Annotated in this window: 43 protein-coding genes, 1 pseudogene and 2 riboswitches (2 of these 46 cut by a window edge); of the genes and pseudogenes, 34 read left to right on the forward strand and 10 right to left on the reverse strand. The window is 49.2% G+C overall.

What is annotated here, in order from left to right; translation table 11 throughout:
- The 3 genes from HNR77_RS15095 to HNR77_RS30650 form a co-directional block, all read left to right on the forward strand.
- A protein-coding gene (locus HNR77_RS15095; protein WP_260410582.1) for a methyl-accepting chemotaxis protein crosses the window boundary here: on the forward strand, positions 1 to 176 show its end. It extends 2,113 nt beyond the left edge of the window; 176 of the gene's 2,289 nt are visible here — the last part of the coding sequence; its start codon lies beyond the left edge, outside the window; its stop codon occupies positions 174 to 176.
- A gap of 110 nt (positions 177 to 286) precedes the next feature.
- Positions 287 to 1,627, forward strand: coding sequence for a penicillin-binding transpeptidase domain-containing protein (locus HNR77_RS15100; protein ID WP_311768630.1), 1,341 nt, complete (start codon positions 287 to 289; stop codon positions 1,625 to 1,627).
- On the forward strand, positions 1,572 to 2,111 hold the full coding sequence (locus tag HNR77_RS30650) for a penicillin-binding transpeptidase domain-containing protein (RefSeq protein WP_311768631.1): 540 nt from the start codon (positions 1,572 to 1,574) through the stop codon (positions 2,109 to 2,111). The genes HNR77_RS15100 and HNR77_RS30650 overlap by 56 nt, the downstream gene beginning before the upstream one ends.
- A gap of 23 nt (positions 2,112 to 2,134) precedes the next feature.
- Here the strand turns inward: HNR77_RS30650 and HNR77_RS15105 are convergent, their stop codons facing one another.
- Complete coding sequence (locus HNR77_RS15105) at positions 2,135 to 3,283, reverse strand: AI-2E family transporter (RefSeq protein WP_184185765.1); 1,149 nt, start codon at positions 3,281 to 3,283, stop codon at positions 2,135 to 2,137.
- A gap of 172 nt (positions 3,284 to 3,455) precedes the next feature.
- Between HNR77_RS15105 and HNR77_RS15110 the strand changes: the two genes are divergently transcribed.
- Positions 3,456 to 4,859, forward strand: coding sequence for a polysaccharide deacetylase family protein (locus tag HNR77_RS15110; protein WP_184185768.1), 1,404 nt, complete (start codon positions 3,456 to 3,458; stop codon positions 4,857 to 4,859).
- Between the two features lie 154 nt (positions 4,860 to 5,013).
- Here the strand turns inward: HNR77_RS15110 and ilvD are convergent, their stop codons facing one another.
- The 3 genes and pseudogenes from ilvD to HNR77_RS15125 form a co-directional block, all read right to left on the reverse strand.
- Positions 5,014 to 6,699 (reverse strand): dihydroxy-acid dehydratase, encoded by a 1,686-nt coding sequence (gene ilvD, locus HNR77_RS15115; RefSeq protein WP_184185771.1) that lies wholly within the window; start codon positions 6,697 to 6,699, stop codon positions 5,014 to 5,016.
- 321 nt (positions 6,700 to 7,020) lie between these two features.
- Positions 7,021 to 7,269: pseudogene (locus HNR77_RS15120) on the reverse strand (KGG domain-containing protein); the annotation flags it as partial.
- Positions 7,270 to 7,414: 145 nt separating this feature from the next.
- The gene (locus HNR77_RS15125) at positions 7,415 to 8,455 is read right to left on the reverse strand and encodes an acyltransferase family protein (protein ID WP_184185774.1); all 1,041 of its coding nucleotides are present in this window, start codon (positions 8,453 to 8,455) and stop codon (positions 7,415 to 7,417) included.
- Between the two features lie 218 nt (positions 8,456 to 8,673).
- On the opposite strand from HNR77_RS15125, the gene HNR77_RS15130 reads away from it, so the two are divergent.
- From HNR77_RS15130 to mgrA, 6 genes are all read left to right on the forward strand, one after another.
- Positions 8,674 to 9,639 (forward strand): sugar kinase, encoded by a 966-nt coding sequence (locus tag HNR77_RS15130; RefSeq protein WP_184186057.1) that lies wholly within the window; start codon positions 8,674 to 8,676, stop codon positions 9,637 to 9,639.
- Positions 9,640 to 9,727: 88 nt separating this feature from the next.
- Entirely contained in the window at positions 9,728 to 10,393 is a 666-nt protein-coding gene (locus tag HNR77_RS15135; RefSeq protein ID WP_184185777.1) for a bifunctional 2-keto-4-hydroxyglutarate aldolase/2-keto-3-deoxy-6-phosphogluconate aldolase, read from the forward strand.
- Between the two features lie 88 nt (positions 10,394 to 10,481).
- Positions 10,482 to 11,246: an alpha/beta fold hydrolase gene (locus tag HNR77_RS15140; RefSeq protein WP_184185780.1), complete on the forward strand. Its 765-nt coding sequence runs from the start codon at positions 10,482 to 10,484 to the stop codon at positions 11,244 to 11,246.
- 27 nt (positions 11,247 to 11,273) lie between these two features.
- Positions 11,274 to 12,056, forward strand: a complete 783-nt coding sequence (locus HNR77_RS15145) for an HAD family hydrolase (RefSeq protein WP_184185783.1) — start codon at positions 11,274 to 11,276, stop codon at positions 12,054 to 12,056.
- Entirely contained in the window at positions 12,053 to 12,793 is a 741-nt protein-coding gene (locus tag HNR77_RS15150; RefSeq protein WP_184185786.1) for an NAD-dependent protein deacylase, read from the forward strand. Before HNR77_RS15145 ends, HNR77_RS15150 begins: the two co-directional genes overlap by 4 nt.
- 36 nt (positions 12,794 to 12,829) lie before the next feature.
- Positions 12,830 to 13,846 (forward strand): L-glyceraldehyde 3-phosphate reductase, encoded by a 1,017-nt coding sequence (gene mgrA, locus HNR77_RS15155; RefSeq protein WP_184186060.1) that lies wholly within the window; start codon positions 12,830 to 12,832, stop codon positions 13,844 to 13,846.
- Positions 13,847 to 14,016: 170 nt separating this feature from the next.
- On the opposite strand, the gene HNR77_RS15160 is transcribed toward mgrA, so the two are convergent.
- On the reverse strand, positions 14,017 to 15,000 hold the full coding sequence (locus tag HNR77_RS15160) for an AraC family transcriptional regulator (protein WP_260410583.1): 984 nt from the start codon (positions 14,998 to 15,000) through the stop codon (positions 14,017 to 14,019).
- Between the two features lie 166 nt (positions 15,001 to 15,166).
- On the opposite strand from HNR77_RS15160, the gene HNR77_RS15165 reads away from it, so the two are divergent.
- From HNR77_RS15165 to ptsP, 11 genes are all read left to right on the forward strand, one after another.
- Positions 15,167 to 16,348, forward strand: a complete 1,182-nt coding sequence (locus HNR77_RS15165) for a galactokinase (RefSeq protein ID WP_184185789.1) — start codon at positions 15,167 to 15,169, stop codon at positions 16,346 to 16,348.
- A gap of 1 nt (position 16,349) precedes the next feature.
- Complete coding sequence (gene galE / locus HNR77_RS15170; protein WP_110896284.1) at positions 16,350 to 17,339, forward strand: UDP-glucose 4-epimerase GalE; 990 nt, start codon at positions 16,350 to 16,352, stop codon at positions 17,337 to 17,339.
- Positions 17,340 to 17,353: 14 nt separating this feature from the next.
- Entirely contained in the window at positions 17,354 to 18,952 is a 1,599-nt protein-coding gene (locus tag HNR77_RS15175; protein WP_184185792.1) for a UDP-glucose--hexose-1-phosphate uridylyltransferase, read from the forward strand.
- 183 nt (positions 18,953 to 19,135) lie between these two features.
- Positions 19,136 to 19,723, forward strand: coding sequence for an MSMEG_1061 family FMN-dependent PPOX-type flavoprotein (locus tag HNR77_RS15180; protein ID WP_184185795.1), 588 nt, complete (start codon positions 19,136 to 19,138; stop codon positions 19,721 to 19,723).
- A 92-nt stretch (positions 19,724 to 19,815) separates the two neighbouring features.
- The gene (locus HNR77_RS15185) at positions 19,816 to 20,979 is read left to right on the forward strand and encodes an iron-containing alcohol dehydrogenase (RefSeq protein WP_184185798.1); all 1,164 of its coding nucleotides are present in this window, start codon (positions 19,816 to 19,818) and stop codon (positions 20,977 to 20,979) included.
- 280 nt (positions 20,980 to 21,259) lie between these two features.
- Positions 21,260 to 21,796, forward strand: a complete 537-nt coding sequence (locus HNR77_RS15190; RefSeq protein ID WP_184185801.1) for an NfeD family membrane protein — start codon at positions 21,260 to 21,262, stop codon at positions 21,794 to 21,796.
- Positions 21,797 to 21,880: 84 nt separating this feature from the next.
- A complete protein-coding gene (locus HNR77_RS15195; protein ID WP_184185804.1) occupies positions 21,881 to 23,431 on the forward strand; it encodes a flotillin lipid rafts scaffold protein FloT in 1,551 nt (516 codons plus the stop codon).
- A 156-nt stretch (positions 23,432 to 23,587) separates the two neighbouring features.
- Positions 23,588 to 24,442, forward strand: coding sequence for a glucose PTS transporter transcription antiterminator GlcT (gene glcT, locus HNR77_RS15200; protein WP_184185807.1), 855 nt, complete (start codon positions 23,588 to 23,590; stop codon positions 24,440 to 24,442).
- Positions 24,443 to 24,730: 288 nt separating this feature from the next.
- Positions 24,731 to 26,788, forward strand: a complete 2,058-nt coding sequence (gene ptsG, locus HNR77_RS15205; RefSeq protein WP_184185810.1) for a glucose-specific PTS transporter subunit IIBC — start codon at positions 24,731 to 24,733, stop codon at positions 26,786 to 26,788.
- 77 nt (positions 26,789 to 26,865) lie between these two features.
- Entirely contained in the window at positions 26,866 to 27,141 is a 276-nt protein-coding gene (locus tag HNR77_RS15210) for an HPr family phosphocarrier protein (RefSeq protein WP_184185813.1), read from the forward strand.
- Complete coding sequence (ptsP, locus tag HNR77_RS15215; RefSeq protein ID WP_184185816.1) at positions 27,134 to 28,846, forward strand: phosphoenolpyruvate--protein phosphotransferase; 1,713 nt, start codon at positions 27,134 to 27,136, stop codon at positions 28,844 to 28,846. The genes HNR77_RS15210 and ptsP overlap by 8 nt, the downstream gene beginning before the upstream one ends.
- A 257-nt stretch (positions 28,847 to 29,103) precedes the next feature.
- On the opposite strand, the gene gcvPB is transcribed toward ptsP, so the two are convergent.
- The 3 genes from gcvPB to gcvT all read right to left on the reverse strand — a co-directional run bounded on the left by gcvPB (position 29,104) and on the right by gcvT (position 33,214).
- The gene (gcvPB, locus tag HNR77_RS15220; protein ID WP_311768636.1) at positions 29,104 to 30,600 is read right to left on the reverse strand and encodes an aminomethyl-transferring glycine dehydrogenase subunit GcvPB; all 1,497 of its coding nucleotides are present in this window, start codon (positions 30,598 to 30,600) and stop codon (positions 29,104 to 29,106) included.
- Between the two features lie 116 nt (positions 30,601 to 30,716).
- The gene (gene gcvPA / locus HNR77_RS15225) at positions 30,717 to 32,075 is read right to left on the reverse strand and encodes an aminomethyl-transferring glycine dehydrogenase subunit GcvPA (protein ID WP_184185819.1); all 1,359 of its coding nucleotides are present in this window, start codon (positions 32,073 to 32,075) and stop codon (positions 30,717 to 30,719) included.
- Positions 32,072 to 33,214 (reverse strand): glycine cleavage system aminomethyltransferase GcvT, encoded by a 1,143-nt coding sequence (gcvT, locus tag HNR77_RS15230; RefSeq protein WP_184185822.1) that lies wholly within the window; start codon positions 33,212 to 33,214, stop codon positions 32,072 to 32,074. Before gcvT ends, gcvPA begins: the two co-directional genes overlap by 4 nt.
- A 228-nt stretch (positions 33,215 to 33,442) precedes the next feature.
- Positions 33,443 to 33,543: riboswitch (glycine riboswitch) on the reverse strand.
- 3 nt (positions 33,544 to 33,546) lie between these two features.
- Positions 33,547 to 33,670, reverse strand: a riboswitch (glycine riboswitch).
- 345 nt (positions 33,671 to 34,015) lie between these two features.
- On the opposite strand from gcvT, the gene gcvH reads away from it, so the two are divergent.
- From gcvH to HNR77_RS15255, 5 genes are all read left to right on the forward strand, one after another.
- Entirely contained in the window at positions 34,016 to 34,405 is a 390-nt protein-coding gene (gcvH, locus tag HNR77_RS15235; RefSeq protein WP_184185825.1) for a glycine cleavage system protein GcvH, read from the forward strand.
- 441 nt (positions 34,406 to 34,846) lie between these two features.
- Complete coding sequence (locus tag HNR77_RS15240; RefSeq protein WP_184185828.1) at positions 34,847 to 36,310, forward strand: PTS mannitol transporter subunit IIBC; 1,464 nt, start codon at positions 34,847 to 34,849, stop codon at positions 36,308 to 36,310.
- 65 nt (positions 36,311 to 36,375) lie between these two features.
- The gene (locus tag HNR77_RS15245) at positions 36,376 to 38,487 is read left to right on the forward strand and encodes a BglG family transcription antiterminator (RefSeq protein WP_184185831.1); all 2,112 of its coding nucleotides are present in this window, start codon (positions 36,376 to 36,378) and stop codon (positions 38,485 to 38,487) included.
- A 1-nt stretch (position 38,488) separates the two neighbouring features.
- Positions 38,489 to 38,923 carry a PTS mannitol transporter subunit IIA gene (locus HNR77_RS15250; protein WP_184185834.1) on the forward strand — a complete coding sequence of 145 codons (435 nt, stop codon included), beginning with the start codon at positions 38,489 to 38,491 and terminating at the stop codon, positions 38,921 to 38,923.
- The gene (locus tag HNR77_RS15255; protein WP_184185837.1) at positions 38,920 to 40,065 is read left to right on the forward strand and encodes a mannitol-1-phosphate 5-dehydrogenase; all 1,146 of its coding nucleotides are present in this window, start codon (positions 38,920 to 38,922) and stop codon (positions 40,063 to 40,065) included. The genes HNR77_RS15250 and HNR77_RS15255 overlap by 4 nt, the downstream gene beginning before the upstream one ends.
- Before the next feature lie 685 nt (positions 40,066 to 40,750).
- On the opposite strand, the gene HNR77_RS15260 is transcribed toward HNR77_RS15255, so the two are convergent.
- Both HNR77_RS15260 and HNR77_RS15265 read right to left on the reverse strand, forming a co-directional pair.
- Entirely contained in the window at positions 40,751 to 40,996 is a 246-nt protein-coding gene (locus tag HNR77_RS15260; RefSeq protein ID WP_184185840.1) for a cysteine-rich CWC family protein, read from the reverse strand.
- A gap of 375 nt (positions 40,997 to 41,371) precedes the next feature.
- Positions 41,372 to 43,570, reverse strand: a complete 2,199-nt coding sequence (locus HNR77_RS15265) for an endonuclease MutS2 (protein WP_260410584.1) — start codon at positions 43,568 to 43,570, stop codon at positions 41,372 to 41,374.
- Between the two features lie 705 nt (positions 43,571 to 44,275).
- Here HNR77_RS15265 and HNR77_RS15270 point away from each other — a divergent pair.
- The 8 genes from HNR77_RS15270 to pulA (HNR77_RS15305) form a co-directional block, all read left to right on the forward strand.
- On the forward strand, positions 44,276 to 46,618 hold the full coding sequence (locus tag HNR77_RS15270) for a helix-turn-helix domain-containing protein (protein ID WP_184185844.1): 2,343 nt from the start codon (positions 44,276 to 44,278) through the stop codon (positions 46,616 to 46,618).
- A gap of 293 nt (positions 46,619 to 46,911) precedes the next feature.
- The gene (locus HNR77_RS15275) at positions 46,912 to 47,865 is read left to right on the forward strand and encodes an ABC transporter permease (RefSeq protein ID WP_184185847.1); all 954 of its coding nucleotides are present in this window, start codon (positions 46,912 to 46,914) and stop codon (positions 47,863 to 47,865) included.
- Positions 47,866 to 47,910: 45 nt separating this feature from the next.
- Complete coding sequence (locus HNR77_RS15280; protein ID WP_111270102.1) at positions 47,911 to 48,783, forward strand: carbohydrate ABC transporter permease; 873 nt, start codon at positions 47,911 to 47,913, stop codon at positions 48,781 to 48,783.
- 123 nt (positions 48,784 to 48,906) lie between these two features.
- Positions 48,907 to 50,406 (forward strand): extracellular solute-binding protein, encoded by a 1,500-nt coding sequence (locus tag HNR77_RS15285; RefSeq protein WP_184185850.1) that lies wholly within the window; start codon positions 48,907 to 48,909, stop codon positions 50,404 to 50,406.
- Positions 50,407 to 50,429: 23 nt separating this feature from the next.
- Positions 50,430 to 51,533 (forward strand): glycoside hydrolase family 88/105 protein, encoded by a 1,104-nt coding sequence (locus HNR77_RS15290; RefSeq protein WP_184185853.1) that lies wholly within the window; start codon positions 50,430 to 50,432, stop codon positions 51,531 to 51,533.
- A gap of 122 nt (positions 51,534 to 51,655) precedes the next feature.
- Positions 51,656 to 53,188: an extracellular solute-binding protein gene (locus tag HNR77_RS15295; protein WP_184185856.1), complete on the forward strand. Its 1,533-nt coding sequence runs from the start codon at positions 51,656 to 51,658 to the stop codon at positions 53,186 to 53,188.
- A 165-nt stretch (positions 53,189 to 53,353) separates the two neighbouring features.
- Complete coding sequence (gene pulA, locus HNR77_RS15300; RefSeq protein WP_184185859.1) at positions 53,354 to 55,447, forward strand: type I pullulanase; 2,094 nt, start codon at positions 53,354 to 53,356, stop codon at positions 55,445 to 55,447.
- A 309-nt stretch (positions 55,448 to 55,756) separates the two neighbouring features.
- Positions 55,757 to 57,671, forward strand: partial view of a type I pullulanase gene (pulA, locus tag HNR77_RS15305; protein ID WP_184185862.1) — the 5' portion only. The gene runs 965 nt beyond the window's last position; 1,915 of the gene's 2,880 nt are visible here — the first part of the coding sequence; it begins with the start codon at positions 55,757 to 55,759; its stop codon lies beyond the right edge, outside the window.

The following is a 57,671-nucleotide window of genomic DNA, read 5'->3' on the forward strand; positions in this document are numbered from 1 at the left end:
CTGAAGCGATGAGCAATGTCAGCGCGGTTGCTGAAGAGTCCTCGGCCACTTCTGAGGAGGTTGCTTCACTGAGCAGTGAACAGCAAAATATCAGTAACCAGCTAGTAAGCCTGTCTGGTAAGCTGGAAAGTGTATCCAATGAACTGAAAGACACATTGTCACGTTTCACCATATAAAATGTTTATCGGACCTGTCCCTGATCGGGGCAGGTTTTCTTTTATTTTTCCGGATAATTCCAACCAGGTTAACGGATAATAGTTGAAAACGGCAAGGGTGGAATATACACGTGCAATTGCAGCTTGGATGGAAGCGCCGCATAGCGATACTTTGCGCGGGCTTGACACTCATTTTTACAATGCTCGCACTAAGACTTGGGTGGGTTCAGATGGTGCAGGTGAACCGGGTGATGCCAGGATATCAACGAACGCTCCGTGAGATGTCTGTTCTGCAGCGTGAACGAGGTGTAATGCTTGATTCGGGCCGAGGGCAGTTTACGGATCATCATGGACGTTTATTAACCGGCAGACTTGAATGGGGGCTTGTTTTTTTTCAAGGAAAGCACAAATTGGACTCGAATTCGAAGGCGGACAAGCATAAGAGGCAGTTCAAGCTTGAACAACTGGCGTCAATACTAAATAGCCGGACAGATTTGCTCAAAGCGGAGTGGCAGCAGGAGCAGACGCCTCATTTCTGGACTGGAGGCGGGACAGAGCCCATTCGGCTAAATGAAATGCAGCGGGAACGCATACATGAGCTGCAGATCGATGGAATTGATGTCTATCCGGTTATGGTGAGGTACCCTCACAAAGCAAGCGGCAGTCAATGGTTGGGATACTTGAATGAACAACCAGCCATCTCCGGGCGGTCAGACAGCCACCAGGATGAGGTGAAGCAGCCATATGCAATGAAATCTGGAGCTGCCGGGCTGGAGAGAACACTGGAGCCTTTATTAAGGGGGATCGGTCCGACTTTGGTATCGCGGATGGTAGGGGGAAATGGACAGGTTATTTCGGAGATGCAGCCACGAGTTATCGCACCTGCAAATAAACACTATCCTTTAATGGTGGAAACGACAATCGATGCCGGGATACAGCAAGCCATTGAGGACCTTACGCAATCTTTCGGGATGCAGGAAGGCGCGGTCGTTGTGCTGGATGCGACTAATGCAGATGTACGTGCCATGGTGTCACGCCCTTTTTACGATCCGCAGCATGTGGACCCTGAGAAATCCTCCTCCTGGGGAAATCGAGCTATCCAGGCAGCGGTGCCAGGCTCTATTTTCAAAATTGTGACTGCAGCTGCCGCACTGGAGAATCGGGTCGTTTCCCGGAATGAGCCGTTCCACTGTGAAGGCAATTACGGAAAATATGGTCTTTCCTGCTGGAAGCAGCATGGACATGGGGAACTGAATCTGGAGCAGGGCTTTGCAGAGTCCTGCAACATTGTTTTTGCTGAAACGGCCCGCAGACTGCAAATGGAGCAGTTGGAACAGACAGCGGAGCGTCTGGGTCTTACACGTGCTGTGGGCTGGCAGGAGCAACATATTGCGGGCATGCCTGTGTTAAAACATTTTGATCACGAAGAGCCAGGGCGTATTCGAACAGATGCTCTCAAGTCTGACGGATGAAGGAGCCAGAATTCAGACAGCCATTGGACAGCGGGATGTTCTGGTTACTCCATTGCAGGCAGCAAACCTGGTGGTGACACTGCTGCATGAGGGTCAAGTGACTGCTCCCCGACTTGTACAGCGGATCCGGTATGCGGACGGAGGCACAATGCTGGAGATGCCATTACATGTATCTCCATCTGCAGCGGGAAAAATATCTCCGGCTACCGCACATCAATTAGTAAGCTGGATGCATACCGTTGTCCGTGAAGGCACAGGAAAATCCCTGCAGTATGCAAGATGGCATGTTGCAGGGAAGTCAGGTACGGCTCAGGTGATGCAGAAGGGTACACCTAAAAACCATCAATGGTTTATAGGATATGGCCCCATTGAAGAGCCTAAATATGCTGTGGCTGTGCTCGTACAGAACGTCTCTCCAAGCAGCTCTCATCAGGCCACAGCTTTATTCGGGAAGGTAATGGACTACCTGGCAAGCCCGAAGTGAGCTGTTTTGTCCTGAACTACAGTTTACTCTTCACCAGTCTTTCTGGAAGAACCGGGGGCAGGCGAGTCCATCACAAGAGGTGAGGAGTCGAATTCGTCCTGCGGCAGATGAATCCATTTTTGCAGGTAACCTTGCTGAAGCAGTTCTTTTAATAGAATCAGAAGCACAGGAGAAAGTACAACCCCTGCCAGTCCAAAGATCGAGAGAGAAATCAGCATAAAGGAAAGCATCAAATAAGCAGAAGAGACGCCAATCGAATTGCCCGAAATTTTAGGTTCAAGCAATTGACGAGTCAGCATCGTTACGGCCAGAATGACAATCAGACCGATGGCAAGCACGCTGTCTCCCACAATAAGTAAATAAATAATCCATGGAATGAATATGACAGGCACGCCGAGCAGCGGTACCAGATCAAAGATGGCACAGACGGCTGCGATTGTAAAAGCGTTGGAAGTTCCCAGGATCAGCAGTCCTGCATATATCAATACGAAAGTAATAAGCATCATAATGATCTGTGCTTTAATGTAGGAACGAATGGTCTTGAACACATGGGTGCGCATAAAATCGTTAGCCGTTTTTAATGTCTTTGGCATTTTGGCACGAGCGAACTTACGCCAGGATTCAATCTCGATGCTGAGAAAAAAGGCGAGAATGATCGCAATCCCGAAGTTGGTTATAAAGGAAGAGAATGAGCTGAGAAAACCGATGATAAACTGTGCCCCGCTGGTAACCCATTTGGACAAAAAACCGGACAGGGTAGCGAAGTATTCATTGATTTTATCCAATATGCCTTCGGGGAGGGCATCTGACTTGTCCTGTATAAGCAGTACCAGATTAGTGAATTCACGCTGAATTAACTCAACATATCCCGGGAAGTTGACCTGAAGATCGGAAATTTGCGAGACGATGAAGAAACCAACGCCAAAGAAGCCGGCAGTGATCAGCCCGAGAAATAACAAGAGAGAGATGGTTGTGCCCAGCACTTTGGGCAGCCCTTTGCGATGCAGAAAACGGGCTAATGGTTCAATCATCCAGAATACAATAAATGAAAGGAAAACGGGCGCAGCGATGTGATACAATTTACTAAAAATGAACATGATAACGTACACGGTTAGCACGAGCAGAGCGATATCAAAAACGGTACGCCCGTATTTTTTATACAACGGCAGCATGGACATAGACTCCTTTGCAGGTAAAAATTAGATTGTATTTATTGTACATGATAGCGGTGTTTTGGGGAAACAGCATTTAAGTTATTTGATTATTATGATAAAATTAAAGGCGGTTTATTTTAGATAGTGCCTATGAGCCGTAAATAAGCAGGAGAAGTGGGGAATCAACATCATGACAACGATGCTTCAGAGTATTTTACTGTGGTTATTGTATCTGTCCTCTTTTTACGCTTTTATTCCAAGTCTGATTAGCAGACTTTTTGGTTTTCGTGTATTTAGAAGGGGAAATAGCGATACAGCCTATGCTTTAACATTTGATGACGGACCAGATCCGCAATATACACCTCGTTTGCTTGATATGCTGCGAGAGCATGACGTCAAGGCCACCTTTTTTGTTGTGGGAGAGCATGCGGAGAGTCACCCGGATTTGATCAGACGTATACATGCAGAAGGCCATCTCCTCGGGATTCATAATTATATTCATAAAACCAACTGGTTGATGCGTCCGCGAACAGTCAGGGATCAGATCGAACGAACGGGTCAGATTATTGAAGAGATTACAGGTGAGAAAACCTGCTATTATCGTCCGCCATGGGGCATTATGAACCTGTTTGATTTTTTCAGCAAAAAGGATCGTAAAATCATTCTGTGGTCCGCGATGTTTGAGGACTGGAAATCCAGCGTAGGTGCAGAGCAGCTGACGAAACGCATGCTTCGGAAGTTAAAGAGCGGAGAGGTATTCCTGCTGCATGATCGGGGCACAACCCTGGGAGCAGATGCAGAAGCGCCAGAGCAGATGCTTGAAGCGCTGGCAACCGTGCTTCAGGAAGCGAAGCGCCGTGGATTAACCAGTGTTCGAGTGGATACGCTGATGTATGGTGACCGAGCAGCTGCCCATGTGAGTCAAAACGAAACCCATATCAACCTGAAGCTGTGGAAACGTGTTGTGGTTGCTTTATGGTTAGGTTGGGAGAGGCTGTTTCACTGGGTATACCATCTGAGAACGGCTTCCCCGGAAGATCCAATGCTGCATTTCCGTTCCAGGGTATACCACGGTGCAAGGGTAGAGATGGGGCAAGGATACGTTATGCAGAACGGAGATCCGATGATTGAACTGCATTTTGATAATCAGAAATTATATGAGCTGGGAGTAACCTCACGTTCAAGCATGCATCTGGCGATTCGTATGATTCGTACCATGGAACAGCAGCTGCCTGACCTGGCTGAGCTTGTTGCGGCCGATCCTAAGCTGCGTTCAGCCAAAGCCATCTATGGTGTGAGTATGATTAATCGTGGACCCGAGAAGTTTGGATTTACGATTCAGGAACTGCCTCCAGGGCCATTCAGCATGGCCTCCAGGTTATATCTGAAGCTGCTGCTTAGTGTTATTCATCCGGCAGGCACAGAGCGTCTGAAGCAGCGTACAGATCAATTGGTGCCTAAAATGATTGTTATGCCGGTGGAGGAACTGATGAGGCGCTACGGACAGCACCATAAACTTGCTGCTGCTTCGACTGAGGATAGGCGAGACGAGTCCATTCTGCTCGAAAATGAAATTTTGCCAGAACGAAACTAAACAACGAACTGAAATGAAATGGAATCATACGAGAATTTTCAGAATATAGGCCATGGACTTATTATGCAATGATAAAAAGGATGCGCTCGGCCAGTGTGGCAGAGCGCATCCTTTATTTATTTCAAGTTATATTTAGTGCTTGTATGATTGCAGATTAAATTTTCAATACGCCGCCATTGCTTGCGTTGGTTACAAGCTTGGAGTAGCGGGCCAGATAGCCGGTTTTGACTTTTGGCTCGAAGCCTTTCCAATTGGCGCGGCGACGTTCGAATTCCTCATCGCTGATGTGCAGCTCGATGATTCGATTGTTCAGATCCAGCTCGATAATATCTCCTTCTTCAACAAAGGCAATCGGACCGCCTTCCGCAGCTTCAGGAGAGATATGTCCGATACTGATACCGCGGGATGCGCCGGAGAAACGTCCATCGGTGATCAGACCTACTTTAGCACCGAGGCCCATACCTACGATCTGAGAAGTCGGAGCGAGCATTTCAGGCATACCTGGACCGCCTTTTGGCCCTTCATAACGAATGACGACGACATGTCCTTCTTTTACTTTGCCGTTAGCAATGCCTTCAAGTGCTTGCTCCTGGGAGTCAAAGCAAATTGCAGGACCTTTGTGGTATCCGCCAACGGAAGGATCAACCGCACCCACCTTGATGATCGCGCCTTGTGGTGCAAGGTTACCGAACAATACAGCCAGACCGCCTTTTTCGGAGTGAGGATTGTCCAGTTTGTGGATTACGTTGGTGTCTTTGATCTCCTGACCTTCCACGTTCTCGCGGATGGTTTTACCTGTAACCGTAATACAGTCTGCGTGAATTGCACCTGGTTTCTTGAGCAACTCGTTCAGCACTGCGCTTACGCCACCTGCATTATGAACGTCCTCGATATGCAGGTCGGAAGCAGGAGCAAGCTTTGCCAGATGCGGAACACGGTTAGCGACTTCATTGATCCGCTCGATTGGATATTCGATGCCAGCTTCATGAGCAAGAGCCAGCGTGTGCAGTACAGTATTCGTAGAACCGCCCATCGCCATATCCAGCGCAAACGCATTGTCGATCGCTTCTACCGTTACGATATCACGTGGTTTCAGATCCAGCTTGATCAATTCCATTAATTGCTTAGCGGATTGTTTAACAAACTCACGGCGCTCTGGAGCAACAGCCAGAATTGTTCCGTTACCCGGCATAGCCAGGCCCATCGCTTCTGCGAGGCAGTTCATGGAGTTAGCAGTAAACATACCGGAGCAGGAGCCGCAAGTCGGGCATCCAAATTGCTCAAGCTCAAGCAAGCTTTTATCATCAATTTTACCCGCCTGGAATGCACCTACGCCTTCGAATACGGACGTGAGGGAGAGGGCTTTACCGTTGCTGTCACGGCCTGCCTTCATCGGGCCACCACTTACAAATACGGTAGGGATGTTGCAGCGCAGTGCGCCCATCATCATACCAGGAGTGATTTTGTCACAGTTCGGGATACAAACCATGCCGTCGAACCAGTGTGCAGACACAACCGTTTCCACTGAATCCGCGATGATGTCACGGCTTGGCAGGGAGTAACGCATACCGATGTGGCCCATCGCAATCCCGTCATCTACCCCGATGGTGTTGAACTCAAACGGAACGCCGCCGGCTTCACGAATGGCATCTTTAACAATTTTACCGAATTCCTGCAGGTGCACGTGACCAGGGACAATATCAATGTAAGAGTTACATACCGCAATAAACGGCTTGCCGAAATCCTCTTCTTTAACGCCCGCTGCACGGAGCAAACTCCGGTGTGGTGCGCGGTCAAAACCTTTTTTGATCATATCGGATCGCATCTTATTGGCTGACATGGTGTATTCCCCCCAAATATATAATATTGAGCAGCATGAATGGAAAAATAAATGGCAGTGCATCTGTCGTTTAATTTCATCCGTACTCTAAAAAACAGACCGGTTATTCCGGTTAGAGGCTTTCCGTAGTTTGTGCATTCTCTGTTGCTTTAAACCCGTGAACACCCGGTTTTTCTATAGAGTCTATCACAACCCTCGTCATATTTCTACAATCAATAGACAATAGAAAAGAAGCCAGATTCCATTTTCATGGGTTTGGCTTCTGAAATGGTGGGGAAAGTGATGTTTATTTTAAAAGCAACCCTCTTCAAGGTAAAGTCAGCTGCTTCCGCCTTTACGACCGATTTCACGATAGAATTCTGTATTGTGGTTCTCGGAAGTCGCTTCGCCACCCTTGCGACCGATTTCCTTATAGAAATCTGCATCATGAGCATCGGAGGTGGCTTCACCACCTTTTTTCCCAATCATCTGGTAGAAGCTTCGGTCATGGTTTCTTGAAGTGGCTCTGCCGCCAAGCCGTCCGGCTTCCTCTCTGCTCATCTTGCGATCTGATGTATGCCCTCGTGCCATTACAAATCACTCCTTATGATTATAAGTTGTTTTTTGCAGTGTGTATCCTGAATTACCACATCATTTCCAGCCTGAAACAAAAAGGATGGGTTTTTATGGATATTAGGGCTTTGGTCCGAGTTAGAAGTAAGAGAATCTCAGGGTATCAGGCTGAACGTTTGAAAGCACCAGGCCGATGCAAGGAAATTCGCGTAATGTCCGGTTCAATCAGTGCCTTGAAGGTACGGCGCACAAGCGGATGAGCCAGCGTAATGGCAAACAGCACAGCAGCGACAAGGATGATTGGAACAAACAGCGCACTTCCCATATAACTGTAGATTCCTGACCAGATCGCCAGCCGTACAAGGAAGCCGTGCAGCAGGAAAACGTATAGAGTACGCTTGCCCAGATCGGTTATTTTGGAAGTCAGATTAGGCACCCAGGCCAGGAAAAGCAATGCGGAGACAATCTCCAGCAAATACACCCCGAGACGAAGCACTCCGGCATACCATTCATGATGACCCAGTTCGGCAAACGTTTTGCTCCCAAGCAGCCAGCCCGCTGAGATATTCAAGCCGCCGCAAGCGATGTAGATCAGCATGGCAGCAGAGAGAACAGCAGCTGCTCTCCGGCCCCAGCCTGGAACAAGGTATGAGCGAATCACGGCACCGTAATCGTAGCCAAGCACAAAAAATGGCAGGAAAACAAGGGTGCGGCTAAAGCTTAGCCAGAATCCGTCAACAGGCATATAACCGACAATAACCCCTAGAGCAATGGAGGCGATTAATCGTTGATGCGGCTTCCAGTTCATCGTCAACCAAACGAGCAGTCTCCAGCAGAAATGACTGGCGAGGAACCATAACAGCAGATAAGGTGCAAAAAAGGAAAGCCGCATATGGGGCGTATGGAACACAGTTGCATCCATCAGGGCGTAAAGCGTTTGAAACAGAACATATTGAATGGCGATCTGTTTCAGCACATTGCGTGCGGCAGTCCCTCGAATGGAGGATCTGGCGAAGTACCCTGTAACCCAGACAAAAAGCGGCATATGGAAGGTATAGATCCACATAAACAAAGCCTCTGCCCCTGCGAAGCGTGTAATGAGCGGCTCCAGTGCGTTCGCAGCCAGTACGCAGACGATGAGCATGAAGCGAAGATTGTAAAAGAAAGATTCCTGATCATTCTGAATCAGTATCCGGTTTCTCATGATGCTGCCCCCTATTAAAACCTCATTCAAAAGTTATATATCTGTATCAAGGGTAATATGAATTCAACGGAATAATTGTGATTTAATTCACATTAGTAAGCGTTATCTTTTCTCAAACATGTGACAACAAAAAGAAGGCTTCGGGATTGACAACGATTGCGTGCGGCATGACAATGGAGGAAGAAGATGAGGTAGTCAATATTAAGGAGGAAGGCAACATGTCAACGAGTCCCTTTCCAAGCCCTGATATTATTACATTCGGGGAAAGTATGGGGTTGCTGACGGCCAGAGATACGAGAGGGCTTGAATATGCAGCTACACTGGACAAGACATTTGGAGGAGCAGAGAGCAATCTGGCCATTGGCGTAGCACGACTTGGACATACCAGCGGCTGGTTTGGACGTCTCGGTAAGGATCCGATTGGAAACATGATTCTGAAAGCCATTCGCGGCGAAGGCGTGGATGTCTCCCGAGCGAAATTAAGTGATCAGGAGCCTACTGGGCTAATGATTCGTGAGAACGCTTCCGGGAAAGCCTCGGTGCATTATTATAGGAAGTTATCTGCAGCAAGTGCAATAACGCCGGATGATCTGGACCCTGAATATATCGCCGGTGCGAAGATTTTGCATGTCACAGGTATAACTGCAGCCATTAGCGAATCGGGACTCGCCACGGTTGAAGCCGCTATACATATCGCCAGGCAGGCAGGTGTGAAGGTGAGCTTTGATCCGAACCTGCGCCTCAAGCTGTGGTCAGCGGATCAGGCTCGCCCTGTACTGCTGCGTTTGGCTGAGCAGGCTGACTACTTTTTACCGGGTCTGGATGAGATGAAACTTTTATATAACGAAGATAGTGACCAGAAGGTGCTTGAACGATTGGCAGCCATGGACGCCGTGTGCATCGTTAAAGGTGGCCCTGATTTGACCTATGTACTCGCGGATGGTACCCTAACGGAAGTTCCGTACTTCAAAGCAGATCAGGTTCTCGACACCGTAGGCGCCGGGGACGGATTCTGTGCTGGCTTCCTGGCTGGTTTGTTGAAAGGATACACCCCGCAGGAAGCGACTCGACTTGGTAATCTGACCGGTTCGATGGTTATACAGGCAGTTGGTGACTGGGAAGCACTTCCGACCTGGGCACAGGTCGAGGCCAGGCTGAATAACGTTGCTCACGTCGAGCGTTAAGTTCCGTTAAAATCAGGATGACTCATCTTCGTTTTCCAAATGTAAAGTTTGTATTCACAACCACCACATTGACAAGGGAGAGAATGAAATGAAGAAGCTTCAACTGCTGCAAAAAATGACGGACAATGGTGTGGTGGCGGTTCTGCGCGCAGATTCTGCTGACCAGGTCATTGCGATGGCCGAGCAGGCCATTGCGGGCGGCATCAAGGTTATCGAAATTACGATGACCGTTCCAGGTGCGCTTAAAGCGATCGAAAAGCTGAGCCGTGTATATCACTGGAATACGCAGGACCCGGAGAAATTTGCAATTATCGGAGCAGGAACCGTGCTTGAGGCGCAAACGGCAAGAGCGGCGATTATGTCAGGTGCCGAGTTTGTTGTCGGGCCTTCTCTTAACCCTGAAACCGTGCAAATATGTAATCTGTATCGTGTGCCTATTCTGCCAGGTGTCATGACGATCGCTGATGTGCAGCGTGCGCTTGAGCTTGGCGTGGATATTATCAAGCTGTTCCCTGGAAATCTGTACGATCCGTCCATCATTAAAACAATGAAAGGCCCTATGCCGCAGGCTAATTTTATGCCGACAGGCGGGGTGTCCCTGTCCAATCTGGGTGAATGGATCAAGGGTGGAGCAGTAGCTGTTGGAATCGGTTCTGACCTGACATCAGAGGCTGTGAAAACAGGAGATTTGAGTCATGTTCGCCGCAAAGCGGAACAATATATGGAAGCTTATCGTAAAGCCAAGGCTGAATAGAATGTCAACATGGAAGGGAGCCTGCGGCAAGCAGGCTCCCGCTTCCATAAGTTGCGGCAGTTGCGGAAGCACAGAAAGGTGATTGATATTGAGAAATCGTTATAATACCGGGCGCAAGAAGAGGGGCATTGGCAAGTTTCTGCTCGTACTTCTGGCGCTCATTGTTATTGGATGTGGATATGTGGCATGGAAGCTGTTCACGCCTTATGGACCTCAGGAGGCAGCTCAAGCGGCGATGGAAACATCCGGCGGGGTGACGGTCAGTGAGCAGGAGAACTGGATTGATTTCAAGCCTGATAAGCCAGCTGGCAAAAGTGTGCTGTTCTATCCTGGCGGTCTAGTTAAACCGGAAAGTTATGCCCCTCTTGCTCATGAGCTTGCAGCGGCTGGACATCATACAATTATTGCTAAAATGCCGGTTAATCTGGCTGTGATCAAGCCGAATCTGGCGGACGATATTTTGGCTGCATATCCGGATGAGCAGTTTGTTATGGGCGGCCACTCTCTGGGTGGATCTATGGCTTCACGGTATATAGCGGCACATCCCGAAGCGCTAAAAGGCATCTTTTTTCTCGCATCCTATCCAGATGAAAAAGGAAGTGTACAGAAGCTGGATATTCCTGCATTGTCCATTCTCGGCACCAACGATGGGGTCGTTAATATGAGCAAGTATCAGAACGGACGTATGTACTTGCCGCCAGATACGGTGTATTACACGATTGAAGGCGGGAACCATTCCCAGTTTGGTGACTATGGTCATCAGAAGGGGGACGGTGAGCCGACAGTCAGCGCAGAGGATCAGCTAAAGCAGACGGTCAAAACAGTGCTGTCCTGGTTAAATACCATTAAGTAGTCACATTCGCAGTGGAGGTGATCCCAAGTGGCTGTGCTGAAGATTCAGGGGAAAAGTGTTGCCTGTAAGGCCATTTTATTTGATAAAGATGGAACTTTGCTGGATTTTCTGCAATTATGGGGCCCGTGGGCTGAAATTATGCTCTCACAGCTGCAGGTCTGGATGCAGGAACACGGGGCCTCCTTCACCGTAGAGCTGGAGCATGTGCTGGGTACTCTTCACGATTCACAAGGTCGCATTAATGGATACGATGTACAGGGACCGCTGGCGATTGCAACGGTAGATGAGTGTAACGGATGGCTTGCCGGTCAGCTCTATGCTGCCGGGACACCCTGGAATGAAGCGATTACGATAATTCGCGGGTTTTCCAGTGCAGCAATGAAATCTGTGCGGGAGCGAAAATCTGCTGAACCGTTGCCTGGCCTGCTTGACTTGCTGCGGCGCTGCAAGGATGCTGAGCTTTCACTTGCAGTGGTCACATCGGACAGTACAGCCGCGGCTGAAACACATCTGGAGTGGATGGGGATTCATTCTTTTTTCACTTCCATCGTCGGCTGTGACCGGGTAACGCGCGGCAAACCTGATGCTGAATCGTTCCTGCTGGCTTGCCGGGAGTTATCCGTCGAGGCACATGAGGCTGTAGTCATTGGAGACAGCAACGGTGATATGCAGATGGGGCGCCATGCGGGAGCAGCCTTTACGCTGGGATATTGTCCTCAGCTGGATCAGAGTTCCTATCTGCATGAGGCAGATGCCGTCATTCGTCACTATGATGAACTGGGCATCGGGTTAAAGGAGGAGAGAGAATGAACGCGACAGAGCAGCTGGCTGCCTGGATTAAGGAAAGTTCGCGCATTGTTTTTTTTGGAGGAGCCGGTACGTCTACGGAAAGCGGTATTCCCGACTTCCGCTCGGCTGCGGGATTATATCAGACAGAGCAGCACTCTCCTTATCCGCCAGAAGAACTATTGAGTCGCCATTTTTTTGATCAGCATGCGGATATTTTTTATGACTTCTACCGAGGAAAAATGCTTCATCCTGATGCGGAGCCTAATGGCTGCCATCGTTTGCTTGCAAGACTGGAGCAGGAGGGAAAGCTGCACGCTGTCGTTACACAGAATATCGATGGTCTTCATCAAAAGGCAGGCAGCAGCAACGTGCTTGAGCTTCACGGCTCGGTTCATCGCAATGCCTGCATGGACTGCAAGCAGTTCCATTCCTTGCAATACGTTATAGATTCGAAAGACATCGTCCCTCGCTGTGCTTCTTGCGGAGGGGTAGTCAAACCGGATGTGGTGCTCTATGAAGAAGAACTGGATCAGGCAACGCTGTATCATTCCATTGATGCCTTGTCATCAGCTGATCTGCTGCTCGTAGGTGGAACCTCACTGACGGTATACCCGGCAGCTCAGTTGATTACGTATTTTCAAGGGAAACATACCGTGCTGCTCAACGCAACACCAACTGCGTATGACCACCGGGCAGATGTATTGATCACCGAGCCGATCGGAGAGGTCATGCAGGAAGTGGATAGGCTCCTGGGTTAATTCCTTGGTTAATTCTGTGGAAAGAAGGGATTCATGATGGTCTATGTAGCTGCTGAAGCGCGTTATGAAACGATGAAGTATAACCGTGTTGGACGTTCGGGGCTCAAGCTGCCAGCAATTTCACTTGGACTGTGGCATAATTTTGGCGGGATAAACAGTTTGGAAAATGGGCGCAGCATGGTTACCCGTGCGTTTGATCTCGGTATTACCCATTTTGATCTGGCCAATAATTATGGTCCACCCCCAGGTTCCGCAGAGCAGCTGTTTGGGCAGGTGCTTGCTCAGGATCTGAAGCCTTATCGTGACGAACTGATTATATCCACCAAAGCGGGATATCATATGTGGCCGGGGCCTTATGGCGAGTGGGGATCTCGCAAATATCTGATCTCCAGTCTGAATCAGAGCTTGAACCGAATGGGGCTGGATTATGTTGATATCTTCTATTCCCACCGCTATGATCCGGACACACCGCTGGAAGAAACCATGATGGCACTCGACCAGATTGTGCGCTCCGGCAAAGCACTTTATGTGGGTATCTCCAATTACCCTGCAGAGCAAACGAAACAGGCTGCCGAAATTTTGAAAAGCCTGGGTACACCGCTCCTGATTCATCAGCCAAGATATTCCATGTTGGATCGCTGGATTGAAGACGGGCTTCAGGACGTGCTGGATGAGTACGGTGCAGGCAGCATTGCATTCTGCCCGCTGGAGCAGGGAGTGCTCACGAACAAATACCTGAATGGCATTCCTGAGAATTCACGTGCCAAGGGTCCTTCCGTATTTCTGAATGAAAACAACATATCGCCAGAAACACTTCGCAAGGTACGTGCACTGAATCAGATGGCTGCAGCACGCGGTCAAAGTCTGGCCCAGTTTGCACTGGCATGGGTACTGCGCAATGGACGAGTGACGTCTGCACTGATTGGCGCAAGTCGCCCTTCCCAGATTGAAGAGAATGTAGCTGCGCTGAGCCAGCTTGAGTTCTCCTCCGAGGAACTGGAGCGAATTGAATCCATTCTTCATCCCGAGCCTGCGAACAAAAACAAGGAATAACATCCGACTCTTTGCCACGGGCAAGCATCACAAATAAATCATGCCCCAAAAGTGCATCTTAGCCATAAAGGCTGAGGTGCACTTTTTTTATTTCGACGGTTGGTTTGATTTCACATATTCATGAGAGGTGTGAGGCCCTTTGACTTTATCAGCAACCTCTACTCCCTTTTTTAGCGCAGTGGAGGAGTTTTCCCTTTTGCTGCTTTTAACGGACGCGTGAGAAGTTTCTCCCGATAAAGGCTTGGCGCTTCTCCGTGGAAGCGTTTGAACTGTTTCGAGAAATACAATGCGTCCGGCATGCCCACCGAGGCGGATACCTGCTCAATGGATAGATCGGGACGCTCGCGCAGCAGCTGACGCGACTTGTCAATCCGCAGCTTCAGCAAATAGGTGACCGGGGTGAGGCCGGTCTCCTGCTTGAAAATACGGGAAAGATAAGCCCGGTTATATCCTAAACTTGCAGACATTTGCTCGATGGACACAGGGTAAGCGTACTGAGTAGACATATATTGAATCATCTGTTTGACCGTTCGCCGGATGGAGGATTCACCTGCAGTCAACGTGGGCCCCTCGGACAGGTGATTCTGGGCTTCGGCCAAAATCATGTATAACGTGCCAAGGGAAGTGAAGTGGGCGCTCTCTTGACGCTCGGCAAAAGCATCCTGCATGACCGCCAGCCAGTTCGAGATATCACAGGAGGTTCCGGCATGAAAAACAGACTTTTCCGGGCGGAAGCCAGCTTCTTCCGCATGCTGGGCTGCCTGACTGCCAGTAAAGGCTATCCAGCGATATTGCCATGGATTACGGGGATGTGATTGATAGCTGACCAGTTGGCCCGGATGTATAAGAAAACAGTCACCTGCGTAGAGATCGTAGGTGTGCAGCTCGGTACGAAACGTACCGTCTCCCTTTTCTACATAATGCAACAGATAATAATCATACAGCTTCGGCCCGAGCGCATGTCCGGGCAGCGTCTGACTGGCTCCGGCAAACAGGACATGCAGAGCCCCCTCGTCATAATAGACCGGATTGGATGCAACCGAATAACTGAGCGCGCCACTTTTGCCGGAGGTGGATTCCTGTATGGAGCGGGGAGTGGATACCTCTGCAGTGTTAGGAGATGTTTCTGCCGAATTTGTGTTTGAGTCCTTCATAGCTGTTCCTTCTTTCCTACGTTTCCTTGTTCACTTATTACCATCATTATAAGATGAAAGGTCACATTTATCCATATGAATCACACATGGTTTCATTTCAAGTGAGATCGCTGCCTTGTATAATAACATTAAGAAAACCACAACAAAGAGGCGAGGTGCATCAGCTTTGAAGGCAACTGAATTGCAACAAAAGTTTATTGAGAGGTACGGAGAAAGTGGAGCGGACATCCGTGTATTTCATGCCCCTGGACGTGTGAATCTGATCGGTGAGCATATCGACTACAACGGTGGTTATGTACTTCCGGCCGCGCTTGAATTCGGAACGACCTTGCTCATTCGCGAACGTACGGATCACAAGCTGAATCTGGCTTCCACGAACATGACTTACGAGGGAACACTGGACACTGTCTCCATCGGTCAGGAGAAAACGGGAGAATGGACAGATTATCCGGTTGGCGTCATGGTAGAGCTGGAAGGCAAAGGCGTGAAGGTGACCAAAGGATATGATTTTCTGTACCACGGCGAGATTCCGAACGGGGCGGGACTTTCCTCGTCTGCATCTCTGGAGGTGCTCACCGGTTATGCGGTTCAGGCGATGGAAGGGGTATCGGAGATCGATACAGTTGAGCTTGCGCTTTTGTCCCAGAAAGCAGAAAATGAGTTTGTTGGTGTCAACTGCGGCATCATGGATCAGTTTGCTGTAGCGAATGGAGCTAAGGATCATGCCATCTTGCTGATGTGCGATACGCTGGAATACGAGAAGGTTCCTTTCCGTACCGGTGCGTACAAGCTGATCATTGGCAACACAAACAAACGCCGCGGTCTGGTCGATTCGGCTTATAATGAGCGGCGCTCTCAATGCGAGCAGGCACTTGCCATTTTGAAGGAACAGCTGCCTGCACTGAATTACCTGGCTCAATTAAAGCCGGAGCAATTCGTAACTTTACAGGATCAGATCAAGGATGAGAAAGTCAGACAGCGTGCCGAGCACGTTGTAGAAGAGAATGCACGGGTGCTTGCTTCTGTTGAAGCGCTGCGAAACAATGATCTGGAAGCGTTCGGCCAGTTGATGAATGCTTCTCATGATTCGCTGCGTGATCTGTATGAAGTCAGCTGCACTGAGCTGGATGTTATGGTAGAAGAAGCTCGGCGTATTCCGGGCACATTAGGTGCGCGCATGACAGGTGCAGGCTTTGGCGGATGTACAGTATCTCTGGTGCATGAAAATGATGTTGAACGCTTTGTGAGTGAAGTGGGTGCAGCGTATGAGGCGCGTACCGGTCTCCAAGGTGATTTCTACGTATGTGGTGTAGGCGAAGGCGTTAACGAACTCAAGGAGGCGAAGTAAAATGGCAATTTTGGTGACAGGTGGAGCAGGATATATTGGTTCTCATACAGTGGCAGCGTTGCTTGAGCGCGGCGAAGAGGTTGTTGTACTGGATAACTTGCAGACAGGACATCGCGAGGCGCTGCTTGGTGGCAAGCTGTATGAAGGGGACCTGCGTGACAAGGAGATTTTGACAAAGCTGTTTGCGGAAAATTCAATTGATGCCGTCATTCACTTTGCTGCGAACTCACTGGTCGGCGAGAGCATGAAAGAGCCAGCGAAATACTATGACAACAACGTATTCGGTACATTGTGCTTGCTGGAAGCGATGAATGCAGCGAACGTACGCCGCATCGTCTTCTCATCTACAGCAGCAACCTACGGTGAGCCTGAGAAGGTGCCAATCGAAGAAAGCGACCGTACTGAACCAACCAACGTATATGGTGAAACCAAACTGATGATGGAGCGCATGATGTCCTGGTTCGATAAAGTACAGGATATCAAATACGTGTCTCTGCGTTACTTCAATGCAGCCGGAGCACATGAAAGCGGCAAAATTGGTGAAGATCACCAGCCGGAAAGCCACCTGATTCCACTCGTATTGCAAACAGCGCTGAAGCAGCGTTCACATATTGCCGTATTCGGTGATGACTACGCAACAGAAGATGGCACATGTATCCGTGACTACATCCATGTCAGCGATCTGGCTGATGCTCATCTGCGTGCCGTAGATTACTTGCGCAAGGGTGAGAGCAGCAACGTGTTTAATCTGGGTAACGGAACAGGCTTCTCGGTAAAACAAGTGATTGAAACAGCGAAAAAGGTAACAGGTCTCGACATCCCGGTTGTTCAGGAACCACGTCGTGCGGGCGACCCGGCTGTATTGGTGGCTTCTTCTGCCAAAGCAAGATCGGTTCTGGGCTGGAATCCAAAATGGACCAACCTTGAAGATGTCATTCAAAGTGCCTGGAACTGGCATCAATCACGTCCAGAAGGCTACGGAAAAAACTAGGAGGCGAACATCTTATGTCACAGACTCAACCTGGAGCAGAAGCCACAGAGCGTACACCCGAGCAGCAGGAAGCACTGCATGCCATTGAGCGTCTGGTCGCATTTGCCTTACAGAAAAAACTGATTGAGGAAGCAGACTATGATTATAGTCGCAATCTGCTGATGGAGCAGTTCGGATTCTCCGAGCCGTATGCTGGTGAACTGGATACAACGATACCTGACGGGCCACAATCCATGCTGGATACGTTGATTGATTACGGGTATACCATTGGGCTCATTCCCGAGAACAGCGACACATTCCGTGACTTGCTGGATGCGAAAATTATGGGTCACCTGATGGCGCGTCCATCGGAGGTCGTACGTGCTTTCCGCCACACGGAGCAGACTGAAGGCATCGAGGCGGCAACATCGCAATTTTACGACTTGTCTATTAACTCCAACTATATTCGGATGGACCGCGTTTCAAAGAATGTGTATTGGACGCAGGACACCGCTTATGGCGAGATGGAGATCACGATCAATCTGTCCAAGCCGGAGAAAAGTCCGAAGGAAATTGCCATGGCCAAGCTGCTTCCACCGCCGGTATATCCAAAGTGCCAGCTGTGCCGTGAAAATGTAGGTTATGCGGGTCGGGTCAATCATCCGGCTCGCCAGAATCTGCGCGTCATTCCATTGCAGCTGAACAATGAGAAGTGGTTGTTCCAATACTCGCCGTACGTGTACTACAATGAGCACTGCATTATTTTCCATCATGATCATGTGCCGATGAAGCTGACGAAGGATACCCTGCGCAGACTGCTTGCTTTTGTTCAGGAATATCCGCATTACTTTATCGGGTCTAACGCCGATCTGCCAATCGTGGGCGGTTCCATCCTGACACATGACCACTTCCAGGGCGGACGTCATACATTTGCGATTCAAAACGCACAGCCAGAGGCAGTCTTCCGTCACGCGGATGCACCAGGGCTGACACTTAGCCTTGTCAAATGGCCGATGTCCGTGATGCGTCTGCATTCACATGATCCTGCGGAACTGCTGGAAGCGGGTAATGCTGTTTATGAAGCATGGAAAGTGTACAGCGACTCCGCAGTAGAGATCGAAGCATTCAGCGAAGTAGACGGGGAGAAAGTGCCTCATAATACGGTAACACCAATCGTTCGCCGCAGTGCGGATGGTGGTTATGAGATGGATCTCGTTTTGCGTAACAACCGTACAAATGATGAGCATCCGGAAGGCATTTTCCACCCGCACCGCGAGATGCATCATCTGAAAAAAGAAAACATCGGTCTGATTGAAGTCATGGGACTTGCTATTCTACCGGGACGTCTGAAGCAAGAGCTGGACGGCATTGCCGATATTCTGGCAGGCAATACCGAGCTTGCAGCAGCTGCCCAGGCAGCAGATCACGAGTTGAACAAACATTTGCCGTGGACAGAAGAGTTGAAACAGAGCCACGGCTCCAGCTTGACAAAGGAAGAAGCAATTTCACTTGTGCAGCAGCAGGTGGGCCTGAAATTTTCTGAAATTCTGGAGCACGCAGGTGTGTACAAACATGATGAGGCTGGACGGCAGGCCTTCCGCCGCTTCGTAAGCAGCATGGGGTATACAGAGTAAGAAGGCAGCAAAAGCAATTGCGTTAAAGGCACAAACATATCAAAAGGCATTCGTTCGACGATGAACGCGTGCCTTTTTTGGTATGAATCAAAGTGTGAATGTTTCATGATTATGTATAATGGAGGGAGCATCCAAGCAGAGTCCAGTGTGCAACCAAATACATATTGAAATGGGGACGAGTTCATGGAAAAAAGTCCGCTTCATATTCCGTTCATTTCCGATGCAAAGGAACTTAAAAGTATGGTAGGCGAATCAAGTGAGCGTGTGCGCCACAAAGTGATTCCGTATGTAGATTCCCATGTGCAGCAGTTTATAGCGATGTCACCTTTGTTTTTTTTGTCAACCTCGGATCGTGATGGGAAAAGTGATGTATCTCCGCGTGGAGACAGCCCCGGCTTTGTTCATGTACTGGACCCTTATAGACTGGTTTACCCGGAACGACCCGGCAATCGCCGGATTGATTCCTTGTTAAACATTTTATCAGACCCGGGTGTGGGAATGCTGTTTGTGATACCAGGATTAAATGAGGTGCTTCGTATCAACGGAACAGCAAAAATTACAAAGGACGAAGAGTTCATTACAAGCATGAACTGGAGCGGTAAAACGATTGGAGCAGCGGTCATTGTGGAGGTCGAGGAATGTTTTATGCATTGTCCAAGGGCCTTTGATCAGGCTGGGCTATGGGATACGGCGACATGGGCAAAGTCTGAACATCTGCCGTCCATGAGTGAAATGATTCGTGCCCATCTGCAGATCAACGGATTGAACTAAAGTGAGTGGCTATGGATTTGTTTTTCTATAAACAGGGTACTATAATTGAGGTTGCACTAAAAACTTAACTCCATTGGAGGCGATTATAGATCATGAGATCTTTTCAATTTTATAACCCGACTCGTCTGATCTTCGGTAAAGGACAGCTTGAAGCGCTGAAAACTGAAGTGCCGAAATACGGCAAACGGGTTCTGCTTGTATATGGCGGTGGAAGCATTAAACGCAGTGGACTGTATGATCAGGTGCTTGGCTTGCTCAAGGAAATCGGAGCAGAGGTCACTGAACTTGCAGGTGTAGAGCCTAACCCTCGTCTATCAACTGTGCACAAAGGTGTAGACCTCTGCAGAACAAACGATATTGAGCTGATTTTGGCGGTTGGCGGAGGCAGCGTGCTTGACTGTGCCAAAGCGATTGCTGTTGGTGCGAAGTACGATGGAGACATGTGGGACTTTGCGCAGCGTAAGGCTGTTGCACAGGACGCTCTACCACTCGGCACTGTGCTGACAATGGCAGCTACGGGTTCGGAGATGAACTCGGGCTCTGTTATTACGAATCAGGAAACACAAGAGAAGCTGGGCTGGGGCAGTGCCTATTCTTTCCCTGCGTTCTCCATTCTCGATCCAGTGAATACATACACGGTACCGAAGGATCAAACGGTATACGGTATGGTGGATATGATGTCTCACGTCCTGGAGCATTACTTCCATCTGGACCCGAACTCACCGGTTCAACTTGGCTTCTGCGAAACGATTCTGCGTACAGTAATGGAAGCGGCCCCTCGTCTGGTTGAAGATCTGGAGAACTACGAGCTGCGTGAAACCATTCTATATTGCGGCACGATGGCACTGAATGGTGTGCTGAACATGGGACTTGCAGGAGACTGGGCTACCCATAATATTGAGCACGCAGTATCTGCCGTTTATGATATTCCACATGGTGGGGGACTTGCTATCTTGTTCCCGCACTGGATGAGACATAATATTGATGTGAAGGTGGAGCGTTTCAAACGTCTCGCGATCAATGTATTTGATGTGAATCCTGAGGGCAAATCGGATAGACAGATTGCCGAAGAAGGCATTGATGCACTCAGCCAATTCTGGACGTCGATTGGGGCTCCAAACCGTCTGGCGGATTATGATATTGATGACAGTCAGATCGAAGTTATGGCGGATAAAGCAATGCTGTTTGGACCGTTCGGCAACTTCAAAAAACTGCAGCGTGAAGATGTGGTATCCATTTACAAGGCTTCCTTGTAATTAAGATATACGAAGACCAAGCGAAAATTGACATCAAAGCATATGCAGGATTATCTATCAGAACGCAAGTCTCTACTGGGCTTGCGTTTTTTGCTATGCTGTGAATTCGCGTATTCGAGTGAACTGGAGCATTCGTGAAGATTGTGATGGTAATCCCCATTAGCGGCTTCTGAATACATCTAAGGAAAGATTTTGAAACATTTTCCCTGAATGTACGTATTTATTTACATGTGGAATGCACAGTTTGGAGAATTTGCAGCAGAGAGAGGAGGAAGAGGGGATGGAAGCACTTTATTGGGGATGTCTTATCGGAGGCGCTGTTTTTGCCATAGTGAGCCTGGTGCTGGGTGACTTGATTGACGGCTTGCTGGATGGGGCCTTCGAAATGCCTGGTGTTGATTTTTTTAAACCTGTTGTACTGGCAGGGTCCATTACTGCTTTTGGTGGAGCGGGCATCCTGCTGACACGGTACAGCTCGCTCAGTGTGATGTCAAGTCTGATCTTATCCCTGCTGATCGGTATTGCTGCAGCCATGCTGGTATTCTTCGCATATATCAAGCCGATGCGTAACAGTGACGTTTCAATTGCTTTTTCGATGAAAGAATTGGCGGGCAAGATCGGAGAGATTACAATTCCGATACCGGCAAACGGATTCGGTGAAGTCATGATTCGTTTTGCATCCGGAAGTACGATTCAGACGGCATCCAGCTTCGAGCAGCTTCCCATTGCGGCGGGAGCGCGAGTGGTTGTTATTGATGTGGTGGATGGCGTGCTGAGGGTATCCGAGTGGGATGATGATGTACTTAAAGAAATGTGAGGTAGTGAGTGATCCGATTACGGGGCAAGGCTCACAATGCAGGAAGTCATTTTAAATACTTACGAGATAAGGGGAGAGATGTGAATGACAGCTAATCTGGATTGGGATGTGTTATTGATTCCTGTTGTGGTTATAGGGGTTATTTTGATTCTGGGTCTGGCCTTCTGGGCAAGATACAAGACGGTTGGACCGGATGAAGCGATGATTGTGACAGGTTCATTCCTGGGCAGCAAAAATATATCCGAGGATGATTCCGGGCGCAAAATTAAAATTGTTCGCGGCGGCGGTGCGTTTATTCTTCCTGTATTCCAGCAGTCTGAATTTATCTCATTGCTTTCGCACAAGCTCGACGTCTCCACACCTGAAGTGTACACAGAACAGGGTGTTCCGGTTATTGCTGACGGGGTGGCGATCATCAAGGTTGGAAGCGCTGTAGAGGACGTTGCAACGGCGGCAGAGCAGTTTATCGGCAAACCGGTGGACTCTCTTAGAGGCGAAGCGCAGGAAGTGCTGGAGGGCCATTTGCGGGCCATTCTCGGTACGATGACGGTAGAAGAAGTGTATCGTAACCGGGACCGTTTCGCTCAAGAGGTACAGGGCGTGGCAGCTCGGGATTTAAAAAAGATGGGTCTGCAGATCGTTTCCTTTACAATCAAGGATGTTCGTGACAAACAAGGATACCTCGATGCGCTTGGTAAACCAAGAATCGCAGCCGTGAAGCGTGATGCCGAGATTGCCGAAGCAGAAGCGATGCGTGATGCACGGATTCAGAAGGCAAATGCGGAAGAGCAGGGACAAAAAGCCGAGTTGCTTCGTGATACCAACATCGCAGAGGCAGCCAAGGAGAAAGAACTGAAAGTAGCGGCATTTAAACGGGATCAGGATACCGCCAAAGCGGAAGCTGACCAGGCTTATCACATTCAGGAAGCTCGTGCCAGACAGACGGTTGTTGAAGAGCAGATGAAGGTTGAACTCGTACGTAAAGAGCGTGAGATTGACTTGCAAGAGAAGGAAATTACCGTTCGTGAGAAGCAATATGATGCCGAAGTGAAAAAGAAAGCCGAAGCGGATCGTTACGCGGTGGAGCAGGCTGCGGAAGCGGACAAAGCAAAACGCATGCGCGAAGCCGATGCGGTACAATACTCGATCGAAACCCAGGCCAAAGCAACAGCCGAGCAAAAGCGGCTTGAAGGTCAGGCGATTGCGGATGCAGAGCGCGCCAAAGGTACAGCGGATGCAGAGGTTATTCGTCTTCGCGGTCTTGCCGAAGCGGAAGCGAAAGAGAAGCTGGCGGAGGCGTTCCAGAAGTTTGGCGAAGCAGCAGTACTCGATATCATTGTCAAAATGCTGCCTGAGCTGGCTGGTAAAATTGCTGAGCCGATCTCATCCATTGATAAGCTGACGGTGGTAGATACAGGCAAAGGTGAAGGGGCTGCGCGTGTCAGCAATTATGTAACCGAACTGATGGCTACAGCACCCGAAATGTTGAAAAGTGTGTCAGGCATCGACGTAGAGCAGCTGATTAAAGGTTTGACGAAAACAAAAGCAGCTGTACCCACGGCTGTGCAATCGAGTGAGCCTGTGAAGGCGACCTCACCAGTTATCGAGAGCCTTGTGGAAAGAAGCGAGAACTAGGAGCAGCATTACAAGGCTTGTCTATTGACCTTAAGGCGAATTTTTGTTACTTTTTAAGCGAGACGTCCGGCGCGGTTTGCCCGCTCCGGTCGTTTTTTTGTCTGTAACAAGATGTGTGCGGCACATCCAAGATGGTGTGAAAAAAGAGGTGCAAAAATGAGCAGCCTGCATGTAAATAAAGCGCTAAATAATAATGTAATTATTGCACAGCATCCCGAGCATGGTGAAGTCGTGGTCATCGGCAAAGGCATCGGCTTTAATCGGAAGCCGAGTGATGACATTCCGCTGACGGCTGTGGAGAAAATGTTTATTTTGAAAAACCAGCAGGAGCAGGAGCAGTACAAGCAGCTTCTACCACAGGTAGATGAAGCGTTGATCGAGATTATTAATGAAGTCATAACGTATATTGCAGAGCGTACGGATGTTCCGCTTAATGAACATATTCATATTGCCTTAACGGATCATATTTCTTTTGCCTTGAAGCGAAAAGAGCAGGGCATCGTCATTCAGAACCCTTTCCTATACGAAACACGGGAGATATATCCCGATGAATATCGGATGGGAGAGTATGCGATTCGTTTGATCAAGGAAAAAATGGGTGTGGACCTGGGCCAGGATGAGATCGGGTTTGTGGCTTTGCATATCTATAGTGCGATGACAAACCAGAATATCTCTCAGGTGAGGGAGCATTCGCAGTTAATTACGGATCTGGTGAATCTGGTTGCCGATCAGCTGGATTATTCTTTTGAAACGCAATCATTGGATTATTCCCGTCTGTTAACACATCTGCGGTTTGCTTTTGAGCGTATACGCCGCGGAGATAAGGTGGAGGAGCTTCACAAGCTGGATTCGCTATTAAAATTGGAGTATCCCGAAATGTACTCGCTTGCATGGAAGCTGACCAAAGTGATGGAAAAACGACTCAAGCTGCCTGTTTATCCGGCAGAGGTTGGATACTTAACTATACATCTGCAGCGACTGAACCAGCGGAAAGACGAAGAAAATCAGTAAAGTATGCTCTGAAATAACAAAGGAATAACGTTTTTTTCTGTAAAGGCTTGCACTGCGTGCAAAGTGATGCTACAATGGTGACCGTAATCAAGCAACTGAATAAACATAAGCGACGTGTTACTGACTCGATCAGGCATGAGTTAATTTGAGTGTGATTGTTCTACCTTTTTAAGGGTATGCTATACCCCAAGGTAGGCACAGTTCACTTTTATTAGTTCATGCCTTTTTTTGTGTTCCCTTGCTTGCATCACGACATACAGATTTAGACGAAAGGAAGAATACGACGCGATGTTTAAAAAGCTTTTTGGAGTATTGCAAAGAGTAGGTAAAGCGCTCATGCTGCCAGTAGCGATTCTGCCAGCCGCAGGTTTGCTGCTCGGAATTGGTAACATGCTGGTCAATCCTGATTTCCTGCAGTACGTTACTGCGCTCGATACCCCTTGGGTAAACTCGATTGCAACCATTATGATGAACGCAGGTCAGATCGTATTTGATAATCTGGCATTGCTCTTTGCAGTCGGTGTAGCGGTCGGACTGGCTGGCGGTGAAGGTGTTGCAGGACTTGCAGCCATCATCGGTTATCTGGTCATGAATGTAACTTTAGGTTCTGCTGTAGGTGTTACCCCTGCCATGATTGGCAAGGTGCCCGGTTATGCGAGTATCCTGGGTATTCCTACATTAAGCACAGGGGTGTTTGGAGGTATCATTATCGGTATCGCCGCAGCACTGTGTTATAATCGGTTCTTCAAAATAGAACTGCCGTCTTACCTGGGGTTCTTCGCGGGTAAACGTTTTGTTCCTATCGTTACTTCGGTCGTTTCCCTGATTCTCGGGTTGCTGCTCGTAGTGATCTGGCCTCCGATTCAGAACGGATTAAATGCGATTTCTCACTTCATGGTGGATACCAGTCCGACCTTGTCGGCTTTCATCTTCGGTGTTGTGGAGCGGTCACTGATTCCGTTCGGTCTGCATCACATTTTCTACTCTCCATTCTGGTTTGAGTTCGGTGAGTATGTGAACAAAGCCGGCGATGTCATTCGCGGAGACCAAAAGATTTTCTTCAGCCAGCTGCGTGATGGTGTTGCGCTGACAGCGGGAACGTTCCAGGTTGGTAAATTCCCATTCATGATGTTCGGTTTGCCAGCTGCCGCGCTTGCGATGTACCATGAAGCAAGACCTGAGCATAAAAAGTATGTTGCAGGTATCATGGGTTCTGCTGCACTGACATCGTTCCTGACAGGTATTACAGAGCCGCTTGAGTTCTCGTTCCTGTTTGTAGCACCGATTCTGTTTGCTGTACACTGTATCTTTGCAGGTTTGTCCTTCATGACAATGCAACTGCTTAATGTCAAAATCGGGATGACCTTCTCAGGTGGTTTCATTGACTTCCTGATCTTTGGTATCATTCCAAACCGCACGCCATGGTGGGACGTTATTATCGTTGGTCTGATTCTGGCGGTAATCTATTATTTCGGTTTCCGATTCATTATTCGCAAGTTCAACCTCAAAACGCCAGGACGCGAGGAAGCTTCTGCTGAGGCTGCATCGAGCGGTGGTGCTTCAGGTTCTGCGGATGATCTGCCGCATAACATTCTCGAAGCGTTTGGCGGTAAGGAAAATATCAAACATCTGGATGCATGTATCACTCGTTTGCGGATTGAAGTTAATGAGAAATCGAATGTGCAAAAAGACCGTTTGAAGCAATTGGGTGCATCTGGTGTGCTTGAAGTGGGTAATAATGTTCAAGCCATCTTCGGAACACGTTCCGATACGATTAAATCCCAAATGCAGGATATCATTGCAGGGCGTACGCCTGCACCAGCTCCGGCGGCAGAGGTTAAACCAACTCCTGAAGAGGAGAAGGCGCAGGGAGAGCAGGGCGAGCGCATTGTACCAGAGGATATCGTTATGCCGGTTAATGGTGAGCTGCTTGATATAACCAACGTACCTGATCCGGTCTTTGCCGAAAAGATGACAGGTGACGGGTTCGCTATTTTGCCACATGATGGCACGATTACCTCCCCTGTGTATGGTAAAGTATTTAATGTATTTCCAAGCAAACATGCCGTAGGCATTATGTCCGATGGCGGCAAGGAAGTGCTTGTTCACATAGGTGTCAATACGGTGAAACTGAAAGGTCAAGGTTTCAACGTACTGGTTCAGGAAGGTGACCTGGTATCTGCGGGTCAGCCGATTATGGAAGTGGATCTGGAGTACGTCAAAGCCAACGCTCCGTCCATCATCTCTCCGGTGATTTTCACCAACCTGCCAGAAGGCTCTAGCGTCACACTGAAGAAGAGTGGCGTGCTCAAAGTTGGCGATCAGCCGATCATTGAGATAAAATAAGAACTGACCCAACGATGGCAAGCAAGTGTAAATATATGCAATGCCTAAACCAAACTACCGAAAGCGAGATGATTGTAATGCAACAAACATTCAGAATTACAGACGAAGATGGTATCCACGCACGTCCGGCAACTGCCCTGGTTAATACAGCAAACAAATTCAAAGGTGCTGAATCCTTTGCAGAAGCTAACGGCAAAAAAGTGACATTGAAATCCATTCTGGGCGTTCTTTCCCTCGGTCTGGAGCAAGGTGACACCATCAGCATTATCGTTGAAGGTGAAGGCGAAGCAGAAGCTCTGCAAGCTTTGACTGACGTTATGGTTAACGAAGGGTTGGGCGAAATTCATGCTTAATGTTTCCGGGATCGCGGCTTCGGCGGGTATCGCTATCGCCAAGGCGTTTATCTTGGAGCATCCTGACTACTCTGTAGAAAAACGCCAAATTAACGACGTTGACGCAGAGATCGCTAAACTCGACTCGGCTCTGGGCAAGTCCCGGGCTGAGCTCGAAGCGATCAAAGAGCGTACTTTACAAGAGCTTGGCGAGAAAAAAGCTGAAATTTTCGCATCGCATTTGCTCATTCTGGATGACCCGGAACTGATTGATCCGGTAAAAGCCAAAATCGCTGATGAAATGATCAACGCAGAATTTGCACTTAACGATACAGCATCGCAATTCATCTCCATGTTCGAAAATATGAAGAGTGCATACCTGCAGGAACGTGCGGCAGATATGCGTGACGTGACTAAGCGTGTGCTAAATCACTTGCTTGGCATCGACTTCATGAGCCCGGCGGAGATCAGTGAAGAAGTGATTGTGCTTGCGGAGGATTTGACACCTTCCGATACAGCTCAATTGAACCGCCAGTATGTTAAAGGTTTCGCGACGAACATTGGTGGACGGACTTCTCACTCTGCAATCATGGCTCGTTCGCTGGAAATTCCGGCTGTAGTCGGAACGAAGGACATTTTGTCTCAAGCGAAACAAGGCGACCTGATCATTGTTGACGGTCTGGACGGCCACGTTCTGGTTAACCCTACAGACGACGTAGTTGCTGAATACCGCGCCAAACAGGAACAGTATGATGCACAGCGTGCGGAGTGGAGAAAACTGCGTGACGAACCGACAGTTACAGTGGACAACGTTCATGTGGAGCTTGCTGCTAACATCGGTACACCGAATGATGTAACAGGTGTATTGGAAAACGGTGGCGAAGCCGTAGGTTTGTACCGTACCGAGTTCTTGTACATGGGCAGAGACAAGCTTCCTTCCGAAGACATTCAATACAATGCTTACAAAGCGGTACTTGAAAAAATGGAAGGCAAACCGGTCGTTGTGCGTACACTCGACATCGGTGGTGACAAAGAGCTTCCTTATCTGGATCTGCCAAAAGAAATGAATCCATTCCTCGGCTTCCGCGCAGTTCGTCTGTGTCTGGACCGTCTGGATATCTTCCGTACACAATTGCGTGCGTTGCTGCGTGCAAGTGTACACGGAAACCTGCGTATCATGTTCCCGATGATCGCAACACTGGGTGAATTCCGTGAAGCAAAAGCTGTCCTGCTCGAAGAGAAGGAAAAGCTGGTCGCTGAAGGGATTGCTGTTTCCGACAGCATTCAACTCGGTATCATGGTCGAAATTCCTTCAACAGCTGTAATGGCGGATCAATTCGCCAAAGAAGTGGACTTCTTCAGTATCGGTACGAACGATCTGATTCAGTACACGATGGCTGCTGACCGGATGAACGAGCGTGTATCTTATCTGTACCAGCCTTACAACCCGGCCATTTTGCGTTTGGTTAAAATGGTTATCGATGCAGCGCATCGCGAAGGTAAATGGGCTGGCATGTGCGGTGAGATGGCAGGAGATGAAACAGCAATTCCATTGCTGCTTGGTCTCGGACTGGATGAGTTCAGCATGAGCGCAACTTCCATTCTGCCAGCACGCAGCCAGATCACCAAGCTGTCCCGTGCGGACATGCAGGAGCTGGCAGCCAAAGCGTTGGAAATGCAAACCGCTGAACAAGTGGTTGAACTCGTTCAAAGCATTCAAGCGTAATTTTGCCGGAGTTTCCTCCGGATTTGAGGTTTTCTTTTTCCGAATTAAAGGGCTGCCTTGGGCAGCAATATCGCCGGTGTCCACGAATAAAGTGGGTGCCGGCTTTTTTTGTTTTCACGCTTGAAATGGTAGTCGCGATGCACGCTACAAATAAATGCAAAAAATCCCCTTGCACAGGGAGGTAATACCTCATTACGTACAAGGGGATGACATACAGTCAATAAACAGTACATGGGCTAAAAGTTATAAATCAATGCTCAGCTGCAAGCACAATTCAGTACAGGTTTACGTGCCGCAGTCGTTTCATCCAGTCGCGTGACGGGTGTGCCATAGGGTGCATTCAGCACTACTTCAGGTGTTTCTTCCGCTTCCTTGGCGATGCGAATCATCGTATCAATAAATCCGTCGAGCGTTTCTTTGCTTTCGGTCTCGGTTGGCTCAATCATGATACATTCCTCAACATTAAGCGGGAAGTAGATTGTTGGCGGGTGATATCCAAAGTCCAGCAGACGCTTCGCCACATCCAGTGTGCGTACACCGTACTGCTTCAGTCCGCGTCCTGACATCACAAATTCATGCTTGCATACACCCGGATAAGGAATCTCATAGTGAGGTGCGAGACGAGCCATCATATAGTTGGCGTTCAGCACGGCACATTCGGATACACGGCGCAAGCCTTCTGGACCATAGGTACGAATGTAAGCATAGGCACGAACCAGGATGCCGAAGTTGCCATAGTAGGCTTTTACCCGGCCGATGGATTGATCTCCTTCATAATCCAGTGCATAAACACCCTGAACATTCTGAACAACCATCGGTTTGGGCAGGAACGGGATCAGACGGCTTTTCACACCGACCGGACCTGCACCCGGTCCGCCGCCGCCATGCGGGGTGCTCATCGTTTTGTGCAAGTTCAAATGCACCACATCAAAGCCCATATCCCCTGGCCGTGTAATGCCCATAATGGCATTGGAATTGGCTCCGTCGTAATAAAGGAGGCCGCCAGCCTCGTGTACGATCGCCGCAATCTTTTGAATGTCCTTCTCAAACAAGCCGAGTGTATTCGGATTTGTCAGCATCAAGGCAGCGGTATCCGTTCCAACCGCTGCACGTAGCGCCTCCAGATCAACAAGACCATCTGTACGGGAAGGGATCGTGACCGTTTCGAATCCAGCCACCGTTGCGCTGGCCGGGTTTGTACCGTGAGAGGAGTCGGGCACGATAACTTTGGTACGAAGCTCGCCGCGACTTTCGTGATAAGCGCGAATCATCATCAATCCGGTCCATTCGCCATGTGCTCCCGCAGCGGGCTGAAGGGTTACGGCATCCATGCCAGTCAGCCCGGCCAGATCCTGCTGTAACGTATACAGCAGTTCCAGCGCACCTTGAAGGCTCGATTCATGCTGGTAAGGATGGATTTTGGCAAAACCGTTATACCGGGCAACATCCTCGTTAATCTTCGGGTTGTATTTCATCGTACAGGAGCCAAGCGGGTAAAATCCGTTATCTACCCCGAAGTTGCGGCGGGATAATGCAGTATAGTGGCGAATGACATCCACTTCAAATACTTCCGGCAAGGCTGCAGCTTCTGAGCGCAGCATTTCCCGGGGAATCAACGTGTCGGCATCCAGACGGGGCACATCACATTCCGGCAGGGAATAAGCTACGCGGCCCGGGCTGCTCAATTCAAAGATCAATGTTTGCTCGGGAGCAGCCGATGATGCAGTTTGCAGATTGGCAGCTGCGGATTGCACACCAGTCTCGGACTGCTGATTCGCAGGTTGAACTGCACTGGTTGTATCAGAATGTGAATTTGTTTGGCCTTCCGATGAGGCTCCGGCCGCGGTCGCTTTTGTTGTCGTTTCCTGAGTCACAGTGATCCCTCCAATACACGTGCGAATTCGTCAATCTCTTCTTTGCTGCGACGTTCGGTAACGGCGATGAGCATATGTCCTGCAAGCTCCGGATAGTCCTTCCCAAGCTCATAACCACCGATGAAGCCTGCATCCAGCAGCTTCAGCTGGAGGGCATCCACATCGGTTCCTTCGGGCAGCTGGATCACAAACTCGTTAAAGGTAGGAGCTGCGAAAGTCAGGCTTACACCCGGGATCGCTTTGAACTTCTGGAGCGCATAGTGGCTTTTCTGTAAATTCAGGTCAGCGACATCTATCATGCCCTGTCTTCCCATGGTGGACATGTAAACGGAAGCACTTAACGCGAGCAAGGCCTGATTCGAGCAGATGTTGGACGTCGCTTTTTCGCGGCGGATGTGCTGCTCGCGCGCTTGCAGCGTCAGCACGAAGCCACGTTTGCCGTTGCGGTCGGTCGTCTGACCGACAATGCGACCGGGAATCCGGCGCATGTGAGCCTGGGACACGGCGAAGTATCCGCAAGTGGGTCCGCCAAGCGAAGCGGCGATTCCAAGGGGCTGCGCATCGCCTACTACGATGTCGGCACCCAGCTTGCCTGGCGCTTCCAGCAGACCGAGCGACAGCGGGTTGGCGCTCACAACGAGCAGGCCTTTGTGTGCATGCACAAGGTCGGCGGCCTGCTTTACATTTTCCACAGCACCGAAGAAGTTGGGGCTTTGAATCATGACTGCTGCGGTGTCGTCCGAAATGGCTGCTTGCAGGGCATCCCAATCCGTCACGCCATCCTTGTAACCAATCTCTACGATCTCCAGACTCAAGCCATGTGCATAGGCCTGTAATACTTGACGGGCTTCCGGATGAACGGTACGGGATACGATAAGCTGTTTGCGGCGTGTGGCAGCTGCGGCCAGATTACCTGCTTCAGCAAATGCGGTTGCACCATCATACATGCTGGCATTCGCTACGGCCATACCCGTCAGCTCACAGATGTAGGATTGAAATTCGAAGATCGCTTGCAGCTCCCCTTGGCTGATCTCAGGCTGATAGGGGGTGTAGGCGGTATAGAACTCCGAACGGGAAATAACATGGTTGATGACAGAAGGGATGTGATGGTCATAGATGCCTGCGCCGAGAAAGCTGGCGTGTGTCTCAAAGTTGGCATTTTTACCAGCTTGCTTGGACATGTGACGGGTTAGCGCATATTCATCCAGCTTGGAGGAGACAGGCAGCTCGCCCTGATAACGAATCTCCTGCGGGATGTCTTTGAACAGATCTTCAATCGTATCCACACCAATCGTGGCGAGCATCGCGCTCTGGTCCTGTTCAGTCATGGGGATATAGCGGTGCTTGCTCGTCATGCTTGCTCAGCTCCTTGGGTAGGGGTCTTTGACGTACGTGTCCGTTTATGAAAAGGGGTTCTGACGACCTCGGCTTTCAGCTTTTTGCCACGAATCTCAATCTCCAGCGGTGTTCCCAGTGCGGCATGTCTGGCATCAATCAGGGCAAGGCCCAGATTACGCTTCAAGGTTGGTGATTGGGTACCTGTTGTTACTTCTCCAATCTGCACGTCACCTGTGTAGATCGGATAATGCGGACGAGGAATGCCGCGCTCCAGCACTTCAATGCCAACGAGCTTGCGGGCAGGACCGTCATTTTTCTGCTGCAGCAAAGCTTCGTGTCCGATAAAAGGTCCGGCATTCAGCTTCACAAACATGCCAAGACCTGCCTCCAGTGGAGAGATGGTGGGCGACAGCTCCTGACCATACAAAGGCAGCTTCGCTTCAAATCGAAGTGTATCGCGAGCGCCAAGTCCTGCCGGAACCAGCCCCAGATCCGCACCGGCTTCCATCAATCCGTTCCACACCAGAGCAGCCTGCTCTGCTGATACGTACAGCTCAAAGCCGTCCTCTCCAGTGTATCCGGTACGCGATAACAGCAGGCTGACCCCGCATACGCTGGCATCCTGTACAAAGCGGAAAGGTTCGATAGAATCTGCATCCGTGCCCGCGCCTGTAACTTTGCCCAGAATTTCGACTGCCAGCGGACCCTGCAGTGCAAGCAAAGCTGTCTGCTCCGAAACATTGGTCATGTTCACGCCAGGAGTCATATGCTCTTGCAGCCAGGCCCAATCCTTGTCGATATTGGAGGCATTCACAACGAGCATATAGTGCTGCTCCGCCAGCTTGTAGATCAGCAGATCATCCACTACACCGCCATCAGGATAACACATCAGAGTATATTGGGCCTGGCCCGGTACAATTGTGGTTACATCATTGGTGGTCATGTGTTGTAAAAAGGCTTCCGCCTGCTCTCCCGTAACGGTGAATTCACCCATATGGGACACATCAAACAGCCCGGCACGCTCACGCACTGCTTCATGCTCCTTTTGAATACCGCTGAACTGCACCGGCAGCTCCCAGCCTCCAAAATCGATGCAGCGTACACCTTCATATTGAGCATACAGGGGGAAGAGTGGTGTTCTTAATAAGTCGGACATCCAATCACCTCGTCAAGGGCCGTTATCGGGCCAAGTATAGAAACGCGAAATCTGTGAATCAGGTATAGATGCTAAACAACAAACACATTCATAAGTATTGGATGAAGTCGTTTATGAAAAACACGCTGCCAAGGCCGACGATTCGATATCCTGTATTTCTTTTTTGGGGAAAAAGGAAAAGGACAGGCCAAAGAACCGGCATGCCATATAGCACGCTGTATTCTTAGGCTCTGTCCCTTGTACCTGAGAGTTACCCCGCCGCTAATGCAAACAGGTTTCCCCTTGGGTGATCGTAACGTCCGTTAAGGACGGTTAGATGCTCTCCAGAGTTGCGTCCTGTAAAAGTCCTTTTGCCTGAGAGATTCGCCTCCGCTTGTCGGTGGTTTACTCCTTCGGCGCCGCCTTATGTACATCCCCAGAACGGGTGTCACGGGCAGTCTCTCCCTTTACATTCATCCGCGGTTCATACGTAATGTAATTCACTTCAGTTGCTTCTTTCATTAAAACGTGAATCTGATCATGATGTCAAGAACAATATCATTAAACCTGTTTAAAAGACGAATATTATGTTGTTTATCGGATGAAACGTTCGTATATTCAAAATGAGTGCGTTTACTATGTTATTATTCTCCAGTATATGTAGAAAGAGTTCTTTTTGGTGATGGGACCACAGGCATGAATTTCGAATAAATTGTAAGCTATCTTGACATTTGAATGCGAAATATTTACGCTGTTGTTTGGGGAAAAGGTAAAGGTCAAAGAACGCATGCACTCATTATTGAAGAAGCGAGGCGGATATGGATGAGCGAATTGAGAAGTGATTTCCTGTACAGTGAAGAGCATGAGTGGGTGCAAACCGTTGGAGAGGATACCGTTCGGATCGGCATTACCGAGTTCGCACAGCATCAGCTGGGTGACATTGTGTTTGTAGAACTGCCTGACCTTGAAGCAAGTGTCGCTGCGGCCGAGAGCATCGGAACCATTGAATCGGTGAAAACGGTGTCGGATTTATTTTCGCCTGTTAGCGGTACGATTGTTGCAGTCAATGAAGCGCTGCAGGACTCGCCGGAGCTGGTAAACAGCTCTCCTTATGAAGAAGGCTGGATGATTGAAATCTGTGTTGAGGGAGATTTGCAGGCGGCTCTATCCGCACTTCTGAATGCGGATGCTTATCGGAAGCATATTGAGTAGAAGATGTACTGCCTGATCGGATTGATTTGTACTTACTGACATATATATTATCATATAACATTAAAAAATGATGTTCTTTGAACCTGTGTGGGCTGCCAGCTCATGCAGGTTTTTTAATGTTTTTGCAGGAGTAGTTGAACGGTTCTTGAGCCATAACCATATGAAATCAGGATAAAAATGGGGAGCGCGGACCAAGCTATGATACTGCTTCCTGTACTGTATATGATCTGGATCATAGCTCCTATAATCCTTATGTATCAAGGGTTCGAAGGAATATGACTACATAAAAACGATTACATAATCTAATGTTGTCATCATTGTTCATGACGAAAGTACGCTTTCATTTGATTGAACAGCAGCGGTTTCTCGCTTAGGATTACAGCAGGGATGTATGACACCCCTTTCAAATTTATAATGACTTGATTCAAGGAGGATAAACCAATGAGTAATTTGGACCAAACGTCCAATTCCAAGGGTGGGTTACGTGTCGGTGTGCAGCGCTTTGGACGATTCCTGAGCGGTATGGTTATGCCTAATATGGGCGCGTTTATTGCTTGGGGATTAATCACCGCGATGTTTATCAAAACAGGCTGGTTCCCGAATGAAACGTTGTCACAGCTCGTTGATCCGATGATTAAATATTTACTGCCGCTGCTGATCGGTTATACCGGGGGTACGATCGTGCATGGAACACGAGGCGGGGTCGTCGGGGCGATTATGACGATTGGTGTCATTGTAGGCAGTGACATTCCGATGTTCCTTGGAGCCATGATTGCGGGACCATTCGGGGCATGGGTGATCAAAAAGTTTGATAAATCGGTAGAGGGCAAGATCAGAGCCGGTTTTGAAATGCTGGTCAACAATTTCTCGGCCGGAATTATCGGCGGTATTTTGGGCATCATTGCCTTATTGGGGATCGGACCTGCCGTAGAGGCCATCAGCAAGGTGCTGTCTGCAGGCGTACAGGGTTTGATGAACCTGGGCTTGCTGCCGCTGGTCAATCTGATCATTGAACCAGGAAAAGTATTATTCCTGAATAATGCAATTAACCACGGGATATTAACACCGATTGCTACAGATCAGGCAAGAGAACTGGGTCAGTCCGTGCTTTATATGCTGGAATCTAACCCTGGGCCGGGTCTGGGGATTTTGCTGGCATACTGCTTCTTCGGACGGGGAACAGCGAGATCATCTGCACCGGGTGCAGTCATTATTCATTTCTTTGGCGGGATTCACGAAATTTATTTCCCTTACATTCTGATGAGACCCATTCTGATTCTGGCCGCTATCGCTGGTGGTGTAACAGGGACATTGACGTTCATGCTGACAGGAGCAGGACTGGTGTCGGCACCATCACCGGGCAGTATCATTGCTTATTTCCTGCTGACGCCGAAAGGTGGATACATCCCGATGCTTGCAGGGGTTATCGTTGCCGCGGTTGTTTCCTTCCTGGTGGCCTCTCTGCTGCTCAAAACGGGTAAACAGAAGGATGAAGATCTGGAATCGGCCTCCAGCCGAATGAAGGACATGAAGAGTCAAGGCAATACGGCAAATGCAGCCATTACGGCAGATCACCGTGATGCAGACAGAGCAGCAAATATCGGCATTGCTGCAGCTGCCAAAGCAAAAGCGGATGTGAAAAAGATTGTATTCTCCTGTGATGCAGGTATGGGTTCAAGTGCCATGGGTGCTTCCATTCTTCGCAAGAAGATGAAATCCGAGGGAATCAATGTTGCCGTAACCAACACGGCGATTAGTGAAATTCCGCAGGATGCTGACGTTGTAATCACGCAAAAAACATTAACGGATCGAGCGCGTGCAGTCGCACCCAACGCAGAGCATATATCCATTGACAACTTCCTAAAAAGCCCGGAATACGATGCGCTTGTTGAACGTTTGAAGTAAGCAGTGAACCACTGCGATACAGCTTCAAACTAGGCAGCCGTTTTCCAAGAGCCGGAGGCTGAGATATGAGTATTACCAAAAGACAACGTGAAATTGTGGAGTTCCTGCTGGAGCATCCTCATGAAGTCACGGCCGGCGAAATCGCCGTTGAAGTAAAAGTAAGTACCCGAACTGTGCATCGTGAGCTGCTGATGATCGAACAGTGGCTTGAGCCGCTCGGTATGCGATTGGAAAAAAAATCGGGGACCGGCATTCGGATTGATTCCGGTTCCGGTTCAGACGATCTCAGTGCATTACGCCAGAAGCTGGAAGGTCATGAATATGTAGAGTTTACGCCGGAAGAGCGTAAGCTCTTCATGCTTTGCATCCTGCTGGATGAGGCAGAGCCAGTCAAGCTGCTTGCTCTTGCTTCTGATCTGAAGGTGACGGTGTCCACCGTCACGACCGACCTGGATGATCTGGAATCCCGCATTCGTCAGGCGGGGCTGAAGCTGGTACGAAGGCGGGGATACGGGGTCAAAATTACCGGCAGTGAGGCGGTTCACCGCAGAGCGATTGCCGCACTGGCTCTGGAAGTGCTGGATGAGTCGGACCTTTTCGGCAGACAGCCAGAGCAGGGCGGTTCTATCGTAAATCAAAAGCTGCTCGGCATGATCGGGCATAGCGATGTGCTTACGATTGAAAATGCATTATGGCAGCCGGATATCGAATGGCTCGAAAAAATTCCTGAACGGCAGTATATGAAGCTGCTTATTCAATTATCAGCGGCAGTTGTTCGTATACGTAAAGGATTCCATATAGAACGTGCACAATCAGGAACAGGATCGGCTGCAGCTGTCTGCACTATGGCAGAGACGCATGAAGCACGAGTACCCGCTTTTATGGCTTCCCGTCTGTGCAGTGTATTATCCTCACAGCTTGAAGTGAGCTTTTCGGAAGAAGAGGAGCATTATTTTCATCAATTGTTAATGGAAACAGAGCAGCAGCTTCACTCCTCCGGTCTGCTCCCGATTGATGATCTGATTCTGATGGATCGGGTGCATTCGCTTACGGATCAGATGCAGGAAAGAACAGGGTATGCCTTTCATGAGGATCGTTTGCTTCGGGAAGGCCTGATTGCTCACATGATTCCGGTGATGGAACGCCTTGAAGGGCATCAGGTCATACGCAATCCGCTGTTACAGCAGATTCGCAAGGATTATGACATCCTTTTTGAGCAGGTAAGAACGTCGGTGTTACAAGCGTGGCCGGGAGCAGAGGTACCAGACGAGGAGATCGGATTCCTGGTTATGCATTTTGGTGCTTCCATTGAGCGGCTGCGCGCGTTAAAGCAGGACATTCGTGCAATTGTGGTATGCAACAGCGGCATAGGCTCGTCCCGCATGCTGTCCAGTCGGCTGTCCAAGGAATTCCCGGAAATACAGATTATAGACAGCGTGTCCTGGTACGAGGCCGCCCGAGTTCCGGCTGAGGAATATGATCTTGTGTTATCCACCGTTGATCTGCCAATGGAGGAAGATCAATATTACAAAGTCAGCCCGCTGTTAACCGCAGAAGAAAGTGAGCGGCTGCGCCATTTTATAAAAACAACAACGTTACAGCGGCAGCACCGCAAACCTCGCGAGATGGGGAACGAGACCCGGAATCGTTATTCCGACCCGGATGCGATGGAGGCAACACTGCTTGAGATTGTACGTGTCATTGGCAAGTTTCAGGTGCATGCCTTGGATAATGCTCATCTTGATTTTGCTCAAAGTGTGCTTGCCATGTGTAAGGTTGCTCATCGAGCAGGTGTACTGAAGGACCCGGGAGAGGTTGCGAAGCTGCTGGAGGTTCGTGAGTCGATGGGAAGTCAGAAGATTCCTGGCACCAGGCTGGCTCTGTTCCATACAAGAAGTGAGAGCATCTACAGGCCATCCATCAGTCTGTTCCAGCTTGAGGAACCGCTGCTTCAGACGATGGATGATCCCGAAGGCGTCAGTCATGTGTTATTGATGCTGGGCCCGAAGGAATTGTCCAAGGAAAGCCTGGAGGTTCTCAGTGAAATTAGTGCACTACTGTTACAGGAAGAGATGATTATGCTGCTGGGTAAAGGGAGCAGAGATGAAATTATTCATTATCTGTCCCGGGAGCTGGTTGGATTTTATCGCAGCAAAAACGAAATTGGAGGGCATTAACATGAGTATGTTAACAACAGACAAAGTCATCATGAACGCAACGGCTCGGGATAAATATGAGGCCATTCGTATGGCAGGACAGATATTGAAGGACGCAGGGCATATTACGGCGGATTATATTGACAAAATGCTGGAGCGTGAAGAGATCGTATCCACGTATGTCGGCAACGGGCTTGCCATTCCACACGGTACGAAGGAGTCCAAATCGGCCATCCTGTCCACAGGCATTTCGGTTATTCAATTCCCGCAGGGGGTTGATTTTGGAGAGGAAAAGGCCTACATGGTCATCGGCATCGCTGCACAAGGCGGAGAGCATATGGAGATTCTGACCAGCATTGCGGTCATCTGCGCCGAGGAAGAAAATATGGAAGCACTGCGTCAGGCGAAAACAGCAGAGGAAGTAATTACTATTCTCGAAAGTGAAATGGAGCTATGAAGGCTCTCCACTTTGGTGCAGGCAACATTGGACGTGGATTTATCGGCTTGATTCTCTCCCGGGCGGGATACGAGGTAACGTTCTCGGATGTGAATCAGGAGCTGGTGCGTGCTCTTCAGGAGCGAGGGAAATACACTGTGGAGCTTGCCAACGAGAGCAGGGATGAGGAGTCGGTGAGCGGAGTAACAGCCATTGATGGCCGCGATCTGCAGAGGGTCGCAGAGGCCGTGGCTGAAACGGACCTGGTGACAACCGCAGTTGGTGTGGGGATACTGAAGCATATTGCGCCAGGCATTGCGAAAGGTTTGGAGCAAAGAAGGCAAGCCGGGACTGTGCAAAAGCCGCTGCATATTATCGCATGTGAAAATGCGATCGGTGGAAGCACCCAGCTGAAAGAGCATGTGTATGCTTTGCTGGATGAGCAGGCTCGCGCGTTTGCTGATAAATATGTTTATTTTCCGAATTCGGCGGTAGACCGGATTGTACCGATTCAGAATCATGCAGACCCGCTGCATGTTCAGGTGGAACCTTTTTACGAATGGGTGGTGGATCGCTCCCAGATGGGACCTGCCTTCAAACCAATGGATGGTGTCGTCTATGTGCATGATCTGGAGCCGTACATTGAGCGCAAATTGTTTACTGTCAATACCGGGCACTGCGTTGCCGCATACATCGGGTATGTGCATGGATATGATACGATTCAGGAGGCCATTGCCGACGAAAAAGTAAAATCTGTTGTATACGGGGCTTTGCGGGAAACGGGGCAGGTGCTTGTCCAACGTTTTGGCTTCAACCCGGAGGAGCATGAGCAGTATATTGTAAAAATATTGGACCGGTTCGTTAACCCTTATCTGACCGATGAGGTAACCCGTGTGGGACGCTCGCCGCTGCGCAAGCTTTCCCCGAATGATCGTCTCGTTCGCCCGGCGCTGCTGGCTTATGCTGAAGGAATTCCTGTGGCTCATCTGGCTACGGGCATGGCAGCGGCCTGCAAGTTCGATGTATCCGATGACCCCGAAGCAGTTGAGTTGCAAAGCCTGATTCGCGAGAAGGGCGTAGCGGCTGCTTTGTCACACTATACCGCTATGGAAGAAGGACATCCGGTGCTGGTGGAAGCCGTGAAACAGTTCCATCAGATGTGATGGGGGATGCCAGTGTCAGTGTCAGTGTCAGCGTCAGTGTCAGAGTCCACAGGCTGGTAGTTGGTGAATTGAGCATAGGGTGGGCGGAGAAGGAGCATGAGCAAGAAATTCAATTCATTTTAAGGTAGAAAAATGGGGATAACGCTATAAGTTAAGCTAGTGCTAAACACTTATTATCTATTTATATGGAATTATAGATATATAGGGAAGTTAAAGAGTGTACTGAAAAGTGTTATGAATAGCCGGTCATCTTCATTATATAGAAATAAAGAAACCCTCCTCTGTAATGGTTGTTGCACTGAAGTGCACACCATTGCTGCGGGAGGGGTTTCTTTCGTTTTCGGGTAGATCGAGTTCTAACGATTCGTACGAACCCTATTTGGGTAATTTTAACGAGTTTACACATCTAACGAATCCTGGTGACGCTATTTACCTCAAAATGAACAAAAAGTGGTGGTTCGCACCCTCAAGTCGGCAAATAGCGTTTCTCAGATTCGTTAGGATTGAAAATGGCCTGAAATCAACGAAATAGCGTCTCTACGAATCGTTAGCCTTGGACAGCAATGTGACTGGACGATGTTAGAGAGTTGCAGCTCAGCGTCGTTCCACAAGTTACATTTTTTATGTTACCTGCGAACTGTGCGACCTCAGCCGGTCTAATTTTACTCGCGAATGGGCATCACAGCTACACTTGTTCTCGTATGTAGCTGTCCAGACATCGCTGACAGATGCAGGATTTGCGGCGTTTCTCTGCCGGGATGCGTTCAAATACACCTTCAGGGAATGAGGCATGATTGCACCAGCACTCTGAATGTGGTTTGCCTGCGGCGTAGGAACAACCGTTGCTTTCTCCGCAAAGTGGGCATACAAGCTCGTTGACCGCAACCGTTTTACCTTGCTTGCTGTGATTACTATCCTGTGTATCCTTCATATTGATCCTCCTTGGTCTCCATACCTACCCGTTGCTGTGTTTCTCATCTATACATCTACCCACGCATCCATACCAGCCAACCGGTCATTCATCTACTCACATACCCATACCAGCCCATCATGCTTACATTACATCTACGCATACATCCTAACCATATATCAATACAGCCATAGAGCCACCTTACATCTATCTTACCTGCATCTGTTTATCTGTACATCAATCTATCTTTGCATTCATCCATTCCCGCCACCCGTGGTACTCTTGTTCATTCCAGTATAACAAATACAAGCGCTCATACACCGCATTTCCATAGATCATTGACTTGATTGCGGTACAGTTACCGGGAAATGAATGTGAAGGGCTTCATCCCCTTCCTCATTCCTCTGGTGGCAATTCAATTTGCAGCCCCTCAATATGCTTGCGCCCCATCAGCTTGCGTTTTTTACGGTTTTCTTTAGTCTCCAGCACAATGTCCAGATCGTAGTTACCCGGGTACAGCTCATCCGCAGAGATGTGCAGCCGCAGGCGTTTCTTATGAATTTTCAGCTTGCGTCCCCGGATCATGACCCCAATCTGACCTCGATTGTCCTCTTCTTCACTTACAATACCCGCCTGGTCCAAATAGGCCGCATAGACACGATCCCCTTTACGAAAAGCACGAGCTGGCGAGACAGTAGAGCCGGAAGTGTCATTGTTCTTTGGCGCAGTATCAGCTGGTGAAGAATGTTGCGCAGCAGATGCCGTAGTGTCATTTGGGACAGTATTATGCGCATTATACGCTTTAGGAACATTGTGTTCTTGAATAGCCGCATGCATTTTGAGAGTTGTATGCTCTATAGGAAAGACAGCCTCGGCAGGACTCGTATCCTCCTCCACAGGGACATTATGTTCGGCAGAATCAGCTCGTTTATTAGAAGCGGTTGCTGGAGTGTGCGCTTCACCATCCGATTGCAGCTGCGGTTCCTTTGGAGCAACGTGTACAGCACTTTCTGTCATAGCTTTACCCGCTACACATTTGGAGCGATGGATAATATGCTCAGGCATGCCCAGCTTCAGTGCGATGGAATAAGCATAGCTCTCCCCGGCTTCCCCGATCCGAAGGCGATACAGAGGCTGGAGCGTGACCGTATCGAACTCCATACGTGCATTTTCAAAACCCGGTGTGGCTGCGGCAAAATGTTTAATTTCCCCGAAATGTGTTGTAGCCACAACGGTTGCTCCGCGGCTGTGCAGTTCCTCCAGCATGGCTATAGAGAGTCCGACCCCTTCTCCGGGATCAGTACCTGACGCCATCTCGTCAATAAGCACAAGCGTTGAAGGATTGGCCTGCTCCAGAATCGCAATCATTTTCCGAATATGCGCCGAGAATGTGCTCAGCGCTTGCTCCATACTCTGACCATCGCCGATATCGACGGCAATCTGATCATATACTGCCATCTCGCCACCTTCATCTACGGGAACAAGCAGTCCGGATTGCACCATCAGCGTCAGCAGCCCCAGTGTTTTGAGTGCAACGGTTTTGCCGCCTGTGTTCGGACCTGTGATGACGAGGGAGGTATACGTATATCCAATGGAAAAATCAAGCGGGATCATGGACGGCCCCATCAGGGGATGTCTCGCCCGATGCAGCTTTACCTTACCGCAGGTATTCACTTTTACAGGCCGCCCGTCTATAGCTGCTGCATATTTGGCTTTGGCAAACAGAAAATCCAGAACGCCTATCGTTTCGGTATTCAGTGTAATCTCACGGCTGTACGATTCGGTGAGGGAGGTCAGGTCGCCAAGAATTTTCATTTCCTCTCTGGATTCCTCGGCCTGCAGCAAGGTAAGCTCCATCTGCAGACCTGTCAGCTCGGCAGGTTCAATATATACGGTTTGCCCGCTGCCCGATTCGTCGAGCACAGCTCCCTTGACATGCTTGCGGAATTCTTTTTTGATCGGTAATACATTTCTTCCATTACGCTGGCTTACGACCTGCTCCTGCATGATCGAACGGTGTTGGTTAACCAGGGAATCCAGCTTTCGTTTCATGCGCTCTTCCGTCACGCTCATCTTTTTTCGAATACGAGCCAGCTCTTTGCTCGCCTGATCCTGAATGCTTCCATGATGGATGCAGCGTTCGATCTCACCGAGCAGGGGCTCCATTAGCATCATGGAAGCCGCATAACCGCTAACATGGGGAGCGATGCCGGATTTGCTTTCCATGTATTTCATGAGTTGTGCGCTGCTGCGGAGAAATTGCACCAGATGACTAAAATCACGTTCACTGAACAGGTAACCTGTTCCAAGCAGATCCATAATCGTCTCCATACCATCGAGGGAAGGAATGGGTACACTTGCTCCGAGACGGACGAGAGAGGCGGCTTCTGCTGTTTCGTTCAGTCGTATCTGGATCTGGCGGTCATCGGTCATCGGCTGCATTTCTCTGGCATAACGTTTGCCCAGATACGAGAGGGCACAGTCTGCAACATGTTTTTGAACATGCTGGAAGCCAAGACTGGTCAGGGTGTGTTCGTTTGAATTTTTGATATTTGTCGTGATGCTGGTGTTAATATTGTTGGTATTATTATTCATGATTAAATCTCTCCTTAATGTAAAATGTTTTTGTGTGCTATATAAATTGAGCTATTCATTTACACGGAAACGAAGAGGACAGAAAAGACCTGGAGAAGCGAAGCGTTCGCCTTTATCATCAGATTTTATCCTTTCTAAAAAGGAATCAAGAAAATCTGGGGATAACAGCGATTGGAAGGTTATTCTGTCATCGGAGTGCATGTGTGAATAATCTTTAGCTCAATTTATATACTGAAAAATATTCCTCATGGAAAACACAAAAAGGGCGGAGAATGAACAAACGTCATTCTCCGCCCGAAATGTAAGGGAAAGCAGAGTCCATTATGGGCCTATAATGAAAAAATCCGCGCTGAACACAGCGCGGAAATAGACCCGGACATTGGCAATCCCGGAGGCGATGTTTGATTTCCGCTGTTCTTAACTAAGTACAGGGCTCTGGCGCAGCATGAAATACACGTATGCCATAAGGGCACAAGCGTCATGAAAAGGCCAAAATCCTGAATATGAAACTTGATTAGTTAAGAACGCTCACCGACATCAAAATCTCTCCTTCAACCTGAGGAATATATATGTAATATAAACTGGAAATCACTTCAAAGTCAATGAATCGTAATAAAGATGTGGACTTGATTATGATTGGGTTTTAAAATAACAATAGTAATTTAATCCAATGAAAGCGATTTTATTAAAAGGGAGATGCTCTTCTTGCCTAAATATTTATTGCGTCTGCTCTGCTTTACCATGATTCTTGGGGCCTTGCCAGTCATCGTCATTGGTTCCGTCTCGTATACGATTGCTTCGCGGGATATCGAACAGAAGGTGCGCGAGAGCAATCTTCAAATACTGCATCAGACCCAGATGAGGGTGGAGCAAGTATTACGAAGTTTACAGTTATCCTCGATTCAGTACGTCAATTCACCACTGGTGCTGCGGGCGATGAAGCAACCGCTGGATAGCAGCGAATTTCAGGAGATTCGAGATCTGACCTCGGGGTTCAACAACCTGCAGGCGGTGACAAGTATTGATCAGGCATATCTTGTGAATCTGGACGAAGACTGGGTTGTATCGATGCGTTCATTTGGCAAACTGAGTGACTTCAGCATTCGAGATCGGATTGGGACTTATCTTACATATACCAACAGTTTATTTTGGGTGACTCAGAATAAAAGCTCAGCCAAAGAGAGCGTGCCCGTATCGGCAGGCATGGGTGAGGCTTTGACGGAACAGGCCCAGCCTCCAACCTTGATATCTTCCGATAACGTTGTGAGCATGGTTTTTAAAATTCCGATGGTGCCGACCAATGTCAAACCGAAGGGGTTTCTTGTCATTGATATTGCGGATGCAGAGCTCAGCAGCTTTCTGAGCCGGAATCCGAATTCCGGTGATCTGTACGTGCTGGACCAGGACCAGCAATATTTTTTGAACGATACCAATTATGGCAGCAAGTACGATCAACTGAACAAAGACATACAAGAGAAGGTTCAGATGTCAGGTGAATCGCAAGGTTTCTTCAGTGCAGAAGTAGAAGACAAACCTGTAGCAGTCAGTTATAGACAGTCACCGCTTAATGGCTGGTTATATGTATCTGTGGTCTCTCTGGGGCAGATTACGGCCCAATCGCAGAAAATTGCCGTAGTAACCGGTGTGGCTACGTTAATCATGTTATGTGTGACAGGACTTGTGGCGATATATGGCAGCCGGCGTATGTACTCACCCATCTCCAGACTGCTGCAATTTACCAAGGGCCTGGATTCACCTCTCCCTCCAGCAGGGCGGCGTCAGGATGAGTTTATTTATATCGAGGAGCGCCTGTCCACCCTGTTCAGCTCGGAGAAAACGATGCGTGAGCAGATGAAGGGGCAGCATGTGCATCTGCAGGAGTTCTTTATGACCAAGCTGCTGACAGGCAAAATATCGGAAGAGGATTTCAGATATCAGGGGGAATTATACGATTTTCCAACCGGCTGGTCATATCTGGGTGTGCTCATGCTGCAGATTGATACTCTGGAAGGTACGAGGTATGAGGAGAAGGACCGCGATCTGCTGCTGTTCGCCGTGAATAATATGGTTGGTGAGCTACTGCCTTCTGAAATTCGCTTCACACCGGTCATGCTGGACGATGCACAGGTCACCGTACTTGCGTCATCATTGAATGATCAGGTGCAACTGAAGGAATGGATGCATAAACAGGCCGATTGGATACGCGAGCGGGTTGTGACCTATCTGAACCTGCCCGTAAGCATAGGCATCAGTCGAGCGTATTCCAGCATTGGAGCTACGCCTAGAGCATATCAGGAGAGCAGAGAGGCTTTGCAGGGCAGAGTCAGCCTGGGCAGCCGGATCATTTTGCACTATGAGGACATTCAACCGAGAGGTCAAATGGAGGCTGCGCTTTACACCCAGCTGCGAATGATTGAAGATCAGTTGGCTTCAGCACTCAAGCAGGGGGACGAGGAGAAAACGGATATGTATTTCACGCAGTATTTAGGTCTGCTGGCAGACAAAAAGCTTCATTTCAGTGAATATCCCGTCATTATGGTTCAGCTGCTGTCCCGGGTATATCAGCTGGTGCAGGAGCAGGGGGGAGACGTGGCCGAAGTGCTGGGGGAGAAGGCTTCCATGGCTTACCTGCTCAAGCTGTCCACCCTGGATGAGATGACGAACTGGTTCCGCAAGCGACTCTTTCAGCCTGTCATTCTTTTCTGGAGGGAGCGGGAGGAGTCTCAGTACATGAATATCGCTCGCCGGATGATTCGATTGATCGAGGAGCGGTATGATCGGGATTTGTCGCTGGAGGCTTGTGCGGAAGAACTGAACTTCCATCCCGTCTACCTGAGCCGGGTTTTCAAGAAGGAGGCAGGGGTGAATTTTACCGAATATCTTGCCGAGTACCGTATGGAAAAAGCCAAAACATGGCTGCAGACGACGGATCTGAAAATCGCAGAAATCGCAGAAAAATTGAATTATACCAATCCAACGGCATTCATCCGTACTTTTCGCAAAATAACAGGAACAACTCCCGGCAAGTACCGGGAGCAGCAGCGGTAAAAACAAGGCCTGCTCTGCCCGCCATGGCAGACAGGCTTTTTTGCACATAAGCTGGATTTATCCAGGGCTGATTCATGCTTATATGCCAGAGTTAAACGAGGAATATGCAGGTTGAAAGCAGTTCATTTGGTGTACATCCAGCTGGCTCCCCAACGCTGTAACCCTTGATACATAAGCATAAACAAGAGGCTAAAACGAGACGATAGCCAGTGATTCGATTATCAGCCACAATGGAGACATGAATTCAGGAAGTGATCCTTTGTAATCGTTTCCAATGTGGGGAGGAAGACACTATGAAAGCCGAAACGGCGGCTCGGACACGGCCCGCTACCCGCAGTGACAAAAACCTGCTGTGGAGGGACATCATCAAAAACCGGTGGCTGTATATCATGCTCATTCCGGGAGTGCTTTACTTTGTTATTTTCAAATACATACCGATGTATGGCATTACGATGGCTTTTCAGGATTACACACCGTACAAAGGTATCCTGGGGAGTGATTGGGTAGGCTTCAAGCACTTCCAGCGTTTCTTCGGTGAACCGCAGTTCTGGACGTTGTTCCGAAATACGTTTTTGCTTGCCATCTATAATCTGGTTTTCTTTTTTCCACTGCCCATCGTACTTGCACTGATGATGAATGAGGTTCGGCGGGAGCGGTTCAAACGATTTGTACAGACTCTGGTTTACGTTCCACACTTTGTTTCCTGGGTAGTTGTTGTTGGTGTGTTCTACATGCTCTTCACGACAGAAGGCGGCGCCATTAATGAACTGCTTTATAGTCTGACGGGGCAAAAAATTGCTTTCCTGCTTGAGCCGGGATGGTTCCGGTCCATGATTGTAGGTCAATCCATCTGGAAAGAGGTAGGCTGGGGCACGATCATCTTCCTGGCCGCACTCTCCGGTGTAGATACACAGCTCTACGAAGCTGCACGGATCGACGGTGCGAACCGCTGGCGTCAGACCTGGCATATTACGCTGCCTGCGATTCGCAGTACCATCATCATTTTGCTCATCTTGCGTCTGGGCCACTTCCTGGATACAGGCTTTGAACAGATCTTCCTGATGCTGACACCGACCAATCGTGATGTGGGCGAGGTATTTGATACCTACGTATACACGAAGGGACTTACCCAGGCACAGTACAGCTATAGTGCTGCTGTCGGATTGTTCAAATCGGTTGTCGGACTGGCGCTGGTGCTTGGAGCTAATACGCTGGCCAAAAAATTCGGGGAGGAAGGCGTCTATTAATGCTTCGCAGCAGACGTTTTTCATCAGACAGGAGTGAACATTCAGATGCAACAGGATAAAACATGGGGCAACCGGATCTTTGATTTTGTGAATCATGGCTTGCTGCTGCTGATCGGAATCGTGACCGTGATCCCGTTCATTTATATTTTGGCTGTGTCCTTTACCAGCCCGCATGAAGTAGCCAAGGGAGGATTTATCCTTTTCCCAAAAGAATTCTCTTTGGCAGCATACCGTTACATTTTCTCCACGGACACCTTGATTCGCAGCCTGGGCGTGTCGGTTTACATTACCGTGGTCGGCACGCTGATTAACCTGCTGTTTACGTCGCTTATGGCTTATCCGCTCTCCAGAAAATATTTGCGCGGACGCCAGCCGATTCTGCTGGGTGTGCTGTTCACGATGCTGTTCAGCGGCGGTATGATTCCAACGTACTTTGTCGTTAAATCTCTGCATCTGACCGATACGCTGTGGTCCCTGATGCTTCCAACGGCAATCAGTGCGTTCAACCTGATCGTGCTCAAAAACTTCTTTCAGGCCATCCCGGATGAGCTGGAGGATGCAGCAAAGATTGATGGCTGTAACGATGTTGGCGTATTGTTCCGCATTGTGCTGCCGCTATCGATGCCGGCGATGGCTACCTTCTCCCTCTTTTATGCCGTGGCACACTGGAACAGCTTCTTCAGTGCCGTTATCTATATTAACGATAGTGAGAAGTGGCCTGTGCAGGTCTGGCTGCGTGAGATCGTCATACTCGCACAGAGCCGGATCGGTGATACGAGCATTGAAGAAACCGAAATTCAGCCGCTGACGATTCGTATGGCCGTCATCGTGTTCTCTACGATTCCGATTATGCTGGTGTATCCATTCCTGCAAAAGCATTTTGCCAAAGGAGTGATGCTCGGTTCGGTCAAAGGTTAATGGTGCAGGATTGAAAATGCATCAATGAAGTGAGCTTGGATCAATGATTTGAGCCGGAATGAGATTGGATTGAGGTATTTGCAATGAAGTGTGACTGTATATCCAAAGGGAGGTTTTCATGAGATGAGAGCAGTGAAAAAGAAAGCCGTAGCTGCCTTGAGCACACTGGCGTTAGTAGGCGGTTTGCTGGCAGGATGCGGATCAGATGAGGGTCAGGCTGCCGAGGGTGGCGTACAGAACATATCCATCGCTATTGCACAGGTGGGTGATGTGCCAGGCAAGGGCAACGAGGTACAGAAAAAGATTGAAGAGTACACCAATACCAAGCTGGATATCCAGTGGATTCCCGCTTCTGCATACAATGACAAAATCAATGTCATGATTGCCTCCAGCGATATGCCCAAAATCGTCAAGGTGCAGTATAACCCGACGGTGACCAGTGCAATGCGCAATGATGTGTTCTGGGAAGTGGGGCCATTGCTGAACGATTACAAAAACCTTTCTGCCCAGAACGGGCGTTTCTTTGACAACATCAAGGTTGACGGCAAAATCTACGGTGTACCGGTATTCTCTGATATTGCACGGGCAACGGTTATTTACCGCAAAGACTGGTTCGACAAGCTTAATCTGAAAGTGCCAACGACACCGGATGAGTGGTACAACACGATCAAAACGCTGGCGACCTCTGATCCGGATGGCGACGGTAAGGACAATACCTTTGGATTAATGCTTTTTAAAAAGTATAACGAGGATCAATACTCCTTCACGACACGTCTCGGTGTAAGTTTCGGTGCCCCGAACAAGTGGAAGGTGGAAAGCGATGGCAGCTTCACACCTGAATTCATGACACCCGAATACAAACAGGTGATGGATTTGCTGAAACGACTGTATGAAGAGAAGCTGCTCAACCAGGACTTTGCCGTGTTTGACTCGACCGAAGCAGAGAAAAAGTATGATTCCGGCGTTGTGGGCATGCGTGTTGGTGTGGCCCAGAACGGTAAAAGCCAGCAGGAGCGTTTGTCCAAAAATAACCCGGACGGCGTTGTTGATATTGCGGGTCTGCTAGGGCCGAATGGCGACCGTGTAGCTGGGCAGACAGGCAACTCCGGCATTCTGGCATTCCCGAAAGCAACGGTAAAATCAGAAGAAGAGCTGAAAAGCCTGCTTGCTTTCATTGACAAACTGATGGACCCGGAGATGGCTACACTGCTGATGCGGGGTGTGGAAGGCAAGCATTACACCAAGTTAAGTGACAATGAAGTCGAGATGAGTGACTTCGATGCGTTCCAGCGTGAAGTAAAGCCTTATCGTGATAACTTCCCTTATGTAGAGGGTTACAATGTGCTTAAGCTGAAGGATACGGAGCTTGGAGAGAAGGGAACAGCCTTGGTGAAGGAGCTGGCTGAACATGCCGTGCCAAACCCTGCATTGACGCTGTATTCACCAACATACGGTGATCGCGGAGCAGACCTGGATCAGATGATTGCCGATGCACAAACCAAGTACATTATGGGCAAGATCGATCAAAGCGGCTGGGAAAAGGAAGTAGAGAACTGGGCCAAGTCTGGCGGAGACAAAATTCGTGAGGAATACGCCGAGGATTATAAAAAGCAGGCTCAATAAAGAGCAGAATCGGAGGATGAAGCATGAAGCAAACGCTGCAACATACACCTATGCGCATGGCTGACCAGTTTATGGAGAGTTATCGCAGTCATGAGCTGTATTCCACCTGGCATTATGAGAACGGCTGTCTGCTGAAAGCACTGGAGGAGCTGTACGCGACCACAGGTGAGCAGAGATATTTTGATTACATCAAGGAGCTGATGGACCTCTACATTCAGGAAGATGGCTCCATTCGTTCCTATACAATCGAGGAATATAATCTGGATCAGATTAATCAGGGGAAATCACTATTTTTCCTGCTGGAGAAAACGGGAGAGGAGAAGTATCGCAAAGCTTCCGAGCTGCTGATGACCCAGCTTAAAGGACAGCCGCGTACCCGTGAGGGTGGATTCTGGCACAAAAAGATTTATCCGTTCCAGATGTGGCTGGACGGATTGTACATGGCAACACCGTATCTGACCCAGTACGGGGCAGTGAATGGTGAGGCGAAGTGGTTTGACAAGGCTGCCCTGCAGCTGCTGCTGGTCGAAGAGCGTACGCGTGATACACGAAGCGGTTTGTTATACCATGCCTGGGATGAGAGCAAGGAGCAGCGCTGGAGCTCAGGCGAGACAGGATGCTCTCCACATGTCTGGAGCCGGGCAGTAGGCTGGTATGTAATGGCCGTTGTAGATACGCTGGACTATTTGCCAGTGGATCATGAACAGCGCGGACAGATTATCGGCATTTTCGAGCGGCTTGCCAATGCACTTGTACACGTACAGGATCAGCAGACAGGATTATGGCCGCATCTGCTCGATCAGCCGGGGCGTGAGCGTAACTACCTGGAGGCTTCGGGCACGTCAATGTTTGTTTATGCTCTGGCGAAGGGTGTGCGCAAAGGTTACTTGAGCGGCAAGTTCAAAGCGATTGCGGAAAAAGGGTATCAAGGTCTGCTGCAGCATCTGCTGCAAACGGATCAGGAGGGCGTGCTTTCCCTGACACAGTGTAACGGGGGAGCGGGACTTGGGGGAACGCCTTACCGTGACGGATCTTACGAATACTATGTGACCGAATCCATTCGCATCAATGATCCGAAATCGGTTGCTCCGTTTATTTTGGCAGGGGTAGAGATGGAACTGGCATAGCGCTGGTTCTTTTCTTCCAAGATTTATGATAGCGCATACATTTCAAGGTTGAAGGCATCTATGAGTGGGGATGAGGGCAAGATCGCTGAACAATAGGCTTATCCAAAAAGGAGAGATGCTTCATGAGTCCAAAAGGTCCAGGAATTTCAAAGAATAATGCTATGCTTCGTATAGGAAGCTTCGTTATTGTAGGTGCGATGTCTGCCGGACTGCTGGCAGGATGCGGGGGAGAAAAGGCTCCGGCTGCAGAAGGAGGCAAGCTGCCTATTTCCATTTCATTGATGCAGGTGGGAGATGTGCCCGCCAAGGAAAATGAGATTGAGAAGAAGATTGAGGAATATACCAACACGGATGTAAACGTGCAGTGGATTCCACAGTCGGCGTTTGATGACAAGGTGAATGTCATGGTGGCATCAGGGGAGATGCCAACGATTATGCGTGTCAATTATGTGCCTACTACATTTAATGCAGCGAAGACAGGCTTGTTCTGGGAGCTCGGGCCTTATTTGAAAGATTACAAGAACTTGTCTGCCCAGTCCGAGGCTCATTTCAACAATATCAAGATCGAAGGCAAAATTTATGGCATCCCGAACTTCCGGGATATCGGCCGGACGGCGATCGTGTATCGCAAAGACTGGTTTGACAAGCTGAAGCTGGATGTTCCGAAATCGCTGGATGACTGGTATGAGGTGATGCGTGCGATTCGCAAGGATGACCCGGATGGCAACGGCAAGGAAGATACGTACGGTGCGCTGCTGTTCAAAAAGTATAATGAGGGCGTCTCCTCACCGCTGACCCGGATTGCTGTAAGTATTGGCGGAGTGAACAAGTGGGGTGTGGATGATGCTGGCAAACTGACACCGGAATTTCTGACCACCGAATATGTGGATACGATGAAGCTGTTCAAGCGTCTGTTTAATGAGGGGCTGATTAACAGTGATTTCCCTGCACTCGACCCTTCGGATGCGGACAAAAAAATGGATTCAGGGCTCGTTGCCATGAAGCTGAACGGTGTGGCCCAGAACGGGAAATCCTCTCAGCAGCGTCTTACACCGAATGCACCGGATGGTATTATTGACGTAGCACCATTCCAGGGACCACAAGGCATTCGCATTGCGGGTGAGCCAGGAAACTATGGCATGCTGGTCATTCCTAAAGCATCTGTAAAGGATGAAGAGCAGCTCAAAAAAGTGCTCACATTCCTGGACCAGCTGATGGACGAGGAGCTTAGCACGCTTCAGCTGCGCGGGTTGCTTGATATACATTACAGCAAAACAGCGGATGGCAAAACGGAATTAAAAGACTTCGACGCGTATCAGCGCGAGGTCAAGCCGTATCGGGATAACCTGCTTAGCGTAGAAGGATATAATGTGCCTGAACTGGTCGATGTTCCGATTGGCATGAAAGGCACCAAGATGGCTCGTGAAAATGAGCAGTATGCCATCGCTAACCCTGCACTGACCCTGTCCTCGGAGATTTACACCGAGCGTGGTCAGGAACTGGATCAGATGATCTGGGATGCACAGACCAAATACATCATGGGCAAAATTGATGATGCTGGCTGGGAGCAGGAAGTTGCGAGCTGGAGAAAAGCAGGTGGTGACCAGCTCATTACTGAGCTGGAGGCATCGTACAAAGAGCTGAACGGAAAATAAAACAGGATCAAAAGAGCGAGTAAGCAGCTGTGATGGCAGAATACATCACGGCTGCTTCTTTTTGCGCAAATCTATTATGGCTTATCCGAAGAACGGGTATAAAGGGTAAAGAGCCATCTTTAATAAACGACTTATTACACTCAACTCGCTGAGAGGAGAACGATAATGATTGACGACAAGAAGAGACAGCCAGCCGCGAAAATAGCGAGTCCAGCCCAGATCACTGATGCATATGAAGGAGATGATCTTGGGGTTACACTTGGAGACAATCTATGTGTTTTCAAGGTTTGGTCTCCAGCGGCCGTTCAGATGCAGGTTCTTCTATATCCGCCACAAACAGACGGAAGCTCTGATGAACATTCAGATCAAGTGAAGCAGCAGGTTATGCCGATGCAGTCTGATGAGCAGGGGGTGTGGGTTCTTAATATAGAGGGAGAGTGCCGGGGCTATCGTTATATGTTCAGGCCCACCTTTGCCGATGGAACCTCAACTACAGCAGTTGATCCTTATGCACGAGCAGTTACCATAAATGGGGAGATGGGTGTCATCGTAGATATGGAGCAGACCCATCCTGAAGCATGGCATCAGGACCAGCGCCCGGAGTTGCACCATGCCACCGATGCTGTGCTGTACGAGTTGCACGTCCGGGACTTTTCCATTCATCCCTCATCAGGCATCGTGAACAAAGGCAAATATCTGGCATTCACGGAAACGGGGCTGCGTGATGAAGCAGGCCATACACTTGGCATTGACCATCTGGCTGAACTGGGCATTACGCATGTGCACCTGATGCCTGTTTTTGATTTTGCAACGGTAGATGAAGCAGGTGTAAATGATCATATGCATGATGCCTCCAACTATAACTGGGGATATGATCCGCTGCATTACAATGTGCCGGAAGGCTCGTATGCATCACGTGCAGACGAGCCCGAGACACGTATTCGTGAATTCAAGTCCATGATTGCTGCACTCCACCGTAAAGGTATCGGGGTCATTATGGACGTAGTTTATAACCATACATTTGATACAGCAGGCAGCTCCTTTGAAAAGCTGGTTCCCGGCTATTATTATCGCCAGCATGCAGACGGAACCTACAGCAACGGTTCGGGTACCGGGAATGAGGTGGCAACAGAACGAGCGATGGTTCGCAAATTTATCATCGATTCGGTTCGATTCTGGGCCGAGCAGTATCATGTGGACGGTTTTCGCTTTGACCTGATGGGGCTGATGGATATAACCACGATGAAACAGCTTGCCTCTGAGCTACATACTCGCGTGTCCCCTTCCATCCTGTTATACGGGGAACCTTGGGGAGCGCTGGAATCTCCGCTGGCAGATAAGATGACCTTGAAGGGAACGCAGCGCGGAGCAGGTTTTGCAGTATTCAATGACAATTTCCGAGGCGTCATTAAAGGGGATAGTGATGGAGACGGCAAAGGATTTGCGACAGGTGAAGAAGGGAAGGCAGCCGATTTATGGACAGGGGTGCAAGGGTCTATTCATGATTTTGCGGCAGCACCATCCGAGACGATTAATTATGTAACCGTACATGATAATCTCAATCTGTGGGATAAGGTTGCGCGAACACAGGGTTTGCAGGAGGTGCTTGGTTTTCTGCAGTATAACGAGGATGGAAGCCTAAAGGGCTGCAGCAGCGTGGAAGAGGCGGTGAGGAAAGCCAATCCCTATCTTCAGGTCGATCCGCATGATGTACTTGGGAACGAGACGGTAAGGCGCTGTCTGCTTGCGAACGGCATTGTATTGACCTCACAAGGTATTCCCCTGATTGCGGCCGGAGACGAGCTGCTGCGCAGTAAATACGGGGATATGAACAGCCATCAGAGCGGAGATATGGTTAATGCGATCCATTGGGAACAGAAACAGCGGTTTAAGCCGGTGTTCGACTACTACCGGGGACTCATTCAGCTGCGGCGGGAGCATCCGGTATTTCGCCTGCGTACACGCGAAGCGATTGAGCAGCATGTTTGTCTTTTGCATCAAGAAGAAGGACTCCTTGCCTATGAGCTGCAAGGTGCCGCGGTGGAGGATACATGGCAGCGGATAGTAGTGATCTATAATGCGGCCATGCGTACTCGCTCGATCCCCATCCCTTCCGGTGTGTGGAATGTCGCTGTTGAAGATGGGCGAGTGGATGTGCATTCGCTTCGTACTGTGCAAGATCGTCAGAACGGCCATTACGGAGAAAACGGAGAGATCAAGGTCAAAGGCTTATCCATGACCATTTTATATTTAGTATGATATTTCATTCGGTACATGAGTCATAGGTTCCCAAATATATACCGGATATTGTAATAGTAGACATGTATAAAATGCCCATGCGTCAAGACACTCTCTTCAGGTTTGAGGGAGTGTTTTTTTTGTTTGTACAGGTACAGAAGCTGTCAACCACAGCGCTTGTTTACATATGCTGTAGATGAAAGCGATTGCTCATCGAATACGTCGCTTTGACCGATATGTTCAGTACAGACAACCCCGGGTTGACAAATGGCTTCCCGCTTCGTAACATCGGGAAAACACGAAATTAAAGGATATAAAGGCGGTGGCATGATGCCGGAATGGACTTCTTTTCGTTATGAAGGCAGCGACCTTGGCTTAACTTATACCTGTGCTGCGAGTACGTTCAAACTGTGGGCACCCACAGCACAGCTGGTCCATATATTGATTTTCGAAAATGAAGGTGAGTACAACGAACTCGGGATTGTAACCGGGCATGACGAGGGGCGGGCATATGAGATGGTCCGATATTCAGATGGCATCTGGCAGGTGACGCTTGCGGGCGACTGGGCAGGATACTTTTATATGTACCGTATCGTTCATGATAATCAGCAAGAGCATATCGTTGCAGACCCGTACAGCAAAGCCGTTACAGCGAATGGACAGCGTACGGCAATTATCAATTGGAGTGATACACATCCAGAGGGCTGGGATGAGGATGTAAAGCCCGCGTTTGTGCACCCCGTCGATGCCATTATCTATGAACTGCATGTTCGTGATTTCTCTTCTGATCCTTATGCAGAACTTCCGTATAAAGGGAAATATCTGGCTTTTACAGCGACCGGGCTTACAGATCAGGCTGGCAACCGGATCGGGATTGACCATCTGACCGAGCTCGGTGTTACTCATGTTCATTTACTTCCTGTTGCCGATTATCAGACGGTAAACGAGCTGGCGGCTGCGAATCCCGATATCAATGTCAAAGCCCCCTACAACTGGGGGTATGACCCGCAGCATTACAATGTGCCTGAAGGTTCGTATGCGACCGATCCACGCGACCCCGCTGTCCGCATCCGTGAGTTCAAAACGATGATTCAGTCGATGCACAGGCAGGGTCTGCGTGTCGTGCTGGACGTTGTTTATAACCATACGTATAGCGTGGAAAAGGGTCCTTTTGAGCGGATTGTTCCAGGTTATTTCTATCGCCATCATGAGGATGGTACACTCAGCAACGGCTCTGGCGTGGGTAATGAACTGGCGACAGAACGCCCGATGGTCCGAAAATATATTCTGGATTCATTACGTCACTGGGCCGAGGAATATCATATTGACGGGTTCAGATTTGATCTGATGGCATTGATTGATCAGGATACGATGATTGAACTGACCCGTGAATTAAGAGAGATAATGCATGATCCCGCCTTTCTGATCTATGGAGAGCCTTGGACTGGCGGTGCTTCTCCACTGACACGCCAAACCCTCAAAGGAACGCAGCGAGGTCAGGGCTTTGCTGTATTCAATGATCATTTTCGCAGTGCAATCAAGGGGGACAGTGACGGCAGTGGCAGGGGATTCGTTACAGGAGCTGAGGGTCAGGAGCATGCCATTATGCAGGGTGCTGCAGGGGCACTGGACGATTTCGCCTCTTCTCCCGCAGAAACCGTTAATTATGTAACTGCTCATGATAACCTGAATCTATGGGATAAAATTGCAACCTGCCTTGATCTGCGTCATGATCTGGGTTTTCCCGTATGGAAGGACGGTCAGCCCGTAGGCGGCGGCAGCGCCGAATCTGCGGTGAAGGCTGCCGATGCTTATCGGTACGTGCACGAAGCTCATCTGATGGAGAATGAGATGGTTCGCCGTTCGCTGCTTGCTTCCGGCATCCTGCTTACGTCACAGGGGATCCCGTTTCTGCATGCCGGAGATGAAATATTAAGGTCCAAGGCCGGAGACCATAACAGCTATCGCAGCGGCGATGCAGTGAATAGGATAACATGGGCGAATAAAGAGCGCTTCAGACCTGTCTTTGACTATTATCGAGGGTTAATTCATCTGCGGCGCACACATCCGGCATTTCGTATGACAGAGGCAGAGCAGGTGCGCAGGCATCTTCGCGTTATTCGTACAGATGGAAACGTAGTGGCCTATATGCTTGAGCAGGGGGCTAACGGAGATTCGTGGCATCAAATTATAATCATTTATAACGGCTGTGACGAGGCTCAGACGATTCACCTGCATGAGGGAG

The sequence above is a fragment of the Paenibacillus sp. JGP012 genome (assembly GCF_014203995.1).
GTDB lineage: Bacteria > Bacillota > Bacilli > Paenibacillales > Paenibacillaceae > Paenibacillus > Paenibacillus silvae.

Bases quoted from the DNA above. Each gene is read 5' to 3' on its own strand.
- HNR77_RS15195 (WP_184185804.1), top strand. From the start codon at position 21,881: ATGACAGCTAATCTGGATTGGGATGTGTTATTGATTCCTGTTGTGGTT.
- glcT (WP_184185807.1), top strand. From the start codon at position 23,588: ATGAGCAGCCTGCATGTAAATAAAGCGCTAAATAATAATGTAATTATT.
- HNR77_RS15185 (WP_184185798.1), top strand. From the start codon at position 19,816: ATGAGATCTTTTCAATTTTATAACCCGACTCGTCTGATCTTCGGTAAA.
- HNR77_RS15130 (WP_184186057.1), top strand. From the start codon at position 8,674: ATGTCAACGAGTCCCTTTCCAAGCCCTGATATTATTACATTCGGGGAA.
- HNR77_RS15150 (WP_184185786.1), top strand. From the start codon at position 12,053: ATGAACGCGACAGAGCAGCTGGCTGCCTGGATTAAGGAAAGTTCGCGC.
- ptsG (WP_184185810.1), top strand. From the start codon at position 24,731: ATGTTTAAAAAGCTTTTTGGAGTATTGCAAAGAGTAGGTAAAGCGCTC.
- mgrA (WP_184186060.1), top strand. From the start codon at position 12,830: ATGGTCTATGTAGCTGCTGAAGCGCGTTATGAAACGATGAAGTATAAC.
- HNR77_RS15250 (WP_184185834.1), top strand. From the start codon at position 38,489: ATGAGTATGTTAACAACAGACAAAGTCATCATGAACGCAACGGCTCGG.
- HNR77_RS15295 (WP_184185856.1), top strand. From the start codon at position 51,656: ATGAGTCCAAAAGGTCCAGGAATTTCAAAGAATAATGCTATGCTTCGT.
- HNR77_RS15105 (WP_184185765.1), bottom strand. From the start codon at position 3,283: ATGCTGCCGTTGTATAAAAAATACGGGCGTACCGTTTTTGATATCGCT.
- gcvT (WP_184185822.1), bottom strand. From the start codon at position 33,214: ATGTCCGACTTATTAAGAACACCACTCTTCCCCCTGTATGCTCAATAT.
- HNR77_RS15160 (WP_260410583.1), bottom strand. From the start codon at position 15,000: ATGAAGGACTCAAACACAAATTCGGCAGAAACATCTCCTAACACTGCA.
- ilvD (WP_184185771.1), bottom strand. From the start codon at position 6,699: ATGTCAGCCAATAAGATGCGATCCGATATGATCAAAAAAGGTTTTGAC.
- galE (WP_110896284.1), top strand. From the start codon at position 16,350: ATGGCAATTTTGGTGACAGGTGGAGCAGGATATATTGGTTCTCATACA.
- HNR77_RS15190 (WP_184185801.1), top strand. From the start codon at position 21,260: ATGGAAGCACTTTATTGGGGATGTCTTATCGGAGGCGCTGTTTTTGCC.
- HNR77_RS15210 (WP_184185813.1), top strand. From the start codon at position 26,866: ATGCAACAAACATTCAGAATTACAGACGAAGATGGTATCCACGCACGT.
- HNR77_RS15125 (WP_184185774.1), bottom strand. From the start codon at position 8,455: ATGAGAAACCGGATACTGATTCAGAATGATCAGGAATCTTTCTTTTAC.
- pulA (WP_184185859.1), top strand. From the start codon at position 53,354: ATGATTGACGACAAGAAGAGACAGCCAGCCGCGAAAATAGCGAGTCCA.
- HNR77_RS15260 (WP_184185840.1), bottom strand. From the start codon at position 40,996: ATGAAGGATACACAGGATAGTAATCACAGCAAGCAAGGTAAAACGGTT.
- HNR77_RS15240 (WP_184185828.1), top strand. From the start codon at position 34,847: ATGAGTAATTTGGACCAAACGTCCAATTCCAAGGGTGGGTTACGTGTC.
- HNR77_RS15280 (WP_111270102.1), top strand. From the start codon at position 47,911: ATGCAACAGGATAAAACATGGGGCAACCGGATCTTTGATTTTGTGAAT.
- HNR77_RS15180 (WP_184185795.1), top strand. From the start codon at position 19,136: ATGGAAAAAAGTCCGCTTCATATTCCGTTCATTTCCGATGCAAAGGAA.
- HNR77_RS15135 (WP_184185777.1), top strand. From the start codon at position 9,728: ATGAAGAAGCTTCAACTGCTGCAAAAAATGACGGACAATGGTGTGGTG.
- HNR77_RS15275 (WP_184185847.1), top strand. From the start codon at position 46,912: ATGAAAGCCGAAACGGCGGCTCGGACACGGCCCGCTACCCGCAGTGAC.
- HNR77_RS15290 (WP_184185853.1), top strand. From the start codon at position 50,430: ATGAAGCAAACGCTGCAACATACACCTATGCGCATGGCTGACCAGTTT.
- ptsP (WP_184185816.1), top strand. From the start codon at position 27,134: ATGCTTAATGTTTCCGGGATCGCGGCTTCGGCGGGTATCGCTATCGCC.
- HNR77_RS15255 (WP_184185837.1), top strand. From the start codon at position 38,920: ATGAAGGCTCTCCACTTTGGTGCAGGCAACATTGGACGTGGATTTATC.
- gcvH (WP_184185825.1), top strand. From the start codon at position 34,016: ATGAGCGAATTGAGAAGTGATTTCCTGTACAGTGAAGAGCATGAGTGG.
- HNR77_RS15245 (WP_184185831.1), top strand. From the start codon at position 36,376: ATGAGTATTACCAAAAGACAACGTGAAATTGTGGAGTTCCTGCTGGAG.
- HNR77_RS15265 (WP_260410584.1), bottom strand. From the start codon at position 43,570: ATGAATAATAATACCAACAATATTAACACCAGCATCACGACAAATATC.
- HNR77_RS15285 (WP_184185850.1), top strand. From the start codon at position 48,907: ATGAGAGCAGTGAAAAAGAAAGCCGTAGCTGCCTTGAGCACACTGGCG.
- HNR77_RS15110 (WP_184185768.1), top strand. From the start codon at position 3,456: ATGACAACGATGCTTCAGAGTATTTTACTGTGGTTATTGTATCTGTCC.
- gcvPA (WP_184185819.1), bottom strand. From the start codon at position 32,075: ATGACGAGCAAGCACCGCTATATCCCCATGACTGAACAGGACCAGAGC.
- HNR77_RS15175 (WP_184185792.1), top strand. From the start codon at position 17,354: ATGTCACAGACTCAACCTGGAGCAGAAGCCACAGAGCGTACACCCGAG.